The 57,671-nt window shown below is 56.0% G+C and carries 47 protein-coding genes and 2 tRNA genes; 26 read left to right on the forward strand and 23 right to left on the reverse strand.

Going from position 1 to position 57,671, the window contains the following annotated elements:
• Positions 1 to 869, forward strand: an 869-nt coding sequence (locus GSQ94_RS13330) for an antibiotic hydrolase (RefSeq protein WP_158944374.1), incomplete at its 5' end; no start/stop codon positions are given.
• Positions 870 to 972: 103 nt separating this feature from the next.
• On the opposite strand, the gene GSQ94_RS13335 is transcribed toward GSQ94_RS13330, so the two are convergent.
• Positions 973 to 1,620: a hypothetical protein gene (locus tag GSQ94_RS13335; protein WP_254063859.1), complete on the reverse strand. Its 648-nt coding sequence runs from the start codon at positions 1,618 to 1,620 to the stop codon at positions 973 to 975.
• A gap of 194 nt (positions 1,621 to 1,814) precedes the next feature.
• Between GSQ94_RS13335 and GSQ94_RS13340 the strand changes: the two genes are divergently transcribed.
• A complete protein-coding gene (locus GSQ94_RS13340) occupies positions 1,815 to 2,819 on the forward strand; it encodes a methyltransferase (RefSeq protein ID WP_158944376.1) in 1,005 nt (334 codons plus the stop codon).
• A gap of 68 nt (positions 2,820 to 2,887) precedes the next feature.
• On the opposite strand, the gene GSQ94_RS13345 is transcribed toward GSQ94_RS13340, so the two are convergent.
• The 13 genes from GSQ94_RS13345 to GSQ94_RS13405 form a co-directional block, all read right to left on the reverse strand.
• Positions 2,888 to 5,836, reverse strand: a complete 2,949-nt coding sequence (locus GSQ94_RS13345) for an FAD-binding and (Fe-S)-binding domain-containing protein (protein ID WP_158944377.1) — start codon at positions 5,834 to 5,836, stop codon at positions 2,888 to 2,890.
• A gap of 297 nt (positions 5,837 to 6,133) precedes the next feature.
• Positions 6,134 to 7,165, reverse strand: coding sequence for a DUF1338 domain-containing protein (locus GSQ94_RS13350; protein WP_158944378.1), 1,032 nt, complete (start codon positions 7,163 to 7,165; stop codon positions 6,134 to 6,136).
• An 89-nt stretch (positions 7,166 to 7,254) separates the two neighbouring features.
• Positions 7,255 to 8,049 (reverse strand): DUF3891 family protein, encoded by a 795-nt coding sequence (locus GSQ94_RS13355; protein ID WP_158944379.1) that lies wholly within the window; start codon positions 8,047 to 8,049, stop codon positions 7,255 to 7,257.
• A gap of 51 nt (positions 8,050 to 8,100) precedes the next feature.
• The gene (locus tag GSQ94_RS13360; protein WP_158944380.1) at positions 8,101 to 8,877 is read right to left on the reverse strand and encodes an ABC transporter permease; all 777 of its coding nucleotides are present in this window, start codon (positions 8,875 to 8,877) and stop codon (positions 8,101 to 8,103) included.
• An 11-nt stretch (positions 8,878 to 8,888) separates the two neighbouring features.
• Positions 8,889 to 9,719, reverse strand: coding sequence for an ABC transporter ATP-binding protein (locus tag GSQ94_RS13365; protein WP_158944381.1), 831 nt, complete (start codon positions 9,717 to 9,719; stop codon positions 8,889 to 8,891).
• A complete protein-coding gene (locus GSQ94_RS13370) occupies positions 9,716 to 11,434 on the reverse strand; it encodes a CocE/NonD family hydrolase (protein WP_158944382.1) in 1,719 nt (572 codons plus the stop codon). Before GSQ94_RS13370 ends, GSQ94_RS13365 begins: the two co-directional genes overlap by 4 nt.
• The gene (locus GSQ94_RS13375) at positions 11,431 to 12,225 is read right to left on the reverse strand and encodes a creatininase family protein (protein WP_158944383.1); all 795 of its coding nucleotides are present in this window, start codon (positions 12,223 to 12,225) and stop codon (positions 11,431 to 11,433) included. The genes GSQ94_RS13370 and GSQ94_RS13375 overlap by 4 nt, the downstream gene beginning before the upstream one ends.
• Before the next feature lie 8 nt (positions 12,226 to 12,233).
• On the reverse strand, positions 12,234 to 13,598 hold the full coding sequence (locus GSQ94_RS13380; RefSeq protein ID WP_158944384.1) for an FAD-binding oxidoreductase: 1,365 nt from the start codon (positions 13,596 to 13,598) through the stop codon (positions 12,234 to 12,236).
• Positions 13,595 to 14,194 carry a nucleoside deaminase gene (locus tag GSQ94_RS13385; RefSeq protein ID WP_158944385.1) on the reverse strand — a complete coding sequence of 200 codons (600 nt, stop codon included), beginning with the start codon at positions 14,192 to 14,194 and terminating at the stop codon, positions 13,595 to 13,597. Before GSQ94_RS13385 ends, GSQ94_RS13380 begins: the two co-directional genes overlap by 4 nt.
• A 40-nt stretch (positions 14,195 to 14,234) precedes the next feature.
• Positions 14,235 to 15,218 (reverse strand): ABC transporter substrate-binding protein, encoded by a 984-nt coding sequence (locus GSQ94_RS13390; RefSeq protein ID WP_158944386.1) that lies wholly within the window; start codon positions 15,216 to 15,218, stop codon positions 14,235 to 14,237.
• Between the two features lie 61 nt (positions 15,219 to 15,279).
• Positions 15,280 to 16,590, reverse strand: coding sequence for an amidase (locus GSQ94_RS13395; RefSeq protein ID WP_158944387.1), 1,311 nt, complete (start codon positions 16,588 to 16,590; stop codon positions 15,280 to 15,282).
• Positions 16,587 to 17,093: a DUF2165 family protein gene (locus tag GSQ94_RS13400; protein ID WP_158944388.1), complete on the reverse strand. Its 507-nt coding sequence runs from the start codon at positions 17,091 to 17,093 to the stop codon at positions 16,587 to 16,589. Before GSQ94_RS13400 ends, GSQ94_RS13395 begins: the two co-directional genes overlap by 4 nt.
• Positions 17,090 to 17,974 carry a hypothetical protein gene (locus tag GSQ94_RS13405; protein WP_158944389.1) on the reverse strand — a complete coding sequence of 295 codons (885 nt, stop codon included), beginning with the start codon at positions 17,972 to 17,974 and terminating at the stop codon, positions 17,090 to 17,092. The genes GSQ94_RS13400 and GSQ94_RS13405 overlap by 4 nt, the downstream gene beginning before the upstream one ends.
• Positions 17,975 to 18,051: 77 nt before the next feature.
• On the opposite strand from GSQ94_RS13405, the gene GSQ94_RS13410 reads away from it, so the two are divergent.
• From GSQ94_RS13410 to GSQ94_RS13445, 8 genes are all read left to right on the forward strand, one after another.
• On the forward strand, positions 18,052 to 18,507 hold the full coding sequence (locus GSQ94_RS13410) for a RidA family protein (protein WP_158944390.1): 456 nt from the start codon (positions 18,052 to 18,054) through the stop codon (positions 18,505 to 18,507).
• Between the two features lie 2 nt (positions 18,508 to 18,509).
• On the forward strand, positions 18,510 to 19,451 hold the full coding sequence (locus GSQ94_RS13415; protein ID WP_158944391.1) for an acetamidase/formamidase family protein: 942 nt from the start codon (positions 18,510 to 18,512) through the stop codon (positions 19,449 to 19,451).
• Positions 19,452 to 19,499: 48 nt separating this feature from the next.
• A complete protein-coding gene (gene hpxZ / locus GSQ94_RS13420) occupies positions 19,500 to 19,883 on the forward strand; it encodes an oxalurate catabolism protein HpxZ (protein ID WP_174240936.1) in 384 nt (127 codons plus the stop codon).
• Positions 19,884 to 20,295: 412 nt separating this feature from the next.
• Entirely contained in the window at positions 20,296 to 21,126 is an 831-nt protein-coding gene (locus GSQ94_RS13425) for a hypothetical protein (RefSeq protein WP_158944392.1), read from the forward strand.
• Between the two features lie 433 nt (positions 21,127 to 21,559).
• Entirely contained in the window at positions 21,560 to 22,135 is a 576-nt protein-coding gene (locus GSQ94_RS13430; protein ID WP_158944393.1) for a hypothetical protein, read from the forward strand.
• A 53-nt stretch (positions 22,136 to 22,188) separates the two neighbouring features.
• On the forward strand, positions 22,189 to 22,875 hold the full coding sequence (locus tag GSQ94_RS13435; protein ID WP_158944394.1) for a hypothetical protein: 687 nt from the start codon (positions 22,189 to 22,191) through the stop codon (positions 22,873 to 22,875).
• A 27-nt stretch (positions 22,876 to 22,902) separates the two neighbouring features.
• Positions 22,903 to 24,525, forward strand: coding sequence for a hypothetical protein (locus GSQ94_RS13440; RefSeq protein ID WP_158944395.1), 1,623 nt, complete (start codon positions 22,903 to 22,905; stop codon positions 24,523 to 24,525).
• On the forward strand, positions 24,515 to 25,069 hold the full coding sequence (locus GSQ94_RS13445) for a hypothetical protein (protein ID WP_158944396.1): 555 nt from the start codon (positions 24,515 to 24,517) through the stop codon (positions 25,067 to 25,069). The genes GSQ94_RS13440 and GSQ94_RS13445 overlap by 11 nt, the downstream gene beginning before the upstream one ends.
• Positions 25,070 to 25,086: 17 nt before the next feature.
• On the opposite strand, the gene treS is transcribed toward GSQ94_RS13445, so the two are convergent.
• Together treS and GSQ94_RS13455 are read right to left on the reverse strand one after the other, a co-directional pair.
• Entirely contained in the window at positions 25,087 to 28,401 is a 3,315-nt protein-coding gene (gene treS, locus GSQ94_RS13450; protein ID WP_158944397.1) for a maltose alpha-D-glucosyltransferase, read from the reverse strand.
• Positions 28,402 to 28,439: 38 nt separating this feature from the next.
• Entirely contained in the window at positions 28,440 to 30,455 is a 2,016-nt protein-coding gene (locus tag GSQ94_RS13455) for an alpha-1,4-glucan--maltose-1-phosphate maltosyltransferase (protein ID WP_158944398.1), read from the reverse strand.
• Between the two features lie 311 nt (positions 30,456 to 30,766).
• Here GSQ94_RS13455 and GSQ94_RS13460 point away from each other — a divergent pair, with 311 nt between their 5' ends.
• A complete protein-coding gene (locus tag GSQ94_RS13460) occupies positions 30,767 to 33,991 on the forward strand; it encodes an alpha-L-rhamnosidase (RefSeq protein WP_158944399.1) in 3,225 nt (1,074 codons plus the stop codon).
• Between the two features lie 28 nt (positions 33,992 to 34,019).
• Here GSQ94_RS13460 and ggt read toward each other — a convergent pair whose 3' ends face one another.
• Positions 34,020 to 35,801 (reverse strand): gamma-glutamyltransferase, encoded by a 1,782-nt coding sequence (gene ggt / locus GSQ94_RS13465; RefSeq protein WP_158944400.1) that lies wholly within the window; start codon positions 35,799 to 35,801, stop codon positions 34,020 to 34,022.
• Between the two features lie 130 nt (positions 35,802 to 35,931).
• Here ggt and GSQ94_RS13470 point away from each other — a divergent pair, with 130 nt between their 5' ends.
• From GSQ94_RS13470 to rplI, 8 genes are all read left to right on the forward strand, one after another.
• Positions 35,932 to 37,080, forward strand: a complete 1,149-nt coding sequence (locus tag GSQ94_RS13470; RefSeq protein WP_158944401.1) for a 4-(cytidine 5'-diphospho)-2-C-methyl-D-erythritol kinase — start codon at positions 35,932 to 35,934, stop codon at positions 37,078 to 37,080.
• A gap of 43 nt (positions 37,081 to 37,123) precedes the next feature.
• Positions 37,124 to 37,197: transfer RNA gene (locus GSQ94_RS13475), tRNA-Gln, on the forward strand.
• A gap of 391 nt (positions 37,198 to 37,588) precedes the next feature.
• Positions 37,589 to 38,584: a ribose-phosphate diphosphokinase gene (locus GSQ94_RS13480; RefSeq protein ID WP_371417532.1), complete on the forward strand. Its 996-nt coding sequence runs from the start codon at positions 37,589 to 37,591 to the stop codon at positions 38,582 to 38,584.
• An 84-nt stretch (positions 38,585 to 38,668) separates the two neighbouring features.
• Positions 38,669 to 39,361, forward strand: a complete 693-nt coding sequence (locus GSQ94_RS13485) for a 50S ribosomal protein L25 (RefSeq protein WP_158944403.1) — start codon at positions 38,669 to 38,671, stop codon at positions 39,359 to 39,361.
• A 66-nt stretch (positions 39,362 to 39,427) separates the two neighbouring features.
• Positions 39,428 to 40,057, forward strand: a complete 630-nt coding sequence (gene pth, locus GSQ94_RS13490; protein WP_158944404.1) for an aminoacyl-tRNA hydrolase — start codon at positions 39,428 to 39,430, stop codon at positions 40,055 to 40,057.
• A gap of 110 nt (positions 40,058 to 40,167) precedes the next feature.
• The gene (rpsF, locus tag GSQ94_RS13495) at positions 40,168 to 40,641 is read left to right on the forward strand and encodes a 30S ribosomal protein S6 (protein ID WP_158944405.1); all 474 of its coding nucleotides are present in this window, start codon (positions 40,168 to 40,170) and stop codon (positions 40,639 to 40,641) included.
• 164 nt (positions 40,642 to 40,805) lie between these two features.
• A complete protein-coding gene (gene rpsR, locus GSQ94_RS13500) occupies positions 40,806 to 41,144 on the forward strand; it encodes a 30S ribosomal protein S18 (RefSeq protein ID WP_158944406.1) in 339 nt (112 codons plus the stop codon).
• A gap of 93 nt (positions 41,145 to 41,237) precedes the next feature.
• Positions 41,238 to 41,714, forward strand: a complete 477-nt coding sequence (gene rplI / locus GSQ94_RS13505; RefSeq protein ID WP_158944407.1) for a 50S ribosomal protein L9 — start codon at positions 41,238 to 41,240, stop codon at positions 41,712 to 41,714.
• Between the two features lie 89 nt (positions 41,715 to 41,803).
• On the opposite strand, the gene GSQ94_RS13510 is transcribed toward rplI, so the two are convergent.
• Positions 41,804 to 43,078 carry an ABC transporter permease gene (locus tag GSQ94_RS13510; RefSeq protein WP_158944408.1) on the reverse strand — a complete coding sequence of 425 codons (1,275 nt, stop codon included), beginning with the start codon at positions 43,076 to 43,078 and terminating at the stop codon, positions 41,804 to 41,806.
• A 78-nt stretch (positions 43,079 to 43,156) separates the two neighbouring features.
• Between GSQ94_RS13510 and GSQ94_RS13515 the strand changes: the two genes are divergently transcribed.
• Positions 43,157 to 43,246: transfer RNA gene (locus GSQ94_RS13515), tRNA-Ser, on the forward strand.
• 471 nt (positions 43,247 to 43,717) lie between these two features.
• On the opposite strand, the gene GSQ94_RS13520 is transcribed toward GSQ94_RS13515, so the two are convergent.
• Positions 43,718 to 44,125: a cupin domain-containing protein gene (locus tag GSQ94_RS13520; RefSeq protein WP_254063860.1), complete on the reverse strand. Its 408-nt coding sequence runs from the start codon at positions 44,123 to 44,125 to the stop codon at positions 43,718 to 43,720.
• A gap of 203 nt (positions 44,126 to 44,328) precedes the next feature.
• On the opposite strand from GSQ94_RS13520, the gene GSQ94_RS13525 reads away from it, so the two are divergent.
• From GSQ94_RS13525 to GSQ94_RS13545, 5 genes are all read left to right on the forward strand, one after another.
• Positions 44,329 to 45,240 carry a LysR family transcriptional regulator gene (locus GSQ94_RS13525; RefSeq protein WP_158944409.1) on the forward strand — a complete coding sequence of 304 codons (912 nt, stop codon included), beginning with the start codon at positions 44,329 to 44,331 and terminating at the stop codon, positions 45,238 to 45,240.
• Positions 45,241 to 45,352: 112 nt separating this feature from the next.
• Positions 45,353 to 46,081 (forward strand): SDR family NAD(P)-dependent oxidoreductase, encoded by a 729-nt coding sequence (locus GSQ94_RS13530; RefSeq protein ID WP_158944410.1) that lies wholly within the window; start codon positions 45,353 to 45,355, stop codon positions 46,079 to 46,081.
• A 195-nt stretch (positions 46,082 to 46,276) separates the two neighbouring features.
• Positions 46,277 to 46,564 carry a RidA family protein gene (locus GSQ94_RS21445; protein WP_254063861.1) on the forward strand — a complete coding sequence of 96 codons (288 nt, stop codon included), beginning with the start codon at positions 46,277 to 46,279 and terminating at the stop codon, positions 46,562 to 46,564.
• 213 nt (positions 46,565 to 46,777) lie between these two features.
• Complete coding sequence (locus GSQ94_RS13540) at positions 46,778 to 47,125, forward strand: PadR family transcriptional regulator (protein ID WP_158944411.1); 348 nt, start codon at positions 46,778 to 46,780, stop codon at positions 47,123 to 47,125.
• Positions 47,122 to 49,842 (forward strand): ABC transporter permease, encoded by a 2,721-nt coding sequence (locus tag GSQ94_RS13545; RefSeq protein ID WP_158944412.1) that lies wholly within the window; start codon positions 47,122 to 47,124, stop codon positions 49,840 to 49,842. The genes GSQ94_RS13540 and GSQ94_RS13545 overlap by 4 nt, the downstream gene beginning before the upstream one ends.
• A 274-nt stretch (positions 49,843 to 50,116) precedes the next feature.
• On the opposite strand, the gene GSQ94_RS13550 is transcribed toward GSQ94_RS13545, so the two are convergent.
• From GSQ94_RS13550 to GSQ94_RS13565, 4 genes are all read right to left on the reverse strand, one after another.
• Positions 50,117 to 50,641 carry a DUF3617 family protein gene (locus tag GSQ94_RS13550; RefSeq protein WP_158944413.1) on the reverse strand — a complete coding sequence of 175 codons (525 nt, stop codon included), beginning with the start codon at positions 50,639 to 50,641 and terminating at the stop codon, positions 50,117 to 50,119.
• Positions 50,642 to 50,809: 168 nt separating this feature from the next.
• Positions 50,810 to 51,520, reverse strand: a complete 711-nt coding sequence (locus tag GSQ94_RS13555) for a hypothetical protein (RefSeq protein ID WP_158944414.1) — start codon at positions 51,518 to 51,520, stop codon at positions 50,810 to 50,812.
• Positions 51,520 to 52,617 (reverse strand): nucleotidyltransferase domain-containing protein, encoded by a 1,098-nt coding sequence (locus GSQ94_RS13560; RefSeq protein WP_158944415.1) that lies wholly within the window; start codon positions 52,615 to 52,617, stop codon positions 51,520 to 51,522. Before GSQ94_RS13560 ends, GSQ94_RS13555 begins: the two co-directional genes overlap by 1 nt.
• Before the next feature lie 93 nt (positions 52,618 to 52,710).
• On the reverse strand, positions 52,711 to 53,556 hold the full coding sequence (locus GSQ94_RS13565; protein WP_158944416.1) for a PEGA domain-containing protein: 846 nt from the start codon (positions 53,554 to 53,556) through the stop codon (positions 52,711 to 52,713).
• 456 nt (positions 53,557 to 54,012) lie between these two features.
• Between GSQ94_RS13565 and GSQ94_RS13570 the strand changes: the two genes are divergently transcribed.
• Complete coding sequence (locus tag GSQ94_RS13570) at positions 54,013 to 57,612, forward strand: TonB-dependent receptor (RefSeq protein ID WP_158944417.1); 3,600 nt, start codon at positions 54,013 to 54,015, stop codon at positions 57,610 to 57,612.
• The last annotated feature ends 59 nt before the right edge of the window (positions 57,613 to 57,671 follow it).

The raw sequence follows: 57,671 nt of genomic DNA on the forward strand, positions 1-57,671 counted from the left end.
ATAGCACCAACCACGCAATCGGCCTGCTGAATCCGGCCACCGGCGCAATCGACGAGCACGTGATTCCCTCCGGCGCTGCGCCTCTCTTTCTGCAGTTCGCTCAGGATGGCAGCAAGTGGTTCTCCGAGCCCACCGGCGTAGGCCGCCTCGCGCCGAACGGAGTCATCTCGCAATGGGATGTCACCCTCGAGCATCCCGACGACAACATCGAGCAGCTCAGCATCGATCCCTGGGGCAACGTATGGTTCGCCGAGCGCAACTTCGATGGAGCCGGCGCGGCCGGAACCAACAAAGTTCGCCGTCTGAATCCCAACACCAACGTCATCAGTACCTATCTTGTGCCGACCTTCGGCGGAAACCCCGCGGGCGTGCAGGCTAATGGTGATGGAACCGTATGGGTCTCGGAGTACTTCGCCAACGCGCTCGCGCTGCTGTACCCGCAGTTGGCGCCCCACAGTGACGCGGTCGTCTCGCCCAGCTCTAACAGCGCCGGCAACAACGCCGTCAACGTGCGGCCTGCGAACTCTGCTCCCATCGGGGGCGTCAAAACGCCGGTCACCCCTCAGAATGCCTTCGTGAAACCCCGCCTGACCCTCGGATGGGTTGAGTTTACGATCCCTACCGCGAACGCCCAATCGGAAGATATGCGTATCGACCGCCTGGGGCGCGTGTGGTTCGAGGGCGACACCGGCCTGCTCGGCATCCTGAATCCCTACCTCGGCAGCTTCACCGAGTACACCATTCCAACGACCAACGGCGGTTACTTCGATATCGCCCTGGACCAGAACAAGCAAGAGCTCTGGTTCACCGAAGCGGGTATCTTCGCAGCCGTCACCACGAAGGTTGGACACCTGAACGTAGGCAACTAACCCTTTGAACTAACACATGGAAAAAGAGACCGTCCAGCTTCCTCTCTCGTCTTCTTGCAATAGGCGGAGAAAGTAGCTGGACGGTCTTCTTACTCTCACCAGATCAGTTGGGATGAGCAGCAAGAAACTTCTTGTACTCGCGGTCGAGGGAACTCATGAAAGCATCGACCAGCAAGAGCTGTCCCTGAAGAACTTCGACTTTTTGCCTGATTGTATCCGCCTGACCTTCTGTGGGGTCCGGGCTTTTGTCGTCTGTATTCAGAAAAGGGGCAAGGCTGATCGTGGCGTCCCGGGCGGCTTGCTGTTCGGCTGCGTAGAGTGCATTTTGGGTGTCGTAGATCCCTGCGTACTCTTCGGCTTGGGAGTAGTGCATGTAGGAGAGAGCACTCGTCGATTGGGCAGTCTTCCAGCTAACGTCGTCGAAGCTGCGGATATGAAACGTGATCTCCATGCTGGAGTTATCCGGTGCCTTCTGGTTCTTCACGATGTATTTCAGGAGTTTAACATCGCGCTTGAGTATGTCTTGCTGCTTATGCAGATCTGCGATGCTGTCCGGCATGTCCTTCGCATTGCTCTCGATCTCCGTGTGCAGGCTGGTCTCCGCTTCGTGGACAAGATGGCGGTGATGCTGCCACTCTACGCAGCCTTCGAGACTTAACGCGATCAGCAGGCCGATTGTAATCGTCAGCAGATGAAGCAGAAAGTCTCGCCAGCCATGAACCGGCTCATGGGGTGGGTGCACATCGATCACGGGAGGGACCTCGTCGAGATTCACTGAGAATTAGGGTAGCAAATCTCTTTGCCAGGCTGACGTGAGTCTGTCCCCTATGAAGCTCATCCATTTTGTAACGTATTAATTCGGAGAGCGTCCTATCTTAAGCTTTTTGATGGCAAGCCGATCTTAGGCTTGCCGTTTTTTAAGGAATCACAACCAAAGGAGTTCGATTGCAAAGCACCACACCCTCCCCCCAGGAACAAATTCTTTCCATCATTCTCGGTTTTTGGCAGGCGCGATCACTCGCGCTGGTGACCGAATTACACATAGCCGAACATCTGGCGGATGGTCCGCTGGATGTCGCCGAGCTTGCAAAGCGAACGAGTGTCAACGCTTCCGCGCTGTTTCGTGTTCTGCGTGCGTTGGAGAGCACAGGAATCTTCCAGCAGGTTTCGCCGCGCGTCTTTGCGAACACGGAGACCAGTGAGTCTCTTCGCAAGGATGTGGCGGGTTCGCAGCGAGCCTGGATTTTGCACAACCTGTCACAGGGGGACGGGGTCTTCGAGGCTTGGAACGAGATCGATCATTCGGTCAGAACCGAAGAGGCCTCATTGCATAAGATCTACGGGCACGACCTCTGGGAGCTTTACCGACGTCAGCCAGAATCGAATGCGCACTTTAACGATGCGATGCGCTCAGTCAGCGAGACGATGACGCCGACAGTTACAGCCGCCTATGACTGGAGCAGCTTTGCTGTGATCGCCGATATCGGCGGCGGTATCGGCACCCAGTTGACGTCCATTCTTGCGACTTCCCCGTCTTCGCGAGGGATTCTCTTTGACCAGGCGCACGTGAGATCGACGTCGATGGTGGCAAACGATCGTATCGAGGCTCTAGGAGGAGACTTCTTCTCCTCTGTTCCGGGGGGCGCGGATGCGTACCTGCTGCGCTTTATTCTTCATGACTGGTCTGACTCCAAGGCATTAGCGATTCTTGGGTCGGTGCGCCGTGCGATGAAGTCAACCGCGCGGTTGGTGGTGATTGAGTCGGTCATTCCGGAGGGACCGGAGTTTCATTTCGGCAAGTGGCTGGACCTGCAGATGCTAGTGGTGGTCAATGGACGCGAACGGACCGAGGCGGAGTTTCGGGATCTGCTGGCGAAGGCGGGGTTCGAAGTGGAGACGATCGTTCCTACGAAATCGCCGCTGAGCCTTCTTATCGCAAAACCTGTTTAGTTCAGTCGATTCGGGTAGACGTTCGCAGAGGCTTGCGAACGTCTGCGCTGAGCGTTGTGGGAGAGCGGTCAAGGCTTCGATGGTTGGGCGAGGACTTCGGCAAGGTGCATCGGTTTTACGCTCGTATTCTGCGTAATCTGTTCCGCGCAACTGAAGCCGTCGGTAAGCAGAATAGTACCTGCCGCCTTATTGCGCACCGCAGGCAGCAGCACCCGCTCGCCAAGCTTCTGCGAGATCTCGTACTTGTCCTTCTCAAAGCCGAATGGACCGGCCATGCCGCAGCAGCCCGAGTCCAGAAGTTCGACGTTCGCCCCCGTCAACCGGAGCAGCGCCATCTCATCCTGCATGCCCATCGTGGCGCGATGATGGCAGTGGCCATGCACCAGGATCTTCTCGTCCAGCTGCGGCGGCCTGTAGTGCGGCGCATGTCGAACCAGGAACTCGCTGAGGAGAAAGGTCTGGTCGCGAAGCTTGGCGGCGCGGGGATCGTGCGGCAGCAGATTCGTAAGCTCGTCGCGAAAGACCGAGGCGCACGAAGGTTCGAGCACCACGATAGGAGTGCCGGCCTGCAACTGCGCCGTAAGCGCGTTGAGAGTCTTAAGCAGGTAATCCTTGGCCGTATCGAGCATGCCGAAGTCGTAAAGGGGCCGGCCGCAACAGAGATGCTGTGTAGGCAGAGTCACGCGGAAGCCTGCGGTCGTCAGCACCTGGTGTGCGGCCCGCATCGCCGCCGGATGAAAGTAATTGTTGAATGTATCTGCCCACAGAAAGACCTCCGGAGCCTCGGCAGGCAAAGGAATTCTTCGGTTGCCGCGCGGTCGGCGTGCATCACGCGCATGGCGGCGGTCCGGCGTAAAGGGCTTCGAGAAGCGGGGAAAGGTACGGTTCGGGTGGATGTGCAGAATCTTCTTCACAACACTGCGAATGATGGGAGCATTGTTGATCGCGTTGACTAGGTGTGGCGCGTACGAGGCCAGGCGAGCGAAGACGTCAATGCGTCCGAAGGCATAGTGAGAGAGCGGTCGCGACTCGCCCTCGTAGTGGTGCGCGAGAAACTCAGCCTTATAGGTAGCCATGTCCACTGAGACAGGACACTCGGACTTGCAGGCCTTACAGGCGAGGCAGAGGTCGAGCGACTCCTTCACCTGTTCGTTCTTCCACTGATCGGGAAGCACCTCGCCCTGCATCAACTCCCACAGAAGGTGCGCTCGCCCGCGCGTGGAGTGCAGCTCCTCACCCGTCGCCATAAAGCTCGGACACATGGTGCCCGCATCCGTCTTGCGACACGCTCCCACGCCCACGCAGCGCAGGTTCGCATCGGCGAACGAGCCGTTATTCTCCGCGAAGGCAAAGTGGGTCTTCGGCTGCCACGGGCGATAGTCGGTACCCAGGCGGAGATCCTCGTGAGGCTCATGGGCGTCGATAAGCTTGTTGGGATTCATGCGGTTCGTAGGATCGAAGGCATGCTTGAAGGTGCGGAAGGCCTGCATGAGCTCCGTGCCGAACATCTTGGGCAAAAGCGCGCCGCGAGCCTGTCCATCACCGTGCTCACCGGAAAGCGAGCCGCCGTGGGCAAGCGCGATGTCGGCGGCGCGGTCCATGAACTGGCGGAACTTCAGAATTCCTTCAGCAGTCTCAAGATCGAAGTTATGTCGCATGTGCACGCAGCCCTGGCCGAAGTGTCCGTACATGGCGCTGCGATAGTGAAACTCCTTCATCAGCGCGGCAATCTGTCGCAGGTAGCTGCCTAGCTGGGTTGGGTCGACAGCGGCATCCTCCCATCCCTCCCAGCCGGTGCCTACGCCGGGGATAAAGGCGGTAGCGCCAAGGCCGGACTCACGGATGTGCCACACCCGCTTGGCCTCGGCAGAGGTGTAGATGCGAGCCGTGGGCTGTGGCGTAACGGTCTTCAGGTAGGCGGCAAAGGCGCGCGCCTGCGCGTTGGCCTCGGGTTGGGTCGCAGCCCCGAACTCGACAATCAGAAAGCCGTCGCCAGCAGGCAGCAGCGCGAGATCCTCCACAGATTTTTGCTTGCGGCGCAGCGCGTCGAGCAGGTAGCCGTCCATGCCCTCAAGCCCAATAGGCTTGTACTGGAGGATTTGGGTTACATGGTCGGCGGCGACGAAGATGTCGGAGAACCCAACGCCGACCAGGGTGCGGTAGGGTGGCGACTCGACCAGTTGCAGCGTGGCGCCCAGAATGATGGCGCAGGTGCCTTCGCTGCCGACCAGCGCACGCGCCACGTTGAAGGTGTTCTCCGGCAGCAGCTCGTCGAGATTGAAGCCGGAGACGCGGCGCGGAATGCGAGGAAACTTCTCGCGAACCTGGGTAGCGTAGTTGTCGCGCAGGCTCTTGAGAGTCGCGTAGATCTCGCCGCTGCGGCCGCCTGCCGCGATCTGTTCTTCAAGCTCGGCCTCGGTAGTGGGGCCGACGGTCATGCGAGTGCCGTCGTAGAGCAGCAGGTCAAGCGTGGCGATGTTATCGACCGTCTTGCCGCCCATCAGCGCATGCACCCCGCAGGAGTTGTTGCCGATCATGCCGCCGATGGTGCAGCGGCTGTGCGTGGCCGGATCTGGCGCAAAGGTCAGGTTGAACCTCTCCGCAGCATCACGAACGCGGTCGAGCACGATACCGGGCTGGACGTGCACGGTGCGGCGTTCCACATCGATCTCGCCCATACCGTTCATGTACTTCGAAAAGTCGAGGATGACGGCAGCGTTGCATCCCTGTCCGGCAAGCGAGGTGCCTGCACCGCGGGTGAGGATCGGAGCCTGAAAGCGACTGCATAGAGCCACCGTGGCGATGACGTCAGCTTCGTCGCGAGGAATCACAACTCCGATGGGGATGTGGCGATAGTTAGAGGCGTCGGTGGAGTAGAGCGCCTTGGAGGCTGCGTCGAAACGGACCTCGCCGCGAATCTGCTCCCGCAGGAGTTGGCAGAGCTCGTCAGCATCGGGGAAGGTATCGTGCGCGCGCGCATGGGAGCTCGGCAGCACGACGAAGGGCGACGTAGACATATCTGATCCACTATACGTCGTGGAATTGTGATCGATCGGCAGAAGATGGCCGTCCTGACACGCAAGGCTTTATCCGATTAATGGGCGGCTGTCCGTCGCAGCGGCCCCGAAAAATAACTCTCGAAAACGGTGTCACATTTTTCAGTTGCGAAAAACGTGGTGCATCAACTCCACCTCAGCCACGCAAACCACCACGTTGACACCACCAAAAAACCAGGTCCAGGACACGGTTTTTCTCAAAAACCCCTGCAAAAAACTGAACTTCACCACGCCGAAAAATTTCGCAAAAAAACTGCCTCACGACTTGCCCGTGGCCGTCATTTTAAAGATCGCCTGGGCGTTCGAGCTGTCGAAGCCAAGATCGAGTTTCTGCTTCCCCTCCTCCTCAGGGAGCGGCAGCCGTGTAATGAACTCATAGAAGGAGCCGTTGACCTCTTTGGCGACGAGAGCGCCTTCGGGTGTGTGAAACTTGCGCTGCACTCGCGCCGCAAGGAACGCAGTCTGCCGAACCCGCCCGGATTGAGAGGTTTCGACGGCAGCCTTCATCGGCTGGCCAAGAGCCTTCTGTTCTTCTGCGAGCTGATCGACATCGGGAACGCGGTCGGTCGCGTGGTTAAAGGCGTTGCCCTCAGTCGAGATCCACGCCATCTCGGGCGACTCCGCAAGGAGAATCTCGTAGTCGGCAAGAGTGGGCTCAGTGTGTTGCCGCTCGAAGACAGAAGCCAGCACCGGAAGAAGCGCCACGGACTCCTCGACGCTGAGCGAACCTGTAGATTCGAGCTTGCTCAGCAATGAGTTTGCCTCAGCCGTGATGGGGTCCTTCGAGGTAGCGGTAACGCGGAGGACAGCGGCCTGAAACTCGGGCGTGAAGCGCTCAGGATGAAGCTCGCTGAGGAAGAACTGGGCGATCGCCTCTGGGTAGTCCGCCTGGGCATGAGAGCGGCCTGTCATCTTGAGGCGTTCGAGCGGATAGACGCCGTTGAGCGCATAACCAAGGGGGCGCAGGATGCGGGTGATCGCCTCCTGCCCAGCGGGAAGGCCGCCCATGCCCGCGAGCGCAACGGTGCGGACTGCGCCGTGATCGTGGAGAATCTGCCTACCCTTGCTTAGGGTGTAGTCGGCATAGGTCTTCGCGCTGGGGACTCGGATGAGCAGGTCTTCGAAGAGAAGCATGTTGAGCGCCTGTGCGAGGACGGCGCGCGAGACCTGCGGGCCTGGGTCGGCGGCGATCTCGGGATGCACGACAAGAAGCTTGAAGAGGTGCTCGGTACGGTCTGCGCCGATGATCTGATTGAGTGTTTCGCGTAGGACGCTGGTGCCTGTGCTCATTTTTCGATTCCCCGTAGCTGCCGGAGAGTCTTGGTCCGGCCCTAACATCATCCTCAATGGGAGGCAGTCTGTAAAGGTGGTGAGCTGTGCTACGAGTGCACCGTCGCAGTAAGTTGCTGAATCGCGGCGTTGGTATAGCGGTGCTGAAGCTCGTCCGGAGAAGTGAACGTTTTGCCGGGAATATGACGAGCCGGGAAGGTGAGGGTGAGAGTCGGTTCGGCAAAGGGGTAGGGATTGAGTCGGAAGGTACGATTGCCCTGCGGAAGGACCTGGATATCGCTCTGGGAGCCGTCGTTTTTGCGCATGGGATGGAGGAGAGTGGCTGGCGACGCGTAGTCGACGCAAGTAAGGAGGGACAGATTGTCAGTGGCCTGCAGCAGACGGAAGTTGTCTTCTAAGTTTTGATCGGTGGATTCGACAGCGGCGCGGAGGGACTGCTGAAGCTGCTGCTGACGAGCGAGAAACTCATCAAGCAGAGGAAGTTGCGCTGGGGCAATCGTGCCGCGATCGGCGCGGACGGTGAGGAGATTATAGGTGTGCATGGATACGAGGAGAGCCGCGTAAGCGTCTTTGGCCGCGATCTGCTGCACAGCGCGTTCGCGGACGGTTAGGTAGTTGGCAAGGTCGATCTCTTCAAAGGCAGAGTATTTGCCGACAAGCTCGGAAGAGAAGGCCGATGGTTTGCCTTGTTTCGTGATCGTCGGGGCGGCATCGCGCAGGGCCCAGCCGTCGTCGTGAGCGTGAATCCCGAGCAAGGCGCGCTCGCGCGGTTCGGGTCTCGCAAAGACTTCATTACCCCAGTGCTGAGAGAAGGCTCCAGCGAGGTGGGCATGATCGGGATGAGTGACGAGCCACCATCCGGTCTCTGTTTCAAGACGCAACATGTTTAGCACCCTTATGACAGCTTACAACGCCTGAATCACACAACTAACGGTCTACTCCTGATCCACCACGCGCGCTGATTCGTGCCAATGATGAAGGAAGTACCAGTCTAGAAACATGACGGCGAAGAAGAAGACAAAGCCGAGAAGCGTAGCGGCGAGAACAAGGGCAAAGAGGTAGTCAGTTTCGAGTTGAGCGCTGGCGTATTGGATGGCATACCCGATCCCTCCGACGCCCACACGGGAAGAGCCTGCGAAGAGCTCCCCCGTGATAGCTCCGATGACTGCGATGCCGCTGGCGATGCGAATGCCGGTGAAGATCGACGGCATGGCATGAGGCAGGCGGAGCTTCAACAGAACTTGAGAGCGTGAGGCGTTGTGCATCAGGAAGAGGTCAACCATGTTGCGGTCGACACTGATCAGACCTTGAGTGGTGTTCGCGACGATTGGCGCGAGGCAGATAATAAACGCGATGAGCGTGACGGCACTCAGGCCGGGGCCAATCCAGAGAAGGATCATAGGGGCGATAGCGACTATGGGAACAGTCTGCAGGAGGATGGTGTAGGGGTAAAACATGCGGCGGATCCAGGGAGATTGTGCGAATAGAAGCGCGATAGCCACGCCGACGAGTAGCGCCGCAAGGAGACCTCCAGCTGCCGCCGCTGCGGTGAGTCCGAGAGAGGTCATTAGTGACGGAAGACGAGTGACGATGGCGTGTGCAACGCGGGCAGGCGACGGAAGCAGGTAGGGTGGGAGACTGAAGATCCAGATGACCGACTGCCACAGTAGCAGTAAGCCAACGAAGATAGAGAAGGCAGAGAGAAGTGTCACGCTCAGCTTTCTCATGCTGGGTACACCCCGATCTCTTGTCCATCGCCCTTACTTTCAGAGTTGATGCTTACGCTTCTGAGTGCTCTCGAGACCTCCGAGACGGTGCGATCGAAGGCGCTGCTGCGGCGCGTGGATTCTGTGCGTGGAAAGGGCAGTTCGATCGGGAGGTCGTGCGCGATGCGGCCGGGGTTGGGCGCCAGGATCAATATTCGTGTAGACAAGAAGACTGCTTCAGCTACAGAGTGAGTAACGAAGAGCGCCGTCCAGTTCTGCTCTTCGCGAAGGCGGAGAAGCTCCTCGTTGATTCGGTCCCGTGTCATCTCATCGAGTGCGGCGAAGGGCTCATCGAGAAGAAGGATCTGGGGGCGGGTGGCGAGAGCGCGAGCGATTGAGACTCGCATCTTCATCCCTCCGGAGAGCTGACGAGGGAAGGAGTCGGCCACATGAGACAGGCCGACGAGCGAGAGTACGGTATCGACTTTCGCGTTGCGGGTCTCGCGAGCCATGCCATCGAGCTCAAGGCCGAGGACGACGTTTTGCCGGACGGTGCGCCAGGGAAGGAGAGTGGCGTCTTGAAAGATGAAGGAGATCAGTTCGCGAGCTTTTTGCGGAGTCATGCCGTGGATAGCAATGCTGCCGGAAGTAATGGGGCTGAGACCGGCGACTATTTTGAGCAGAGTAGATTTGCCGCAACCGGAGGGGCCGATGATGCTGACGAACTCGCGCCGCTGGACCTGAGTGGTGATGGACTCAAGTATTGTTGCGATGCCGGCTTTTGCGATGCCGTAGCGTTTGGTGGCCTGATCGAGGGCAATCGCCGGAACAATGAGAGGGGTATTCATTGGGTGGGATCTTCCACTATCGGCAGGTGAAGGGCGGAGGGTCTGGAGAGGTCATGGTGAATGGTGTGGGTGGAGCGCTGCCAGTCCCATGATGTTGCTTGTGCGGGCGGTGTTGCGGTGCCGGGGTTGCGGTCGTAGAGAGGGTACGCGCTACCCGCGATCTCAATGCGGAGAGATTCGCCTGGAGCGAAGACCCATGCGGTCGGTTCGAGGTCGAAGCGCCACTCATGTGGTGCGTCGGGTTTGTAAGTGACTGCGGCGCTTGGGAAGAGGAATGTACTGCGTGCGACTCCGATGCAGATAAAGTCAGCTTCGCCTTTAGGGCGCAGGCAAACTAGTTTTACAACCAGGTCGGCGAAAGGTGCGGACGTGGTGGCGAAGAGGGTAACGGCGGGAGTACCGAAGAGGTGAAGAGGCGTAGAAAAAGGTGCGGTGGTGTAGGTGAGAAGGTTATTGCCGAGTTCGAGCGCAGCTTGATTGTGAGAGCCGCCCATGGAGGTGATGCCGCCTGGAGCGATGACAGGAACTTCAGGGTCAACGACGAAGATGTCGTCGGGTTCTGACTGGTCTGGGATCTTGATGGTGAGGGTTCCGTCACCTTTGCTGGAGTTGGCTCGGCCTTTGCTGTGGAGATAGAGTGTGTGATTGGTCAGAGGCCATGCAGAGGCGGTATGCCACTGATTTTGGTTCATTGCGAAGTAACGAATGCGTGGTTCCTCTGCGAACTCGCCGGAGCCTTTGAGCCAGTGATTGAACCAGCGCAGGTGGAATTCGTCCGTATCGAAGTTTGCATTGGCACCGAAGTTTTGCGTACCGATACGATTGCCCCACGGGATGTGGGCCCACGGGCCAGCCAGAAGATATTGATTGTCGCGCGCCATGTGCGAAGCGGCGCGGCGCCTTATCTCACGAAATCCTGCGATGCTGCCATGAAGATAGGTGTCATACCAGCCTGAGAGGTGGAGTGCTGGTATCTCGATTTTCTCGACTTGCCCACTTATATCCATCTGCGACCAATATTCACCAGGGTGATCGTGCTGTAGCCAATCGACTACGTACGAGGGTAGACCGGTTGAATTGATGGCGGGATGTAAGGCGGCTGGGGTGTGAAGAATCTGCGACGAGAGAGCGGGCCAGGCATGTTCGAGAACATCGCTTGCTTCGCGAAGTTGCAACCGGCGCGCGTCCATCTTCAACATCTGTAGACCCCAGCCCAACGAGGAGGCGAGACGAAGGGCGCCATGATTGTAGAACCATCCATGGTAGAGATCGTGTGCGGTCTGCGCGGGAGCGATGCAGAGAAGGCCCTCCGGCAGCGCGGCTGCTGCGAGCCACTGGGTCATGCCCTGATAGGAGAATCCATACATGCCAATCTTACCGTTGCACTCGGGCAGCGTGCGAAGCCATGCGATCGTCTCGACGCCATCTTTCTGCTCATGCAGGAAAGGATAGAAATCGCCTGTGGAATCGCCTCTGCCGCGTACATCTTGAATAACGACGTTGTAGCCATGGCGGGCGAACCAGACCGGATGAGCGTAGACAACGGTGGAGGCAATATCGCGTCCGTAGGGCTGGCGCATGAGCAGCGTTGGGTGTGGGCCACGCTTGGCGGGATAGTAGTGATCGGAGTAGAGGATGGTGCCATCGGACAGCGTGCACGGGACTTCACGCTGGAGTCGAACACCTTGTCCGCAGTCGATGAGGGGTGAGGTCATAGTTGCTGGTTATTTTCGTACTGGAGCATGGCTTCGAGAGCAGCAGCGATCCTGGTGGTGGCCTCTTCGATCCAGATCTCGCCTTTTTCTGCGGTAGAGCCCGTGGGGTCTCCCATGACACCGCTGGGGGCGATATCGCGGGTGAGCCAGGCGAAGGTTGCAGAGGCATTTTCAGGTAGGAGGAGTTCCGGATGTTCGATGTCAGCGATGTAGTTGGTGGTGTACGCGTCGGAATCGACCAGTTGCGGCGTGACAGCGAGCAGGAAGGAAGTTTCTATCTCACCCGCATGGAAACCATAGGTTTTCTCCTGTTTGCTGATGCCGGTGAAGGCTGCGCCTGCGGAGCCAAAGAGACAGAAGACCCGGAGGTTGAACTCGGCGCGAAGGTCCCGGGCCATAACGTCGACAAGGGATGAGTTTCCTCCGTGAGTGTTGTAGAGGACGAGTTTCTTGAAGCCCGCCGAAGCGATGCAGGCGCCGAGATCGCGGACAACAGCCATGAAAGTGGTGGCAGAGACAGAGAGCGTTCCAGGGAAGCCGATGTGTTCGTTGCTTTTTCCGTAGCAGATGGGCGGCAGCGCATAGATTGGCGCATCGTTCGCGAGCTTCGCCAGGGATTTACCCAGAAGCAGATTGTTGATGAGTGTATCAGTTGCCAAGGGGAGATGATGGCCGTGCTGCTCGATGGCTGCGGTAGGCAGGACGAGCAGAGTACGGTCTTTAGGAAGCGCTTCAACCTGCTTCCAGTTCAGGTAGGCGAAGTTGCGCGAAGCTGGGATCCAGGTTTGCATGGGCTCTCTTAGACAGTGGCTTGGGCTGCAGGTTTGAAGGTGATCATCTTGCCGGGATTGAGCAGCCCCCGCGGATCGTACTTCTGCTTGGTAAGGAGTTGTAAGTTGTCTTCGCGATAGCGTCCGCCGCCTTCTACGTTGTTGACATGCGGGTTGGCAACCGAGACGCCTATGGAGCGGCAAAGATCGATCATCTCGTTGAGGCGTTGCTCGGTGGTAAAACGAACGAGCGGAATGGAGCCTGGAATGACGATACCCGTGCCTGTCTTCATGAATTCGATGTGGAACAGGATCTCATCACCGAAATGTTGTTTGAGTGTGGCGAACTGCTGGCGTCCTTCAGTAGGACTGAAGCCGCATTGCAAGTACGTGAAGGCTGCATCCTGCTTGATGGCCCAGAGGGTGGTGTGGTTCCAGGTGTAGTCAGAGAGCAGCGGGGTAGTGCGGAGGCCGGTATAGTCGGCGGCGAGAGTGACCTCTCCACCAGCTGCCTCGGCAGCAGACTTCAGCTCGATGAGTTGGCTGGCGGCGATCATAAAAAAGATCAGTGATTTGTTTGGACGAGTGATGCTAAGGATGGGAGCGAAGCAGGACGGAATGGGCCACTCGAAGGTGGTGACGAGACGCTTGATCCATTGCGAATCGCAGGCGATTTTTTCGGCGAAGGTGAAGGCCTGATCAAAGGTGTCAAATGCAACGGAGCACTGTGCCCAGGACACGGCGGGGGTGAGGGCAATCCAAATCCTGGTGATGATGCCGTTGGTACCCCAGGCATGAAGGACGTCATGCACGGCTTGACCCTCGTGAAAGACGACGCGAGGCTCCGCCTCCATTGTGACGACTTCGAGGGCGCGGACGGTTTCGAAGTCTCGCAACCCGCCGTGAGAGACGGAACCTATGCCGCCGGAGCCACCACCAAGGAATCCCCCCACAGATGCTTTCACGATGGTACTGGGATAGCAGCGTAGTTCAAAACCCTGCTCGCGCGCAGTCGTTTCAAGCACGCCGAGGCGGACGTTCGGTTGGCAGACGGCGACACCGTCGGGCGTAATGGATTCGATACGGTTCATATGGACAAGGTCGAGTACGACGCCGCCGCGCAGGGGCACGGCCTGTCCATAGTTGCCGGTGCCTGCGCCTCGAGTGGTGACTGGGACGTGGTGTTCGTAGCAATAGGCGAGGATACGTTGGATCTCTTTAACGTCGATCGGCTGAAGGGCAAGTTCACCTGTTTTGTCGTCGAGCTGCCTTTTGAGGATCGGCGAATACCAATAGAAGTCGCGCGAGAGACGCTGCACGATCTGAGCGTTGGTGATGGCGCGATTCGGGTCGGAGATGCATGCGGTCAGCGCGGCGATATCGGAGGCGGTCATGAGTTACGGCTGCTCCTTTTTCGGGTGCGGCGAGTCTTGTTTGCACTGGAGCTGGTGGATCTGGAACTCCAAGTAGCGAACGCCTTCAGCATATTCGGGTGGGTGAAGAGAGCGTAACACCTGGCGCGCAGAAAGGCCCCTTTGACGCTGCAGGTCATGTCACTACGACGAACTACCTCTTTCGCTGAAATCCTAATCTGGCGGCAGTGGCGGTTAGCATCGGCAATGGTCGCTCCGTAGACCACGCGGTCGATGCCGGCCCAGAGCGCGTTAGCCATACACATTGGGCACGGCTCGCAGGTGCTGTACATGGTATAGCCGGAAAGGTTGATGGACTTGAGTTTCTTTGTGGCCTTGCGTACGGTGCGGAGTTCGGCGTGGGCGCTGGGATCGCTCTCCGATCCGACTGCATTGCGGCCGCGCATCAAAATACTTCCAGTCTCACTGTGAACGATGAGAGCACCGAAGGGGACAGGCGTAGCCGTCTCAAGGCTCTTCGCGGTGAAGCGGATAAGACGCTCCATGAAGAGGCGGTCTATCTCCAGCTGATGCGCGCTTTCCTTCTGCTGCGCACTGGAAGGGTTTTTGGGGGCCATGTGGAACGCTAACACGGCGGTGAAACGGTTTCTACAAGAATTACGGGTGAGCTGCGGCGTCAACAAACTGGGTGGTATAGGCAGTCTTCGGATCAATCGGGGTGGAGATGACCTTCAGGTCGAGAAGCTGCTGGTACATGGTGTTCCAGCGGGCAAAGGTGAATTGGCCCAGCTGATTTGGATCAGGACTCGTGATGAAGTGTTGATCCTTCAAAGTCTGTGTGCTGAACTGCATCTGGTCCGGGCTCATAGCGGGGTTGAGCTTGCTGATCTCGGTGTTCGCGACGGCGGAGTTGCCGAGATAGTCTCGCCAACCGCGAAGAGAGGCGCGAACGAACTTTGCGACAAGTTCGGGATGGTCGTGAAGAAAAGAGCTTGCGGTGAAGACGACGCGATAGGGCTGATAGCCGGTTTCGCTGATGAGCATGGTTCGAACGTCAGCTCCGCTTTTAGCTGCGAAGTAAGGCTCAGACGTCACAAAACACTGCTGGATATAGTGAGGGTCCTGCAGGAAGTTGGCGACGCTGTAGGTGGCGGGGATCTCGCGAACACTGTTCAGGTTATAGCGTTTAAGGAGATATTGAAACCAGATGGAACCGGGTTTGACTGCGATGGTTTGACCGTTGAGTTCGGTGAACGAATGAACCGGTGAGTCCTTGTGAAGCATGAGAGCCTGCGGGTCCTGCTGCATGGTGGCTTCTACGGCGATGACGGGAAGTCCGCGTGCGACGGCGACGAGAACCTGATCGGAAGAGCCCATGGCGAACTGCGCGGCGCCACCGGAGACCTGGTTTTCAGCGGAGACGAAAGGACCACCCGGGGTGATGCGGACGTCAAGGCCCTCGTCCTTGTAGTAACCCCTGAGGAGTGCGTCGTAGAAGCCGCCGTGTTCGGGTTGGGGATACCAGTCGGTTTGCAGAGTAATGGGTATAAGGCCGGGGTTCTGTTGCTGGTGTTTGCAGGCGGTGAGCGAGCAGAGGCTTGCAATCAGGAAGAGTGTCAGCAGTCTCGTTCGGGATCGCATAGGTCGTGCCTCCGGAGATTTCTGGCTTTGGAGCAGGGTAGCATCTGCTGTTTTCGTCGAGCTACATCTCGACAGTCTTGAGCGAGGCAGCAAAGGTGAGGAGCGCAGCGTCCTGCATGGGTGCAGCCATAAGTTGTATGCCGGTGCCCATGGAAGCACCAATAGCTTCTCCCGAAAGTGTGACGGCAGGCAGGCCCGCGAGGCTGGCCGGTGTGGTGTACCGCAGGATTGCTTTGCGAATGTGAGACTGATCGTGGCCCGCAAGAAGTTTGTTGACCGGAGCGCAAGGGGCAATAAGGAGTTCAACCTTCTGAAAAATCGACGACATCTGAGAGCGGAAGACGGCGAGACGACGATGCAGGCTCTGAAGTTGATCGTGGGTGACCGAGGATCCCCAGAAGAGGCGTTCAGAGATTGCGGGCTCGAAGTGTTCATAGTGGCCGCGGTGGATGGCGGCTGCTTCACTGGCTTGGATGGTGGAGAAGATCTCTGAACTGTCGCTCCAGAAGCTCGTATCGATGGGTGTCAGAGTTGCATTATGTTGGGCGAGGTGTTGTTTCCAAGCGGTGTAGGCGGAGAGAACTTCAGGTTCGCAATCGTGCAGGAAGTCTTCGCCGACATAACCGATTCGGAGCTGTGTTGTCGCGCTAGTGAGAGGTATGTCGTAGATGGCATTTGCGAGAGTGGGACCATCACGGAGATCACGGAAGAGGATACCGAGAGTATCGAAGGATGGCGCGAGGTGAGCGCCCCCCGCCCAACGTTCTTCGCCGCGGCTAACCCTATAGGAGGAGCGATAGCCTGCGAGTCCGCAAAGCGCGGCAGGAACGCGGACGGAGCCGCCGGTGTCGGTGCCAATGGCTGCCAGGGCTGAGCCCTCCTGCACGCTGGCAGCTGCTCCGCTGGAAGAGCCACCAGTGAGCAGAGTTGCATCGCGCGGCTGGAGGCAGTTGCCGTAGTCGGCGTTCTCACCGGTAATTCCGTAGGCCAGTTGATGAAGGTGAGTTTTCCCAGGGACGATAGCCCCTGCATCGAGCAGCCGCTGGGCGATCCAGGAGTTGTCTGTCGCTATGGGATGGAGTTGCGCGTAGTAACGCGAGCCGCAACTCGTTGCGGTTCCCTCTAGGTCGAAGCAGTCTTTGATCGAGATTGGAATGCCGTAGAGAATGGGACGATTTTGCACATCAGCAAAGAGGCACGGGAGCCGTTCTGCTCGATGGAGCGATTCATTCGACGTAAGGGTCACGTAAGTATTGTGCGAGGCGTTGCGGTTTGTTTTGGTTGCGGCATCTGCTGCGATCGCACTTGGATCGGTTTCAGAAGAAGCAAGGGATTGGCGCAGAGAAGTGAGCGGAGAGGGATGGCTTATCATGGCGTTTCGGCGAGAGCCAAAGGCTCAGGCATGGCCAAGTAGAGAAGGACAATGCCCAGGACTACAAACATTCTGAACGCTGCGTCCTGGCCGTTCCAGGTCTTGGATTGCCACATGAGGAACCATTCGCCGCCGACGCTGAGAAACGCGACAAACCACATCAGCATGCCCAGGGTGAGGGCGACAATTCCAGATGCTTTCGCCTGCTGGAAGCTTTCTGTCGAGTTGCGAATTGCGCGCAACATGCGGATGCCGCTCCACCAGGCGATGAGAGCCGTGACGGCCTCCCAGAGGATGACAGAGACATAAAACAGGGTGTGGGTAGCAGGCTGATTGATAGCTCGCCACATGCCGTTATTGCCCGGAAATGTGGAGTCCATCTGGAGAACGTGCCGAACGAACTGGTAGTTGGAGTTGTAGTCCGTCGTATTGTTGAAGACAACAAGGGTGTAGAAGAAAGCAACCGCTAGGACCAATAAAGCCTTTGAGAGCCGTGTCGTCATCGTGGCGCTCCGGTGGCAAAAGTCTGGAAGTAAGCCTGGAGCGCCTTCGCGGTAGCATCGTCGAACTCGGGATTCGGCGACATGGTTGACTTCGGGTCTATCGATTTTGGATTGCGAAGATAGCGTTCGAAGGCAGACGGTGAGGCGGCGGCATAGGTGCCCAATGTGCTCCACGACTTACCAGCCTTGACACCGCCGTAGCCACCCATATTGTGACAGCGATAACAGTGCTGCTTGGCGATGCGAAAGCCATCTATGACCTGCTGATTGGATGCTCCTTTTTGATGAGGCGCGATGGCCCCGTAGACCTGTTCGGTCGTTCCGAACTCGAGCCGGACGATCTTTGCCGGAACCTTGGGGATCTCTTGAAAAGATAAGACGTTGAAGGATGGCGTGAAGTCTGCGTGCGTAATGAAATAAGGTCCTGGATCGTAGCTATGGGTCTGCGCCACCCATGTCTGGATGGGGAGCCCGTCAATCTTTAACGCGAGAATCGGGCGATGCATCTGCACATACTCACGAGTGAAAGTTGCACGGTAGCCGTCCTCGCAGAGGGCGGTCAATAGATCGGCCCCGGGGAGAGCGCCAAGGGAGTTCTCTAGCACGTCTAGATAAACGCCTGTCACGCTTAGCTTTTGCTGAGGAAGTTCGCGAAAGTTTTCATCGTCCGTAATTGTTACGGTGATCTGCGGGAGCGATAGGAGCCATTTTTGCGAGACGTAACGAATCGCTCCGGGACTGATCTCAGAGGCCATACCGACGATCTCAAGATCCGATGCGTCATTGCGGTCTGTTTGCAGAATATGTCCAGGCGCGGGAACGTCAGCCGCAAGCAAGGCAAGGCATGCAGCGACGGCAGCGATCAGCTTCCCTGGAGGCATGACTCAGACTATCGCGGATTTACTTTTCGATAAACGCAAAAAGAGAGATGTTTTCGCATCGTGGTAAAGTACGGCCAATGAATATTGAACAAGCGCTCTTCGATGCGGGGTACCACTTGCCGCCGGTACCCGCTCCGGGCGGAAACTATGTTCCAGTGAAGACAGTTGGAAAGCTGGTTTATCTCTCAGGCGTCATCTCAACGGATAGCACTGGCATACTGGTCGGTCGTGCGGGAGAGGACCGCAGTATAGAAGAGGGATATATCGCTGCACAGGCTTGTGTGCTGTCTCACCTCGCCGTGCTAAAGCAACACCTCGGATCGCTGGAAAAGGTCAAGAGCATCGTGAGTGTAAACGGCTACGTGAACGCCGCCCCGGGATTTCAGGATTCGCCGAAGATCATTAATGGGGCATCGGATTTATTAGTAAAGGTGTTTGGCGAGGCGGGTAAACATGTTCGTGCAGCAGTAGGCGTGAGTGCGTTACCGCGCGGCGCTTTGGTGGAGCTGCAGATGATCGTGGAGATCGAATAGTAATGGCAGAACACTCCCTCAGCGCTGAACCGACGCACTCGCGGTGGAACAGGGATATGGAGCCGCGTCTCTGGATTGAACCTGGCGATGTGGTTCACATGGAGTGCCTGGATGCGAGTGGCGGTCAGGTAAAGCCAGGTTCTACGGTTGCTGATTTCCTTGGAATCGAGCGTGGTCGAATTCATGCGTTAACGGGACCCATAGGCGTGATCGGTGCAGAGGTTGGAGATGTACTTGAGATCAACGTACTCGACGTAAAGCACAAGGGATGGGGCTGGACAAGCGTGATCAGCGGCTTAGGTTTCCTTGAGGACCGCTTCAGGGAGCCGTATCTCTTTCATTGGCAGCTGGAGGAGAGCACGACGCAATCGCTTGCTCCTGCTGTAGTTCCGTTGCGACCGTTCTGTGGCGTGATGGGTGTAGCGCCTGCTGACGCTGGGGAGTTTCGTACGCGCCCGCCGGGAAACTTCGGAGGCAATATGGATATGCGCGACCTGACCTCCGGCTCTACGCTCTATCTGCCAGTATTGAATAAGGGTGCGATCTTTTCTGCGGGAGATGCACACGCCGCGCAGGGGGATGGTGAGGTCTGTATAAATGGGATTGAGTGTCCCGCCGCTGTGTCTTTACGCTTCAGACTTCACAAACAGTATGCGCTTGCTGGCCCGCTGGTTGAGGCCGCTGGGTCCGTCAGCAGCTCTGAGATCACGAGTTCTTGGATCGTCGTCGAATCAGGGATGGATGCTCTAGCCGCAGCACAGGCGGCGACCTCTCGTATGATAGATCTGCTTACGAGTGAGTGGGGATTCTCCCCGGTGCATGCGTATCTTTTGTGCAGCGTGGCGATGGATCTTAGGCTGGCACAGGTAGTGAATCGGCCAATGATTACCGTAGCAGCCTCCATTGCGAAGAGTGTCCTGCCGAAGCGCAATCTGTTCTCATGACTGACCCTCACACACATGTTTACGATTCAAAGTGGAGAAGTTTCTATCATGTTAATTAATCATCCACAGACAGTCGCAGAGCTTGAAGAACTCTACCCGTTGTATGAGGTTGCGTTGGTGAGCAATGATGTGGAGACGCTGACGAAGATGTTCTGGTCAGCCCCAGAGGTGATGAGGTTCGGAGTCTCCGAAAATCTCTATGGCGTCGAAGAACTGGAGGCATTTCGGCGAGGTCGACCTTCTGTGGGATTGGCGAGGACGATCAAGCGGCGGGACATAGTTACTTTTGGAGAAGATGTTGGCAGCATCACGCTTGAGTTTGAGCGAGAGGGGCCTGAGGGAAAAGTCATTCGTGGACGTCAGAGTCAGATGTGGGCGAGAATGCCTGAGGGATGGCGCATCGTTGCCGCTCATGTCTCTTTGTTAGCGTAGCTGCCTGCCAGAAAGCTGCTTGGAGATTGATGAGGTGAGGAGTACTACTCACATTACCCTGGTGAAATTCTCGCCAAAATAGTTTACTTTTCACGGAAGTCAGTTATGCTGACTCCGTCGGAGTGAACTCAGAGAAAGCGACCACTCAACCAAGATGCTCTCAGGCTCCCGAAGTTCGGATGCAGGCTGTCGCCGGGTTGAGATCTTGTGTGCGCTGTCTCTCGGGTGTTGGTTTGTATCAGGTCCAGGAGCTCAGGCGCAGGCTGTTCAGGAAGCTCCGCTTATCGAGCATAGCGATCCACCCTACTTCGATTTCTATGCGAAGGCGATAGATTGCGATGGGATCTTCATTCGCGGGTCTGCATTGGTCGATGACCATGCGCTTGTGATTGCCTGCATGCGAATCAGGGACATGACGGCATCGATGGATGTCGCGAAGCAGAACCTGAGGCAGCGTGGAGTGGAGCTGCATATTGTGGGAAGGGGCCAGGAACTCTCGATACTTCCCGAAAATCTTAGCGTGCGTGGAAGCTCAAAGGTGTCAGGCCTCCCGCAAAAAAGCGATACGGATGGCAGCCGTGCTCAGTCTGGGATATATAGCGCCTGCGGGGAAGAGAGCTTGCTGGCGACCGCTTCGGACGCAGGAAAGAACAGCACCGATCTATGCATGCGAGAGTTTGCGATTGCATTGATGAACTATGGATTCGACGACGAGATTCGGCGGCTGATTGAGTCGCAATACCACAGCTCTGTGGCTGCAGGGCATTGGAATGGAACGCGTGCTGCTGCCAGTCCTGAGGATTACTGGGCAGAGTTGTCGATGTGGTACTTCGACATTCGCGCAAGCTTTGCGGCTCAGGGACGTTCTGCCGAATCAGCCGCAAATGCGATTCGTGCGGAGGATCCGTCCGGCTTTGCACTCGTCGACCTCCTCTACACGCAGAAGAAGCGGCCAGTTGCGATAGAAGCGATCCGTGCTCGAGCTGTCTCGAAGCTTGCGCTCTCAAGCGTCAGTAAGAGGCCGGCAGAGCTTCAATTGGTCAACAACAGCGGTAAAAATATCAGGTTTTTTTGGATCGATACCGAAGGCGAACTCCGACCCATAGGCGAACTGGGACCCTACAATCGGACAATCGAGAAGACTTTTTTCCAACACGTCTGGATGATTGAAGACCAGCGAGGCGTGGAGATACAACGATTTGTCATAGAGGACTATGTAAGCGAAGTAATCGCTGCTTACTAAGGAAAGAGGCCGCAATTTGAAATCAGATTGAAATCTTTTTTATTTTGATAACAGGCTTAATTTGATCTTTTTGCTGAATCTGTTCGATTTGGGCCTTATTCGAGGATCGCAAGTGATTGAAAACATAGCTGGCGTCAAACAACGAGAATTTCGCAGAGAACAATTTCGCAGAGAACAAAGACAGTCGGAACACTTTTCCCTACACCAAAGTTGTATTCAAAGCGGTTTAACGGGGTCATATGATCCGCGCATTGAAAGAGATTTACTCGATGGCCTTGTTGATCCAATGTTTGAGTTACTTTTTCTTCGGCCAATCTTCGGCAAGAGCTAAGTCATCCCAATCACCCGCGTCGTGAACGATCGCTACAGGAGCGCTATTACAAATAATTAGATTGCGGCACGATGCCGACCCACTACATCCGGAGTACTTCTTATGTCGAGCAATACACCGATTTCACTCTGCAAAAATCTTCTCGTAGTAGCTGCCCTTCTACTCGGTTCTCAGGTCGCTCTTGGTCAGGCCCTAAACTCAGGTACCGCCAGCGTTACCCTCAATGCAACACTCGGAGAATCGCTGTCCGTCACCGCTACCCCTAACACAGTAAACTTCGCCCTTGTCTCGGGCGGCACGGCACTGGGAAGCGTTCCAGTCGTGATTACGACTAGTTGGGTTCTTGGGGTGGGTCGCGCCAATGTGATGCTTGATGCTTCCCTTTCGAGCCCTGCCGCAGCGCTAACCTACTTAGGGCCGCCAGTATCGAATATCCCTTCGTCAGCAGTATTTGGCGAAGATCTGCTTGGTTCGCCAACAACCTACACCGCATTCACACAGACAAATGCTCTTGGCACTGCCGGCGCAGGGTTGGAAATCTTCAACATTCCGCTGACCGCCCTCAACCGCGCAGCAATCCGTGCGGACATTCTGCTTTTGGAGATCAACACAACTGGACTGACACTTCCCGCAGCAAGTTATACGGGCACCATGACTCTTCAGGCGCAGGCTCTCTAAACCATAGAGAGTTTGCAGAGGTTCCATCCTTCGCGGTGGACCAAGGGGTGTCTATGTTGTTGCGAGTTCTTGTAAGCACTTTATGGCTTAGTGCGGCCATGCTGGCACAGACCGTTCAACCGGTCATTGTGGAATACAAAGCTAAAGCGGATGGAAAGCTTGCGCTGACAAACGACACTCTTGTTCCTATGGTGGTGGTGCTGGAGCCTAAGAGCTTCAGCATCACTCCTGAGGGAAGGGGCATCTTTCGCCCACTGGACAGTAGCATTCACGTGCAGCTTTCGTCGATGAGTGTTCGGCTGCAGCCAAAACAAACCTACTATGTTTTTTATAAGGCCACGGCGGACAAGCTGCCTGCGTGGTTCACGGTATACGCCACATTTTCCAACCCATTGCACAGCGATGGTCTAGATGTAAGGATCATGCTTCCGCATACGGTTTATCTCTACCAGAAACAGCCTTTGACTGAAGCCGAGGTTCAGGTGAAGAATCTCTCTTACAGTGTTGGCTCTAGACGGTTGAGCTGCGATCTCGAGAATGAAGGAGACTCCCTGGCCCGAGTGCAGTCGGTCAAAGCAACGGGTGATCATGTAACAGGAGATCTTGCTGGATTTCCTCTATTGCCAGGTGGATCGAGGCATATCGAGATGGATTGGAAGGAGAGTACATCTCCTTCTGAGATCGACTTCCGCTTCGAGCACTTTGACCTGAAGCGCCCCATCACAGCCAGTACCCAATAAGACGAGAGCGGCTGAGAGGAGGTCGCTGTGAAGTCTCTCGTTCTGGTGCTAATTTTCCTGTGCGGTGGTTGTCTCCGAGCTCAGGTGGTCGAGCTGAGTGCCGGTACTTCGTCGCTCTATCAATCGCAGGGAGGAACCGTGAGTGTCCGTAGTGGAACCTATACGACGTCCGCGGGAGCAGGGACAATCAATGGCCGTTTTTATGCCGGAGCACAGTTAGTCAAAGCTACAGAACGAGCGAAGTATACGTTTGGCATCGACAATATTCCCTTCAACCTGCCGACAGACATCTTTGATAGCGGTCACTATTTGACAGCAGTCGGCGCCGGAGTAGCGACGAAGGCAGCCAACTCAAAGGTCTATGCTTTTGTAGGAGCGACTTCCACCAGCTTCAACAGTCCGTTTTTCAATGCTGCCCAGGCGGTGACGCCGGCGGGGATTTTATTTGTAACTGGAAAAGTTGCACCGCAATGGACCGCTTCGACACGAGTTATTGTCTCGAAGCAAGTGACGGTGTTACACAGCTTCGCGTGGAACTCAGGTGACGGGACGCAGATCGCGTTTTCGGGCGGCCTGGGATCGAATCAGTTGTATGGTGCAGCGAGCATTGCGATTAGCCGCCCTCGGTTTGATTTGAAGGCCGCCTACTATGAGGCGGGCAGCCAGTTCCGTCGGGCAGACGTGCAGACTCCGCTGAGCTCCGAACCAGATCGAGAAAATGTGTCGTTTACCCTGCGACCCGTAAAAAGCCTCACGCTGTCCGCTGGACGGCAGAACTATCTCACCCCGGTCTATGGGACGCAGAATAATTTGCGCAGCACAGTAAATCAGGCATCAGCCAATCTTCAGGTCGCTGGCGTTTCACTCTCCGCGATCTTGCTTCAATCGTCATACAACGGTAGCAGCGACATTGCGATGGTGTATTCAGCAAATAGGGACGTGACGCCGCGAGTTCATATAGGAGTAAGTTATCTCGTCAGTCGGCTAGAGGGCTCAGCCGAGGCGGATGAACTTATCAGCAACGTGCAGGAGACACTTAATCCGCGGTGGACCCTTTCCCAGACGGTCAACACGTCGAACGGTCAGAATACTTTTGGGTTCGGAGGATCATTCCTGTCGAATTTAGCCACGTTGAGTGCGGACTATCAGACCTACTATGTTCCCGCCAGGGTAGGGGATCCGTTTGAAGAAGCGTTGATCTTCAATGCAGAGATTCATCTCTTTGGACGTCTGAGTCTGAATGGAGGAACCTTCGTCGCACCCGACGGACAGCTGCTCTATACCGCAGAGGCAGAGGGTACCGTATCGCGGGAGCAAGGTGCGGGAGCCAGTGCTTTTCAGCGCTATTCCATGGGAGCCATGATGATTCATGGCAGGGTGATCGACACGATGGGGCAACCTGTGATGGGCGCTGCACTGCTGATTGATCAGCTTCCCGTATACACAGATTCAGATGGATATTTTTATGTGCGAGAACGAAAGCCGAGGGAGCATCCCCTTACAGTGTTGGTGGATCAGTTTTTGAATGGAGGTAACTATCGTGTAGTGTCAGCTCCTCCAAAGGCGAGTAGTAGCGCAAACGAAAATCAGATAGGCACGACGGTGGTGGTCGAAAGGATTCCACCGGTAAAAGCTAATCATGGGAACTAAGAAGACATATTGGATTGCAATGTGCGGTCTTGCTGCATTGTCAATATCTGCAGCTTCGGCTCAAGCAGTCAGAGTGATTGGCCGCAGGCCCGCGCCTAACGTCTCAGTGAACTTCATTACGATCACCGCACTGCCCAACATAGTGAACTTCAGTCTCGTGGAGGGTGGGGTTGCGACAGGATCATCTCCCGTCACCGTGGTAACGACCTGGGTGGGAATCGGTCTTCTATCTACAGTCCAGATCTATGCATCTCTCTCGAGTGCTGGCACTGCGTTGTCAGGGGGTGCTCCTGTCACGAGTATCCCTTCTTCTTCCGTGTCCGGTCAGGACCCTAAAGGCATTCCAACAAGCTACACACCCTTTACTCAGTCGGGACTAAATCCAGGTAGTAGTCTGTTGCTCTACAACACGGGCGCTATTCTGACGATTGGAGCGCAATCTCATACAGACATTCTTAGTCTTAAGATTGATCTCACGAGCATGCCGCAACTTCCAGTAGGTTCGTATACGGGAGTGCTTACACTGACCATCCAATCCTTCTAATAGAGACAGAAGGTGGGTCACAGATGAAGCGACAGGATACCTGCGAGCGGAATCTTAACCCAGGTAGGTCGATTGTCCAATTCATAAAGAAGTTCGTAGAGGGACTTCTCCAATAGGTAGGCATTGAGCAGAAGCTGCGCCTGTTTCACATTAGGAATAAGCTCAGGCTTTGTAGCTTGAATGGTCGTTCGCCATGCGCGAAGAAACTCGGTGCAGACTGAGTTTTGCCAGAGCGTGGCCCATGCCTCGAGATACTTTGCATCATCAGGACGACGCTGCGCGAAGGCATTATGGGCAGCGTGTGCAGCGTAGCTGAAAGAGCGCAGCATGCCAGCCACATCACGGAGAGGTGATTGCTTTGCGCGACGGTCTGCAAGACTACGTGCAGGTTCCCCTTCGAAGTCGAGAATGACGTAGTCGCCCCGGGATCGAAGCACCTGTCCCAGGTGATAGTCGCCGTGGATGCGGGTTCGTTGCCCCGCCTCTGTAGGTGTGGCGGATGCGATAGCCCGCGCACGGGCGAACAGCTCAATGCGACGGCTCAGAACCAGGGCTGCATTATCGGCTGTGGTCTCGGTGAGTTGCGGCATCCCTCGTTTGAGGGCATCAAGGGTGAGCGACAATTGTTTGTCGATACGGTCAGCGTCCGCAACGAGGTCGGCAGTCGTGAAGTCCTGCACGGAGAAGGCTGCATCGCGGGTCGGTGTAGCTAGCGCCAGATGCATCTCGGCAGTGCGACGGCCCAGCAGAGCGGCAGCATCGAGAGAGAGCCCAGCATGCTCACGCGCAAAGATGGGAATCTCATTTTCTACAAGAAATGAAGCGGGAGTTCCTTGGTCCTGCAGTGCAGGAAGAATGGCGACACTATCGTAGTAGTGCGAAAGCTCGTCGAGGGTCCACTGCCAGCCATCTCCTTCGTTCTCTACCAGGCCCTGAAGCATCGCGACTGTGGTGGGTTCACCGTCTTTCGAGTGCAGGGTAATGTCTCCAAGAAAAGGAGCAATGCGCGGAAAGTGTGCGGTCTCGGTGAGGAAGCGTCCGATCTCGGTGTCGGGATTTTCGCCCGGCTGTAGTCGGCGAAAGAGCTTTATGATCAGCTTTGCGTCATAAAGGATTGAGGTATTGGACTGCTCCGCCGAGCCCGTGCGCGCTGGTAGAGGGTCAGTGCCTCGAGCCTCGGCGAAGGCGCTGCTGGTGTGACCCTGAAGACTCCCGTCTTTCATAGGGAGGTTGCCATTCGACTCAATCAGCTGAAGAATCGCCTGGCGTATATCTTCGCGCGCAATAGCGTCGTGCAGGACCGCCGGTCCAGCGACGGTGGTCACGGTGGCGACGACGCTTGCGGGGTCCGACGCACGAATCATCTCGGCAGCGTTGCCAGTGCTAATGGTGAGCGCAAGCTGATAGGAGTCGCTGCCGCCGTCGGCGTAAAGGAGATGAAGAAAGACAATTACTGCGTTGAGATCCGGAAGCTGCGCAGAATCGAGAATCTCGACTGACTTGATGGTGCGGGATTTTGCGCCAAACCAGCGTTGGCGCGGAAGGTAGCTGATGAGAAGCTCTCGAAGAAGCACTAAGCCATCCCCCGCAAGAATGCCTTCAATTCCACCGCTGAACATGTTCACGATCGGCTCATCTCCCGAAACCTCGACAGGCTCAGGTGTCATGGGGGAAGGCTGGAGCTCGAGCCAAAGGAAAGAGTAAGGAGCCAGCGTAAGTGGATACGGCTGAGTCGTAATTGTGGGGAAGGTGACGTACCCCAACATCTCCACGGGAATCATGCCGGTGAACTTGGAAAGGTCGAGTGAGACGGGTTGAGAGAAGCGTGACAGATTTGCCACGCACAGAACAGTTTCACCGCTCCCGTTCTCTTCATATTGGCGAACATAAGCGAGTATCTTTCGGTTCTCTGGGTTCAAAAACTCCTGCGTGCCGCGGCCAAAGACTTTGAACAGCTTGCGAAGCGCGATCATGTTGCGGGTCCAGTGAAGAAGTGAGGATTGATCGGACTGCTGCGCTTCAACATTAATGGACTGATAGCCCCAGATGGGATCCATGATGACCGGGAAGTAGAGTTGCGCAGGAACGGACTTCGAGAACCCGGCGTTTCGATCGGAGTTCCACTGCATAGGAGTACGGACGCCATTGCGATCGCCCAGATAGATGTTATCGCCCATGCCGATCTCATCGCCGTAGTAAAGGATCGGCGTGCCGGGAAAGCTAAGAAGAAGGGAGTTCAGCAGCTCAATCCGGCGGCGATTATTGTCGACAAGGGGAGCCAGTCGGCGGCGAATCCCTACGTTGATGCGCATACGGGGATCGGCGGAGTAGGCGAGGTACATATAATCGCGCTCGTCGTCGGTGACCATCTCCAGTGTCAGCTCGTCGTGATTGCGAAGGAAGAGACCCCACTGGCAGTTGTCCGGAATGGCAGGCGTCTGCGCCATGATGTCCGTAATCGGAAGGCGGTCTTCCTGGCGAAGCGCCATGTAAATGCGCGGCATAAGCGGGAAATGAAATGCCATGTTGCACTCATCGCCATCGCCGAAGTACGGACGAACATCTGCAGGCCACATGTTGGCCTCGGCAAGTACGAGACGATTGTCATAGTCCGCGTCGATGGCGGCGCGAATCTCTTTGATCTTGACATGTGTCTCGGGGACGTTCTCGCAGCTTGTCCCGTCCCGCTCAACGAGATAAGGAATCGCGTCGAGACGCAGACCATCGACACCCATATCCAACCAAAACCGCATCGCCGACAGAACCTCCTCCATCACGCGAGGATTGTCGAAGTTCAGGTCGGGCTGATGAGAGAAGAAGCGATGCCAGTAGTACTGCTGTGCAACTTCATCCCAGGTCCAGTTGGACTTTTCCGTATCGGTAAAGATGATGCGGACACCTTCAAACAGCTTGTCCGTATCGCTCCATACATACATGTCGCGCTCTGGGGATCCTTTAGGCGCTGACCGAGCTGCTTTGAACCACGGATGCTGATCGCTCGTATGGTTGATGACCAGTTCAATCATCACCTGCATGCCGCGAAGGTGAGCTGCATCAAGAAACTGTTTGAAGTCGTTTAGAGTGCCATAACTTGGATTCACGTCCACATAGTTCGCGATATCGTAGCCGTCATCCCGTAAAGGGGAAGGGAAGAAAGGAAGCAGCCAAAGGCAGGTAACGCCAAGGTCCTGAAGGTAGTCGAGCTTCGACATAAGACCAGGAAAGTCCCCAATGCCGTCGGCGTTCGAGTCCATAAAGGCTCGAATATGAATCTCGTAGATGACCGCATCTTTATACCAAAGCGGATCAGTAGCGCTGCCGGCTTTTTTCACTCTCGTCCTCGTGCTGAAAATGTTTTAGGAACCGCTTCTTATGGAGTGACTGGTGTGTTGTTGCTGGATCTTCGAAGCAGTCGGAAGATGTGCGCTGGCATCACATCCGGTCGCAGGGCAACATAATTACTACGATCATGCCACTGATATCGGACACCCGTAAGAAGATCTTCGATCTCGAAGGTTTCGTTATGAGGGATAGCCAACTCTTTAAGATCGAGATCGATCCAGCCAGCCTGCTCCTGAGTTGGATCGAGGTTGATTGCAACCAGAATCTGGTTCTCGCCACTCCATTTGCTGTAGCAAAGTATGTTTGAGTTATCCACGTTATGGAAGTGAAGCGAGCCATCGCTCTGAAGAGCTGGGTTCTCACTGCGAATCCGATTAACCTGCGTAATCAGCGGCGCGATGCTGATGGACGCGCCACGATCCCACTGGCGAATCTCATATTTCTCGCTGTTAAGGTATTCCTCGCTCACGGCTTTAGCAGGGACATTCTCGCCAAGCTCGTAAGCTGGCCCGTAGATACCATAGTTTGCACCCAGGGTTGCTGCTAGGAGGAATCGCTGCATGAAAGCCGGGCGGCCACCAGTTTGTAGCGCGGCGTGCAATATATCGGGCGTGTTCGGCCAGAGATTCGGATGGAAAAAGTCCGTCACGGGCGGCTTCGTAATCTCTTCAAAGTACTCCTGTAATTCATCCTTGGTATTCCGCCACGTGAAGTAGGTATACGATTGGCTGAAGCCGGCCTTCGCAAGCGAGTACATCACGTGCGGCCGGGTAAAGGCTTCAGCGAGAAAGATCACATCGGGATATTTCTTGTGAACTTCGCTAATGCACCACTCCCAAAACGGAAGTGCCTTGGTATGCGGATTGTCTACACGAAAGATCTTGATATCGCGCTTGATCCAGTACGTGAAGACATCGCGCAAAGCCTCCCACAACCCACGCCAGTCTAGGGATTCAAAGTTCAGCGGATAAATATCCTGGTACTTTTTTGGAGGATTTTCGGCGTACTGGATCGAGCCGTCCGGACGTATGTTGAACCAGTCGGGATGTTCGGCGACCCACGGGTGATCTGGCGAGCACTGGAAAGCAATGTCCAGCGCCACTTCCATCTTGTGTTTGCGAGCGGCTGCGACCAGCGCATCGAAGTCACGAAGCGTACCCAGCTCCGCATGAATGGACTTGTGGCCGCCTTCCTTCGCGCCGATGGCCCAGGGGCTGCCAGGATCATTTGCCGTGGAGGTGACGCTATTATTCGGACCTTTGCGAAACGCCTTGCCGATAGGGTGGATCGGCGGCATATAGAGCACGTCGAAACCCATGGCGGCTATACCAGGCAGCAGCGCCATCACATCCGCAAATGTACCGTGCCTGTTCGGATCGGGTGATGTGGATCGGGGAAAGAGCTCATACCAGGTAGAGTAGCGTGCTCGTTCGCGGTCGACCCAGAGATGTAACTCCAGTCTGTAGCGTGTTGCTAGAGTAAGGTCGGGGTGTTGTGCTACGAGTGCGACAGTCTCCTCACTCAGGGGGAAGACGTACGACTCGGACCTGTCTTTTGCTAGCTTGGTAAGACGAGCGGCCTCATCGGCCAGAACTTTGCTATCAGCACCTCTGGCACGTCGTGCCGCATCTTCCAGCAACTGCGCGCCCGAACTTAGGGCAAGCGGAATATCCTGCACTTCGGTCGAGGAAATCTGCCCTGGAACAGGTTGCGCGGCCAGTCGCTTCTTCAGGTCGTCACACCACGTATCGAAGTGATCAACCCATGCCTCAAGCGTATAGAGCCAATCACCGAGCTTGTCTACCGTGAAACTCGCAGACCAGAGGTCGTTCGTAAGCGGATGCAGGGGCGTTGATCGCCAGCCTTCTTCTCCCGCGCACCGATATAGCAGACGTCCGGAGATGTGATCGTGACCATCGCCAAATATAGCGGCAGTCACCTTTACGGTGTCGCCCAGAATTCGTTTTGCTGGATAACGTCCGCAGTCGACCTGCGGGTCGACCTCTTCAATAATGACTCGCTTACGGCCTTCGATGGGTTTCATATCTCTCAGATCTTCACACTTGCTTTGTACCTATAGTAGTCCGACCGACTGCGTCGAAAGTATCGCTACCTAGATGCAGTAAGACTCCTGATAGGAAGATGCAGACTTGGTCGCATATGTTTGCTGGAAAAGGATGGACCGGCGAGAAGACCCAATCGTTGGGCCCTCCAATACGTGAACCGTTCACGCGAGAGACTGGTCGCAAGGGTCGTTGATTCAAAGTGAAAATTCTCCAATTGAAATTATTTCCTCTTGACACTCCATGGCAGCTCTGTTCGACTTGCTGATGTTTTGGAAGGCGAAAACTCACGATGAAACTCTCTCTTGTCGCCCGCGCGACACGGCGTATTCAGCCTATAGTCCTATCACTCTGCGCTGCGTCAGCCTGGGCCACACCGGTCCATCTCCGCGTAGATCAGCGGATCGATCCCCTTGGTATTGATTCTGCGCCCCCGGTCTTGTCCTGGCAGAGCGATGCAACGACGCGCAACTGGAGCCAGTCGGCCTACCAGATTCTCGTTGCCAGTTCGCCCGATGCTTTACGTGCCGAACGTGCGGATATCTGGGACAGCGGGAAGCAGACATCGTCGGAGTCGGTAAACGTGCCCTACACCGGGCCTGCCTTAACGTCTCACCAGCGCTGTTTTTGGGTGGTTCGCACTTGGGATGCTGAGGGAAAAGAAGAGCGCTCGACCGAGAGTGCATGGTGGGAGATGGGTCTTCTGCAGCCATCTGACTGGCAGGCTCAGTGGATTCGCCGCAGTGATGCCGAAGAGACGGAGGTCATGAAGAAGATAGCCTGGATATGGCTGCCTGATGGAGATCCTGAGCATGTGCCGCAAGCTGCCGAGGCCGAGTTTAGTTACAGTCTGCATCTCGATAAGACCCCAGATGCAGCAGATCTCTTCGTTCTCGCCGGAGGAAACTTCACCACGCGAGTCAATGGCGTAGTTATAGGACACAAGGAGCAATGGGGTTCTTTTGACCGCGAAGACATACGCGACCAACTTCACATTGGTGACAACCAGATTCTTGTTCACGTGGAGATGCCACGGTCCGATCAAGCCGGCAAGACCTTTCGCGCTGCTCTGGCTGCGGCGTTGCGGCTTACCGAGGCTGCTGGAAAGACTATGTGGATCGAAAGCGGCGACACTTGGCAGGTTCGATCGATAAAGCCAGTCGAAAGCAAGGGCTGGTCGCCGGCGCGTAGTCTTGGTGCGCTTCCAGGTCTCGGCTTCGGTGTCTTCACAGATCGCGAATCACCTGCCCCACCACCTTCGCGGATTGAGTCCAACACCGCACTATTCCGTAAACAGTTCACAACTCGAAAGGTCGTGTCGGCGCGCCTCTATGTAACAGCTCTCGGTAGCTACCAGGCCTTTCTCAATGGCAAACCAGTCGGCAAATCCATGCTTGCGCCGGGCTTCACCGACTATCGCAAGCGCCTTTTGTATCAGACCTACGACGTCACTCCACTACTAGTCCCGGGAAAGAACACGATTGCCGCGATTCTGGGAGCAGGGTGGCACGGCAGTCCTCTGCTTTGGTCCGGGTCGCGTCTCTTTCCCGGGCGAGATCGCCTGCGAGCTCAACTCGAACTGACCCTGGCTGACGGAACTCGCCATCAGATAACGACGGACTCAACCTGGCAGACAGCCGCTTCTCCTATCGTCTCTTCGGAGATCTATGGTGGAGAAACATACGATGCTCGGCGTGAAGTCGCAGGGTGGAACACCTCGTCGCCACGGAGCGACACTACTTGGAGTCCGGTGGTTGTAGATGACACAAACACGGCAATCGAGCTGACGGCACAGCCGGATGCTCCGGTGCAAACCTCGCAGACCGTCGCCCCGGTCAAAGTAACGATGGTCGGATCTGGCAAAGTACAGGACGCGGTCTTCGATATGGGGCAAAACATGGTCGGCGTCGTCAGCCTGCATGTACGCGGACCCCGCGGGACGACGGTAAAGCTCCGCTTCGCGGAGCGCCTTAACCCCGATGGAACCGTCTACACAGAAAACCTCAGGGATGCCGATGCTACGGACTCCTACACTCTAAGCGGCAATAAAGAAGGCAATCGAGAAGAAGAGTGGACCCCGGCCTTCACCTTCCATGGCTTTCGCTACGTTCAGGTTTCCGGCTACGTTGGCACCCCACACCTCTCGGCTCTACAGGGCGAAGTACTTAACAGTCTCCCCACTTCGCCTTCAATTCGTTTTGAAAGCTCAAGCGCGCTTCTGAACAAGATGAGCGAGTTGGGGCTGTGGGGGCAACGAGGTAACTTTCTCTCCATCCCGACAGACTGTCCGCAGCGCGACGAGCGTATGGGATGGATGGGCGACGCGGGTGCGTTCTGGCGTACAGGCTCGTACAACTTCGATATCGATGCCTTCTCTAGCAAGTTCATGTTGGACGTGGTGGACGCACAGAGCGACAAAGGAGAGTTCTCAAATATCTCGCCGAATCTCCTGCAGGGACGCGAAGGCCATCCCGGCGCGCCAGGTTGGGGAGACGCCGGGGTGTTGGTCCCATACGCTACCTGGCTTCAATATGGAGACACGTCGCTGATCGAAAGAAGCTGGCCGGCGATGGAGCATTGGATGGACTTTATCCAACGTACCAATCCCAACTATCTTCGCGAAAAAGATCTCGGAAACAACTATGCCGACTGGCTCGCGCCAGATCCCCATACTCCGTCCGATCTGGTTGCTACTGCGTACTGGGCCATCATTGCGCGCCAGATGCAGGCGATGGCGACAGCTCTTGGCCGCACCGCAGAGGCAGACAAATATGCGACTCTTCTCTCTCGCATAGAGTCTGCTTACCAGCAGAAATATGTGCACGCAGATGGCTCAGTGGAAGGTAACACCCAGACCTCGTACGTCCTGACTCTCTACTCCGGCTTCGCTCCAACGACGCTCGAGCAATCGATGACGGATCGTCTGGTCCGTGACATTCAGGCTCACCAAAGCCATCTGACGACTGGCTTCTTAGGCACTCCCTTTCTGCTGTCGGTGTTGGAGGAGCAGGGCCGGGCGGACATCGCGTATAGCCTTCTGCTCAATACAACCTATCCCTCCTGGGGATACATGGTCGACAAAGGAGCAACCACCTGGTGGGAGCGTTGGAACGGCGATACCGGCGATCCTTCCATGAACTCTTACAATCACTACGCATTCGGGTCCGTGATGGCCTGGGTCTACCGGCGCGTCGCGGGCATCGATGCAGATCCCGCCGCGCCGGGCTTCCATCACATCGTCATAAGCCCTCACGTGCAACCGGGCCTTTCGCACGTCCATACCGAGTACGACTCTGTATACGGAACAGTCATGACGGATTGGACGACTAGCCTCGATGGGCAGCTTCAACTAAGTCTCAAAGTACCGGCCAACACAACAGCCACAGTCTTTCTTCCCGCAACCTCAATAAGCGTTGCGAAAGAAGACGGAAAGCCAATCAGCATACCGTATAGGAATGGACCGCTAAAACTCGAGATCGGCTCAGGCGCATATAACTTCTCTGTCGCCGGCAAGTGAGCGAGTAATTTACGCACTGGGAGTCCGTTCAATAACCTGCAGCTTTGCCGTAGTTTCGGCGGTTGTCGTGACCGCCGAGGAGTTCATGAGTTTTAGGATCCACTGCTATAAGTTCGCTGTCACCCCATGTACCGGGATTGTGCTCGTCCGCGACGGCAAGTTGATTCACGGTGTAGCCCATCGCTCTTAGTTGCTCTGCGACTTCAGGAGAAAACTTCTTCTCTAGGTCAAGCCGGTCGGGGAGATACTGGTGATGGAACCGCGGAGCATCGGCAGCTTGCTGAATGTTCAGGCCGTTATCCACGACGCTCAGCAGATCGTTGGCCACAGTGGTAATGATAGTAGACCCTCCGGGTGTTCCGAGAACGAAAGCGAGCTTGGGATGATGGAACAGCCCTCTCTTTGTTATGACGATGGTCGGAGTCATCGCCGAAAGCGGGCGCTTCCCTGGTGCGATCGAGTTGGCGGGACCTTGGATCAGGCCATACATATTCGGCACTCCCATCTTAGAGGCGAAGTCGTCCATCTCGTTGTTCAATAGGAAGCCAAGGCCGTCCACCGTTACACCGGACCCAAAGTTACCGTTAAGGGTGTAGGTATTCGAGACCGCGTTGCCATCAGCGTCAACGATGGAGAAGTGCGTGGTCTGGGTAGATTCGTGTCTGGCAGGCTGAAGCTGCGGAGGTGGAGGCATAAATCCTGCCGGGCGAACGAGATCCTTTGAGTGTGTCGGCGCGTTGGGCATAATGGAGCCACGCCACGCAGCGGCATACGCGGGGTTAGCCATCTCCTTCAGCGGCTGCGGCGTAAAGTCAGGATCGCCGAGATAATCGGCGCGATCCATATAGGCTCGCCGAAAGGCCTCGGTGATGACGTGAACCTGGGGCGCAGAGCGGTCCATCCCTAGTTTAGGGAGGTTATAAGTGGAGAGGATGTTGAGAATCTCAACCAGAACGATGCCCCCGGACGAAGGTGGCGGCGCGGTAATAATTTTGTAACCGTGATAGGAACCTTTTACGGGATCGCGGTCTTTGGCCTCGTAGGCGGCAAGGTCCGCAGCCGTAATGAGTCCTCCACCAGCCTGCTCAAAGGCGGCAATCTGTTTAGCCATCTCCCCTTTGTAAAAATCCTCAGGATCAGCAGCGATCCGTTTCAGCGTCGCCGCGAGAAGAGGCTGTCGGAACGTGTCTCCATCTTTATAGAAGTCCCCATCACGCTGGAAGATATGCGAAGAGACGGGGAAGCGCGTCAGCATCTTGCTATGCAGATTCTGCGCCTCCTCTGCAGACAGGACGTATCCGTCTGTAGCAAGATGAATCGCCGGAGCCATATCCTGCTGCAGCTTTAGCTTGCCGAAATGGCTCTGCGCATAGACCAACCCAGCCACCGTGCCCGGAACCCCAGATGCCTTGTATCCAATGGTCGATAATCCAGGCACAACGTTCTTTTGCTCGTCGAGATACATATCGCGGGTCGCCGCCGCAGGAGCCTTTTCGCGATAGTCAAGAAAGTGCGTCTTGCCTTGCTTGGTCCTGATCAGCATGAATCCGCCACCACCAAGGTTGCCCGCCTGTGGATAAACAACCGCGAGCGCAAATGCCACAGCCACAGCCGCGTCCACCGCATTGCCGCCCTGCATCAGGATCGCCAGGCCTGCATCGGTCGCATCATGGTGGATCGTAACCACCATGGCATGTTTAGCGCGCACCGGTTCTTCGGGAAGAAGAGCGCCGGCACTTTGCGCCAGGAGCGAGTTTGCGACAGAAGCAACTCCAACGATAGCTGCAAAGACACGGGTGCCAAAGGCCATTCGGTTGCTCCACGATGATGCGGATGAACGCTTCCAACAGCATAGCTTGTCAACCCGGCAGGCCGAATCGATCCTTCTCTTCAGCCTGGACGAAAAGAGAGATGGGCGAGGATGGGTAGAATCGAAGGTTATGGCAACGCAGGTTCGTTCCTACTCGAAGATCAATCTGGGGCTGGCTATCGGCCCAGTCAGACCAGACGGCTTTCACGGCCTGACCACGCTCTATCAGACACTGAATCTCCACGATCTGGTCACGGTCTCCGCGAATCGCCTTGGCAGCGGTGCGGCGACAAAGATTTCCCTGACGACGAACCACCCCTTTGTCCCTCGCGATGCTCGAAATACAGCCTGGCGGATGGTGGAGAAGAGTCTCGCGCGTTTGGAGTTAGCCGCTGAGGTCTCTATTCATATCGAGAAGAAGTTGCCTGTCCAGGGCGGCATGGGGGCTGGTTCGGCAAATGCTGCAGCAGCGCTTCTAGGGCTGGAACGTGAGCTCGGCGTTGCGTTACCTGGTGTCGAACGGCTCAAATTGGCGGCTGAAGTTGGGTCCGATGTCCCTTTGTTTCTTCTAGGTGGAGCAGTTCTCGGCCTCGGCCGTGGAGAGCAGGTCATCCCCATGCCGGACCTCCCCAAGACCTGGTGCGTGGTCGCGGTCCCAGCGGTAGGGATATCGACTCCCGCTGCCTTTAGGGAGTGGGACGCCCGCCGCGCAGCGGAGGTCGTCGCCGAAGGACAACTAGACGAAGGGATACCCATCACAGGTACCCCAGCATTGACTTCCCTGGCCGAAGTTGATAAGCTACAGGAGTTGAGTCTTGCTTACTCATCCCTATCTGCCCCAAGTGGAAAGACAGGCGATAGTAGGTCCGGCACCTCCGGTATCGTTCGCGATCCTGATTCCGAGATAAAACGGGATCAATCTGATGAAAATCAGGCTGACGCGAGGAACGATCTGGCCGAGAATACCCTTCTCGCGCTTGTCCGCACCGGGATTGGAAGCGACGGCCTTCAAAATGATTTTGAAGAGGTCGTCTTTCCTCAGTATCCCTCCTTGCGAATAACCAAGCGTCAATTGATGGGTAGTGATTTGGAGAGTTCCGCTGTTTACGCAGCCCTCTCAGGTTCTGGCTCTGCTCTGTTTGGACTTTACCGGTCCGAGCGGGATGCCAAGGCTGCTCAACTGCGCGTCCAGTCCGCTGCGTCGGAGATTGCGGTACAGGTTTTCCTTACGGAGACCTTGCCCCGGCCAGAGTACTGGGACAGAATGTTCGCGGAGTGACCTCGCCGGTCAAGGTAAAATCAAACTGCATCCGGCGATGTACTGGGCGATCGACTAACGGTAGGTCAAGAGACTTTGAATCTCTTTGTCTAGGTTCGAATCCTAGTCGCCCAACCAAAGTCGACGCCAGATGCGACGAGACAGATTAGGGAATCTTTCGCGGTAGCAACAACTTGCCGCAAGATGAAGACGATTTTGGACTCTGCGGAAAACAGCGCGGAGAAAGAAGTACGAAGTTTGAAGGACCGAAGTCTTTTAGTTTTTTTGAGTAGTCCGCAACAAGGATTTCAGAAGAAGTAACGGGGCCGCAACAAGGCCTCGCAAGACATTGCAGCAGGAACAATTCAAGGTCAACCAGCCTGGAGGGTTTCACGTGAACGAACGAAACACGACTGCGGTTCTTTCCCCTATTTCAGAGCAGGCTGATGAGACAGAAACGATCTCGCAGCCTGCGAGCGCGCCTTCTACGCAGGGCGGACATACTAAAGGACCTCAAAGCCCACAGGGGTTGCGGGTACCAGATTTACCAGCTCCGGAGAAAAAGCGCCCCGGACGCCTGAGTGAAAGTAAGCGCATCAAGATTTTTTGCGGATCATCCAATCCTGCTCTGGCAGAGGAGATCTGCAAGTTCGTCGGTGTGCCGCTGGGCGAGACCCGGTTGCAGAGATTCTCCGACGGCGAGGTTCATTTTCAGCTGCTCGAGAACGTTCGCGGTGCGGATGTCTTTCTCGTGCAGCCTACGTCTTTCCCGGTGGATCAGCACCTTGTCGAATTGCTGATCATGATGGACGCGCTCAAACGCGCCTCCGCCGGACGAATTACGGTTGTCATTCCCTACTATGGCTACGCCCGGCAGGACAGAAAAGACCGTCCGCGTGTTGCCATTACGTCGAAGCTGGTCGCCGATCTTCTGACCACCGCCGGTGCAAACCGCGCCCTGCTCGTCGATCTGCATGCAGCCCAGATTCAGGGATTCTTCAATATTCCGGTGGATCACCTCTTTGCCAGCCCGGTGCTGGTGAGCTACTTCCGGGAGCTTGATCTGCCCAATCTGACGGTCGTCTCGCCGGATGCGGGTGGAGTGGAAAGGGCGAGATTCTTCGCCAAGAAGCTGGATGTTCCGTTGGCCATCGTTGACAAGCGGCGGACTGACATTAATGTCACCGAGGTGATGAACGTGATCGGCGATGTAAAGGGCCGCACGTGCTTAATCCTCGATGACATCATCGACACCGCCGGAACTCTGGTGAAGACGGTGGATGCGCTGCTGGCCGAGGGCGCGGAAAAAGTTTATGCATGCGCGACGCATCCGGTACTCTCAGGCCCGGCAGTCGAGCGTATCGCAGCTTCACGGTTGGAGCAGTTGATCGTGACTAATACCATCCCTCTCCGCGAAGACGCGCAAAAGGTGGAGAAGATTAAAGTGCTCTCGATCGCCGGGCTGCTTGGCCGCGCTATCGAGAGTATTCACATGGAGACCAGCGTCAGTACGCTGTTCAACTAGGTCGCAATAGCTAAAGGCGGCCTGGATTAACCCAGGTAGCAAAGGGAGCAGAGCTCAACTCTGTGCCCGAAAGGAAGATTCATCATGGCATCATCCATTATTGAAGCAGTTGTCGCTACGCCCCGTGAGGGCAAGTTCAACAAGAATGCCGCTCGTCGCGTTCGTGTAGCCGGAAAAATTCCTGCCGTTGTCTATGGCGCTGGCCAGGATGCCGTCGCTGTCGCCGTCGACCCCAAGGTAATCACCAAGATTTTGCACTCCGACTCCGGTCACAACACCATCTTCGACCTCAATGTCGAGGGCGCGTCCGTTGCGAAGGCCATGATCGTCGATTGGCAACACGAGCCGATCAAAGGCACCCTCCTCCATATCGACCTGAAGCGAATCGCGATGGACAAGGCAATGCGCGTTTCTGTGCCGATTCAACTGGTTGGTGTTCCTGTCGGCGTGAAGTCGCAAGGCGGCATTCTAGAGCACGTCATGCGCGAAGTTGAAGTCGAGTGCCTCCCGAACGATATCCCGAGCCACCTTGACGTCGATGTTTCTAACCTCGAGATCAACGGCGCGATCCACGTGTCCGATCTGCCGCACTCGGGCAGCATCAAGTTTCTCGGCGATGAGCACGCAACCGTAGCTCATGTCACCTCGATCAAGGAGGAGGTTGTGGCAGCCGATGCAGTTGCCGCGGCACCCACCGAGCCAGAGGTCGCCAAGAAGGGCAAGACAGATGCAGCTGCTGCACCTGCCGCCGATGCCAAGGATGCAAAGAAGAAGTAGTTCTATGCAGTCTGCCGATCTTCCGGATCTGCAGGCCGCCTGATTTGATGGAAAGGAAAGCAAAGCGTGAAGTTGATCGTCGGTCTCGGCAACCCCGGTATCGAGTATCAGTTCACGCCGCACAACGCCGGCTTTTTGGCGGTGGATCGCATCGCGGACGACTGCGGCGTGATTCTTTCCAATCGTCGGGGACGAGCTCTAACGGCAAAGGCGCGGCTCGCAGGACACGAAGTTCTGCTGGCCAAACCTGAGACATACATGAATCTGAGCGGGCTTTCGGTAGCCGCCCTGGTTCAGGAGCTTGAAATCGAAATCCCGTCACAGGACCTGATTGTCCTCTATGACGAGCTTGCATTTTCGCTGGGCAGACTCCGCATCAGCGCGAACGGCAGGGCAAACGGGCACAACGGAGTGAAGTCCATCTCCGGTGCGCTTGGAACGGAAGAGTGGTTGCGCATCCGCATCGGCGTTGGGAAACCGGCGCTTGAGGATGGCAGAGAGATTAAAGCCGGCGGCAAGGATTATTTGCTGGCGCAGTTTCGGAAGCAGGAGCTTGCGGTGTTGGATGAAGTGCTCGATAGGGCGAAGGGTGCTGTCGAGGCGGTAATGACCGAAGGGGTTAGTGCCGCAATGAACAGGTTCAACCGTCGGCCAGAGGATCCGGAGAGTGGATCGGACGGGTCGAAGGAGACGTAAAGAAGGAGTAGCGACGGTTGCTACTTAGACGCAGTCGAAATTCCAAACCGGGTTGGCAGAACAGACGTCAACACGGTGCGAAGCAGAACTTCGCAGAAAGAAGTAATCGAATGAATCGTACCTACGAAATCATGTTCATCGTCCGGCCGGACGTTGAAGAAGCCGAACTCGATAAGCTGATTGAAGGCTTCTCCGCGAACGTCACCAATGGTGGCGGCGAAGTGAAGAGCGTCGAGAAGATGGGCCGTCGCCGGCTCGCCTACACCGTCCGCAAGTTCAACGACGGTTTTTACATCCTGCTGAACGTCGCCGCAGCTGGTTCGCTCATCACTGAGATTGAGCGTCGCCTCCGCGTCTCCGAGCAGGTCATCAAGTTCATCACGGTTCGCATGGACGAAGAAGAGAAGCGTCTCGCGAAGGTCAAAGCCATCCGCGACACTAAGGTCAAGCGCAGCGCGCAGCCGATCGCCGCTCCTGTCCACGCAGCAGTCGAGACGGAAGAAGAGAAGAAGCCCGTTGCAGCAGCTCCTGCCGAGCACGTCGCCGCCGACGCACCGGCCGAGACTGTCTCCACCGCCGTTTAACTTCCGCTTCGCCTGAACATTCGCGATGAGATTCAAACCGCATCGCACAACGCACCACGACCACTGATCTTCGCTTCCAATCGACTTCATTTCGTCGGTTGTTCAGAGGCTCCAACGCGAACCTGGAGCGAGGAAAGGCACAACGTACCTGAGAGGGAAATATCATGGCTGACGAAACCAGCACGCAATCCACTGAGCAGCACGCACCAACACCCCGCCCGGCGCACTCTGGTCCTCGCACCCCACGCCCCGCAGGCGCACCCGGCGGCGGTCCTGGCGGCCGCAAGTTCTTCCGTCGCAAGAAGGTCTGCAAGTTCTGCACCGAGAAGATCGACGCCATCTCCTACCGCGACGTTCGCCTGCTTCAGGGCTTCGTTGCCGAGCGTGGCAAGATCGTTCCGCGTCGCCTCACCGGCGTCTGCACACGCCACCAGCGCAAGCTCAGCCTGGCCATCAAGCAGTCGCGCAACATCGCCCTGCTCGCCTTCGCTGCCCGCTTCTAACTTCTTCCGCTGCTCCGGAACCTGCCCGCAGCGGAAACATAGATACGCAAGACTGGCGGCACCGCGAGCCAGAGACGAAATCGGAGAAATGCAATGGAAGTCATTCTGAAGGAAGACGTAAACAAGCTCGGACATCGCGGCGACGTGGTCAAGGTCGCTGACGGCTACGGGCGCAACTATTTGCTGCCGGAGAAGCTCGCCATCGAGGCGACCCTCGCCAACAAGGCAGTCATCGAGCAGATGAAGGCATCCGCGGTTCGCAAGTCCGCCAAGGAGAAGACCGGAGCCGAGCAGTTGGCGACCCAGCTCTCTGAGGTTGAGCTTGTGTTCGAGCGCAAGGTCGGCGAGAACGAGCATCTCTTCGGCTCGGTCACCTCGGGCGACATCGCGCAGCAGCTCGAACAGAAGGGTTTCAACATAGATCGCCGCAAGATCTCTCTCGAGGAGCCGCTGAAGACGATCGGCGAATACCACGTCCCCGTGAAGCTGCACCGTGAAGTCACCAGCCACATCAAGGTAACCGTCAAGGGCGACCAGCCGGAAGCCGAAGCAGCAACCGCAACTGCTTAGCTCATCACTCGCACATCGGCCTTCAACGAGATCATCGTTGAAGGCCGGTGTTTTTACTCGCACCCGTCAGAGCCTAAATGGCAGATCCACTACTCATACTTCAGCGTCTGTACCGGATCCAGCCGCGCCGCCCGATTCGCAGGAAGCGTCCCAAACAGAATCCCCACCAGCACCGAGCTCCCCAGCGAAAACACCACCGACCACGGATTCACCGGAATCTTGAACGGCGTCAGCAGCCCCAGCGTCAGCGGCAGTGCCAGCCCGATTAGCGTCCCGATAATTCCTCCGCTCAGCGAAAGAAACACCGCCTCCGTCACGAACTGCAGTCGTATCTCGCGGCTAGTCGCGCCCAGCGCCTTTCGAATTCCAATCTCCTTGATCCGCGCCTGCACGTTAGCTAGCATGCTGTTCATGATGCCTACCCCGCTGACGATCATCGTTATCCCTGCTCCCAGCGTCAGCACGATGGTCAGCATATCGGCGATCTTCGCCATGCTGCTCAAAATATCGGTCAGCGTCACGGCGCTATACACCGAGCCCGCATAGTGCCGGGATTTCACAATCTCTAGAATGCGCTCACTCGCCGGCACCACCATGGCAGCTGTGCGCATGGTGAAAAAGATCTCCTTCAGCGTATTCGTACCGGTAAAGTACCGTACCACTGGATACGGAACGAGCATCGTATGGTCACTGATCTCAGAGTTCCCATACGTATCGAATGCCTCCTTGAACACACCGATCACAGTAAACGGTATGCCCTTGATGCTGATCGTCTTCCCAACCGCCCCGTTCGCCGTGCCATAGAGCTCCTCCGCAAACGGCTTCACCACCACAGCAACCTTCTCATGAGCCAGCTCGTCCTGGTCGTCGAAGAACCGCCCCGACACCACAATCAGGTTGCGCACGATCTTGTACTGTGGCGACACGCCCAGGAGCGTCGTCTGCTTCGTAATCCCCCCGCCCAGACTCACATTGTCATGAAACTCCAGCATGGGCGACGACGCCACAATCCCCGGCACCTGTGCTAGTACCTCGTGCATATCATCGAGCGTCATGTAGTCCGGCGTGCTGGTATTGTCCGGGCCGCTCACATTGCCGCCGCCATACTGCAGCTCAATCTTGTTCGGGCCAATACTCGTCAGCTGGTCCAGCGCAAACTGCTTCCCGGTAGAGCCAAGCGTCGCCACCAGGATGATGGAGGCCGACCCGATCACCATGCCCAGCATCGTCAGTAAAAATCGCGTCTTACTTGCACGAAAGCTGTCCACCGCCAGCTTGGCTACCTCGCTGAACATCATGGTCGAGCGGGCGCTTGCCAGCGTACGGTCAAACGAGCTCGGTCTATGCGGATTCGTGGTTGCCATCGGGATTAAAGTATTAGACTCCTACCAGTATCGCAGCGGTGCACTGTTTCCTGCTAACCTTCTAGAGTGCACTGCCGCGGAGGGATGTGTGAGCGGTTGAAACAGGCGGTCTTGAAAACCGCTTAGCCTGAAAAGGCTACGGGGGTTCGAATCCCTCTCCCTCCGCCATTTTGTCTCTCGGCTCTAGAAGTAGCGATTCGCAACGGCGGAGACTCGCGAAATCCGAATATTTTTTTGGGGTTTCTTCAGCGACTTTCATCTCTATAGAGAAACGGCGGGTCGCACTCGTGGATCGAGTAGGAGAATATCTTCGGACGCGTGGGCTGGAGAGAATATTGGGAGCCAAAATCGTAGAGTGCGCACAGTTCCTACTGGGTCAGGTGTCAACTCTGTTTGAGCGCTATCTATCTTGACGCTCGGCAAAGAACTTCCCAAGCAAGAAGCATGCCCTACAGGCCTTGGTAATTGGGATATTACTCCATCGACTGATCAGGCGATCTGCCTCTACACAGAGGCTCCGACACAGCTTCTGAGCCTGAAGGTCCCGGTCGGAAGGCAAATCGTGAAAAGACCACTCTCTGTCAGCCACAGGTCACAAGAAGGCGTTTTCGTGATCAAATCCTCTCAGTAGCGAGATGTCTAACCGGAGCGTCCTTTGCCAGGAGTTTGGTGAAGTAAAAAGGTCATTACGCTACTACCTGTGTTTGTGATGCCATGCAGCACATTAGCTTCGGCGTACATCATGCCACCAGCCTCAACCTGCGTCAGAACTCCATCGAGCACTATTTCGCCTGTACCTGCAGCAACGATCATCAATTCCTCTTCGGGATTGCGGTGAGGTGGGTGAGGTCGAGCGCCAGGCTCAAGCGTGACCACACCAGACGCGACAGCGGCCAGCTGGGTCGTGGGGCCGTTGAAATGCACCTTAGCCTTTGCCCCGGGACTGTCACCAATCGAGGATAAACCCCGCCCCTTTACGACAAAACTCTTGAGAAGCTTTCCATCCCGGACTGTATCCACATGCGTAATTGGTTGTTGGGCCTGCAAGAACGCGCTTGGAAGTGCTGCCGTCGAAGCCAGGAAATTTCTTCTGTTCTGGAAGTTACTGGCGGGTGTTGAAACTTTGCGATTGAAAAGCTGATTCTTAGCTTTTTTATCTTCGTTCCCCTATTACACACGGATAGGGTTCATCATTCCAGATATAGGCGCTGGTGGCATGTTCTAATCCTCCGATAGGAAACGGCTATCACATGGAATTAAGACATTTACGGTATTTCGCTGCGGTAGTGCAGTGGAAAGGCTATCGGGAAGCTTCGCGACATCTATACATCACTCAGCCTTCTATCAGCCAGGCTGTCTCCGACCTTGAGAGTGAACTTGGGATCAAACTCTTTTTGCGTGAGGGAAAAGTCGCTCGACTCACGCCAGAAGGTGAGGCGTTTTATGAGGAAGCGATCAAAACCCTAGCACAGGCAGCGAGGTCCATTGCGACCGCTCAGCGAGCGGCCAAGGGAGAATTCGGCAGGCTTGGCATCGGATTCATGGGATTTTCCAGCTCCCCCTTCCTTCCCGAACTTCTGCGGAAGTACAAAGCGCGTCATCCGGGCGTCTCGTTGCGTCTCGTTGAAGACGTTCCGCACGGCCAAGACATCGCATTTGATCGCGGAGAGATCGACATCGCCTTCACGCGGCCGCCGTCCCCGGACCGCAGTTCGTCATATCAATCCCAGCTACTCTTCAAGGAGCCACTGGTGGTTGCTCTTCCGAAGAGCCGTGACGTGACAACGAAGCGAGTGCGCATTGCTGATCTCGCGGGTGAGCGCTTCGTCGTCTTTCAACGCACAAGCTCGCCTGAGGTCTTCGACACTATCGTCCGCGTGTGCAACGACAATGGATTCTCGCCACGTCTGCACCACGAACTTAACAATATGAACTCGGTACTCGCTACCGTCGAGGCAGGTGAAGGTGTCGCCATCGTGCCCGCCACGGCCAGCAATCTGCGTCCGGAAAATATCTCCTTTCATCGTCTTCAGCCCGACGAGGTCCGAATTGACTTTGTCGCAGCCTGGCAGAAAAAGCAATTGTCCGTCGCTCTCAGGTCTTTTCTTGAACTACTAGAAGAAGAGTCGCCATCTATTCGTGCAATCATGAAGTTCACGTAAGCGATAGCCTTCACCTATCGGACGATAGAAACTTACGACGCATCGTTATCGGCTGCCATGACTCTCTTATTGTGTACGGCGGCGCAAGCTGTCGCAGCAAAGGAGGCTGGAAATGGTAAGCAAGCAGAAAACAATCATCGTAACGGGCGCTTCGCAGGGCATCGGCGCAGGAGTCGTGCAGTCTTTCCTCGATCGCGGATATAACGTGGTCGCGAACTCGCGCAACATCACCAAGTCGGAAGCGTTTGAGACGTCGGATAGGCTTGCGCTTGTAGACGGAAACATCGGCGAGAGTGCCGTAGCCGCAAAGATCCTTGAGACAGCCATCACGAAGTTTGGCTCGATCGACGCGCTCGTCAACAACGCTGGCATCTTCTTTACGAAGCCGTTTACGGAGTACACAGCGGAAGACTTCCAAGCGCTTTCCTCCGTCAACCTTGAGGGCTTCCTGTACATCACTCAGGGTACCGTCAAGCAGATGCTTGCGCAGAAGTCCGGCGGCAGCGTGGTAAGCATCACGACCTCGTTGGTAGTAAACCCAATCGCGGGCATCACATCATCGGTGCCGATGATCACCAAGGGCGGTATTGAGGCGGTTACGCGCAGCTTGGCAACCGAATACGCGACCGAGCACATCCGCTTTAACGCCGTCGCGCCAGGCACCGTTGATACTCCGATGCACGCAAACAACCCAAAAGACTTCCTGAAGACTCTCTCGCCCATGGGTACAATTTCGAGCGTGGAGGATATCGTGGACGCAGTGGCTTATCTAACGGAGGCTCGCAATGTGACTGGGGAGGTGCTGCACGTGGACGGCGGTTCGCACTCCGGCAAATGGTAAGCGCGCAGGGTTCACAGCAGGAACGCGCCGAGCGGCGGCTACAAGAACTCGGTGTTGAACTCACGTCTGCGCCCACGCCGTTTGGCGCTTATGTCGAAAGCGTGCAGACCGGAAACCTGCTGTACCTCAGTGGCATGCTTCCCGCAGTCGGACATGAACCAAAGTTCGTGGGTCGGCTAGGGAAAGGAGTTCGACGTGGAACAAGGTCGCGAGGCTGCGCGCATCGCTGCATTGAATGTTCTATCAGCAGCGCGAAATCATCTTGGCTCATTGGATAGAGTGACCAGGGTGGTGAAGTTGGCCGTGTATCTGGCGACAGAAGGGGACTTCTTCGCTCAACCCAAAGTGGCAGATGCAGCCTCCGAGTTGCTTCGCGACGTATTTGGACCGGATAGGCTTCCAGTGCGAATTGTGCTCGGTGTCGCTAGTCTTCCGCTCGGGATGCCGGTTGAACTTGAGGTCGTACTAGAAGTCGAAGGATGAACGAGGCGCGTTATTTCCCTCGTTCTCTCTATGAGGTTGTTATGTCAAACACATAGAACCAAACGCGCGTTGCATCAACCCTGGGGATTGAATATCCAATCGTCCAGGGTCCCCTTGGCGGCCGGATCTTTTGTCGAAACTCAAATTTTCCTGTTGCTTTCCAAAAGGGAGCCATGTCATTATTCCTGTAGGAAACCTAAAGGTCTAATAGTCATGAAGGAAAAGCCCGACGTCTTGCAAGGAACACTGGCGCTGATGGTCCTCAAGACGCTCGATGTCCTGGGATCGCAGCACGGCTGGGGAATCGCGCGGCGCATCGAGCAGATCAGCGGAGACCTTCTGGCTGTCAACCAGGGCACGCTGTATCCCTTGCTACTCAAACTTGAGCATGAAGGCTCAATCGCCTCTGAGTGGGGCGTATCGGAGAATAACCGCCGCGCGCGCTTCTATCGACTCACCGCGGCCGGCCGCAGGCAACTCCAGGCGGAGGCCCGCGATTGGGAACAAACCGCGGCCATCATCGCGCGCTTCTTCAATGTCAAGGCGGAGGATCTAACGTGAAATTCCTGCGACGCTTCTTCATACGTCTGTCGAATCTCTCCACAGGCCGCAGTGCCGATCAACGCCTGCAGGAAGAGATCGCCGAACATCTCGCCTTCCAAACAGAAGAGAATATACGCGCCGGTATGTCGCTGACCGAGGCGCGGCGGCAGGCCGCACTTAAGCTAGGGGCGGCTCAGGCGATCCGTGAACATCACCACGCTGAGCACAGCATCCCCTTTATCGAGAATCTGCTCTTCGACCTGCAGTACGCGGTTCGCATGCTTCTGAGATCTCCTGGATTCTCTTTCATTGCGATCGCCACAATGGCACTGGGCATCGGAGCCACCACCGCGATCTATAGCGTGATCGACGCTACGTTGCTGCACCCTTTACCCTACCCCAACCCTTCCGAACTGGTGCGCATCGAAGACGGCCTTCCCGGCGTAGGCGCGCAGGACGTCGGCATCTCCGTTCCTGAGTGGAGAGACCTCGAGAGTTCCGGGATATTCCAGTCCGTGTCGGTCTCCGGCACCGGAGCAGATGTGAACCTCACCGGCAGCGCACAGCCAGAGCGTCTCAGCTACAAGCATGTGACGCCGAATTACTTCGCAGTCTTCCGCGTAGACGCGCAGTTGGGCCGCACATTTGATCCGCACGATGCCACTCCTGGCTTCAACCTGGAGGCCGTGATCAGCGACGGCCTCTGGAAAAGGGAATTCGGAGCCAACCCGCACATCATCGGCAAAGCTCTACGCCTGGACAACGACGTTTATCACGTCGTGGGCGTCATGCCGCGCGGGTTTCGCGATCTGGGCTCAACCAGTGAAGAGTGGAATACAGAAGTGTGGCTGGGAGCCGGCATGGCCGGACTGCCCTTTCCGCCCCCGCTGCGCAGTTCACGTCAGTCGAGTCGAGTGGTCGCACGCATGAAGCCGGGCCTCTCAATGGCGGCTGCGCAGGAGCGCCTCGATGCGCTGGTTGAGTCGCTGAAAAAGCAATATCCTGCGGAGTATCCGGCACAGGCAGCATGGGCCGTGCGCCTGATTCCGCTCAGCGAAAGCGTGGTCGGCAGCGTTCGCCGATCTCTTGTTCTGCTGTTCGGCGCAGTCGGGTTGGTCCTCCTGATCAGTTGCGTCAACGTCGCCAATCTCCTTCTTGCCAGGGCCAGCGGGAGAGGCCGTGAGATCGCGGTTCGACAGGCTCTTGGAGCGCAAAGAACGCGCCTTATCCGCCAGCTTCTGACCGAGATTCTGCTGCTCTTCCTGCTTGGCGGAATCGCTGGTTTCGCTATTCTCTTCGGTGCCCAGCACCTCCTGTTGCGGCTTGTTCCGGAGAGCCTCCCGCACCTCAACGACATAGGGGTTGGCTGGGGCGTGCTGGTATTTGCCGTGGTCGTCTCCGCCGCCGCCGGAACCATCTTCGGGCTTGCTCCAGCCTGGCTTATGAGCGGTGTTGATTTGACTAGTACACTTCGCCAGAAAGGCCGCGGGTCCGTAGGTTCACAGGGTCGCTCACGCGCCCGCCAGATTCTGGTCGTCAGTGAATTGGCGCTCTCCCTGATGCTCATGGTCGCCGCGGGGCTTCTGCTGCGCAGTTTCTGGGACTTGTTCAAGGTGCCGCCCGGTTTCAATCCTGACCGCGTTATGGCCATTCAAACGTGGCTTCCGGGGCCCAATGATCCCAGTCAAGATACCTACCGGACTGCGACCCAGGAAGCGGTTCTACTGCGCGAGGTTCTTCGCCGCAGCCGAACGCTGCCCGGCGTAGAAGAGGCGGCAATCGGCGACGTGGACGCTCTTCCCCTGGGCCACAGCAATCCAGGCACGCTGCCATTGATGCGCGAAGGCATCGAGACGATGGACAATCAGGCTCCTGTGATCCATAGTCCCATTGTCTCGCCCGAATACTTCCATCTGTTGGGCATGCCGCTATTGCGCGGACGCCTTTTCAGCGACCAGGACCTTGAGAGTACGCCTCAGGTTGCGGTCATCAATCAGGCCGCGGCTCGCACCTACTGGCCAAGCCAAAACCCGCTTGGCAAACGCGTCCGTCTGCACCTGGATAGCCGTGAGCTATTGAACTCTGCCGGACCAGTCTGGACCACGATCGTCGGCGTGATTGCGGATGCCCGCACGGAATCGTTGGCGGACGCGGCTACTCCTCAGATCTACCGCAGCGTATACCAGCACCCAGCCAAGGCTCTGGCTATCTTTCTTCGCGGACAACTCGATCCCGGCACGATCCTCGGACAGGAGCGAAGCCAGGTTCAAGCTATTGATGCCGGGCTTCCCGTCTTCCATGCGGAGACGCTGGAGGACGTTCTCTCCACCTCGCTTTCCGTCAGACGATTCTCGATGGAAATAGTGGCCTTTTTTGCGGCAACCGCCTTGCTGTTGGCTGGGCTTGGAATCTACGGGACGATTTCATATCTTGTGAATGAACAAAGACGTGAGATCGCCATTCGTCTCGCGCTGGGAGCGCAGAGGAGCAGGATTCTCAAGATGGTCCTGCGCCGGGGATTCGGTCTGGCCGCAGCGGGCGCGGGGCTGGGTGTGGCTGGAGCGTTCATCGTCTCTCACTTTATGGCCGGGCTGCTTTACGGCGTGTCGCCTAACGATCTGCCCACCTTCGCAGGCGTAACCCTTTTGCTTACTATGGTCGCGCTCGCGGCCAGCTATATCCCGGCGCTGCGCGCCATGCGCCTCGATCCAATCACGACGCTCCACTCCGAATGACTTCATGGCACTGCTCAAGACCTGTCTTCGCAAGTTGTGGCCATCTCAATAATCCCTTTGTGTTTGGGAGTAGTTTTTTTCTGACGTGGTGATGGGCGCTTTTGCTGGGGTATTTGGTGAAAATGGGTGTTTTTGGTGTGGTGTTTTGGTGGTGTGAGCGTGGTGGATTGCGTGGCTGACATGGTGGTTTAGCAACCACTTTTAACCGAGCTAAAAATACGCCACGTTTTCAGGATTTATTTTTCGGGCTTCCCATTTTGGGAGTGGGTTTGGGTCAGTGAGCTGGCTGGTCGGTGACGGGTTTGACGTTGCCACAGTCGGAGGACTGGAAGGTTGCGGAGAAGGTTTTGCTCATCTCGCGGTTGATGGGGTGGCCGTCGACGTTGCCTGCGAGGGTGGTGTGGCTGGTTCCGCTGAAGTGGTCGGCGTCGGGGAGCTGGAAGTCGTGGTGGGACCTGGTGGCGATGGTGGAGCTGGTGCAGGCGGTGTCGAAGGTGACGCGGTGTGCGGTCTGGACCTTGTTGGAGACGACGCACTTTATGTCGGGGACGGATCTGGTCATCGCGTCGAGGTAGCTGCTGATGGTGGTTCCGGCGGTGAAGCAGGCCTGGCCGGTGATGGGTTGGTTGTCGGGGTCTTTGGGGTCCAGCTTTAAGACGACCCGGGTGTTCCAGAGGCCGGGTTTGATGGGGATGTCGGCCAACTGTGCGACAAGGGCAGAGATGCCGGTGAGGAGGAGAGATGCGGCGCAGAGGGTGAGTGGGCGGGAGGGTCTGAATCTCGGCCTGGGAGGGTTCATCCGGGGCTCCTCAGTGGATTGTTATCTGGCCGGGAGGTGATGAAGTGGAGTTATGTGTTCTGACGTCGTTCGAGACCTAGTGGCGTGGTCGGATTTCAGCGGTATAGGCGAAGACGATTCGTGCTTTTTATTCGGGCAATTAGCTTTGCGCCCCGAATCAAGATCATGCTAGGCGTAGCAATGTATATCTGCATTGGAGAGGGCTTCGTGCGCAATCTCAACTTCACCAGCAATATGTTCGGAATTTACGCGGCTCTCTAGAATGATCGGGATCTCATCTGGAATCAGTGAAGCTACTTGTTGAAACGCTAGCTTGGCTCCGTACGACAAGGCTTCATGCTGACTTTCGCTATTCACCTCGCTAAGATGAACTTGCACAAGCCTTTCCTGAAATGCAGTAAGCATGAGGAAGGCATCTGTCATTGATGAATCACATTGTCGGGAATGCCCTAGATCAAAACACAGACTCGCATCCGGGAGCTTCTCAAAGACTAGTTCAAGCTCGCCAACATTACGTCCGATCGGTTTTCTGCGATCCATGTTTTCGATCGCAATGCGCCGTCCGAATCGCCTCCAAAGTGTGGCATCACTGATGGCGTCGGGATGAATAACTATTGGCCACTTGTCAGGAATGTTTGAGTAAAGAAGATCAGCTAACCATTCTTCGTCACCTAGAGAATAGCTGCTCGGTGCATGAAAAGAGACATAGGAATAACTGTCTAAACGCAGATAAGGGATAGCAGCAACCAAGATTTTTACTTCCGACATCCGCAAAGCTGAGAGCTCGATGCAAGCAAGGTTGCTCGAAGCAAGTATGCTCAGAGCTTTTTCAAAGTCCCCATAAGCTACCGCGCCGGTAGAAAATCCAATTTTTCTCATTAGAAAACTCCATATTCGATAGTCATTCTGCCAAGTTCATTCTTGTCGCTGAGGAAGATAGCTCCAATGGCATCACGATAACGATGACTTATATCACGCCCTCTGCTTGCCGTTTCATCGCTGCCCAGCCGTTCAACCGGCAACTTGTCAAGATGTTCACGAATAGTCTGTCCTCCGCATGAGGGAGTGTCATCGGCCAGCATCCCGAGAAATTCGTCGTAAGAGTCAAACAACTGCTTGCTCTGTAAATCGAGGTTAGGGTCGCGGAGTAGAGCAGATGCAAGAATTTCGAGAGGCGGTTTCATAAGGACAAGTCGTAGTCGTTCGATTACGGCCTGTACTTGTTTAATCGAATAGAACTCTCGCCGTTCCTCCGTTGAAGCAAACCCGCAATGACATTCAAAACACGCAACCATCCCAGCAAGAAAAAGAAGCTTCCTTGACATCCGCAGTTTCAGATTTCTGATTGCGAAACCCTCATTTTGTCTATTGCGCTGTTTGTAGGCAAAATCGACAGTCATCGTTCGCCAATATCGTGCCATATCATTGAACAGAAAGCGAGGAACTTTGTACTCACCTGAACCCAGCCAGAGTCCGCGATCTTCGTCCAAATACCGCCACAGCACGTTTCGCAAGACGCGTTCATACGCGTCTGAGTGTCCTATTGTGTCAGATTCCAACAGCAGTAGAATTCGTAGGGTCGTATTGGCATTCGTATCATCTTGTCCTCCGATATTGTGAATTAGGTCGTGACCGGATGCGATCGTTCCAAACACTCCCTCGCGTCCAGGCTGCCGGATATCTAAGTCCTTGAGACTCTTTCTAATCTCATGCGCGACCTTGATATGTTCAGGATGAGAGATGCCGTCGAGTAATAATGTCCAATCGACATCACTTCCAGAGGTAAACTCCTGTCGGGCAAGCGAACCGACGACCACGATACTGGAATCAGAACTAGTGAAACCGCCCAGAGTGTCTTCGAGCAGTGTTTTTGTCACCCCACTCTGAAATCTCGCAAACCGAATGTTGGGCCATGAAGCTTTGGTGCGTGTCTCTAATAGGTCTAAGGCGGAGAATTCGGAAAGTTTTTCGGCCAAGTGTCTTCCATCCACGATGCAAGTCGTTTCTTGGCAATTCTACCGCCATACAAAGGAAAGTGTTCCACAATGAGAACGATCGATCGGATGAGCTTATTTCCCGACCATCTCTGCGCTAAGTCTTACTGCTCCACTTCCGACCAGCATGTTTCTTGACCAATCCTGAAAGCCAGCTTTCTTCACCACGATCTGGTGCTTGCCGGGCGTTAGGTTCAGGGTTGATGGTGTGCTGCCTACGAAGCTGCCGTCTACTTCTATGTCGCAGTTGGGTACGCTTGCTTCTATCGTCAGGTCGGAGGGTGCGGCGTTTGCGTTGGCCACTGTAGCACTAGAGGGAGTCGTTGGAGCGAAGTGGGCCATGTCGAGCTTCATGTTTCCTGAGACGAAGGCGGTAATTTCTGTTCCCTTGGGGATAGTGATGTCTTTGCCATGGATGAATAGTAGAAGGGGAGCAGCAGGAAAGAAGACGATTGCTGTGCCTACCATTCCTGCTGTCATAGCTCCGGTGTGGCCGCCACCTTTTGCATTTTGGGTTGCGGCCAGAGCTGCTTTTTCGCCATCGACTAGACGAACACTGTCGATATTGACGTCGAGCTTACCGGCGCGTCCCATGCTTCGCTTTGATTCAGCGGATGTGATCGTTGCCAATGCCTGCGCACCTTTGGCGATGACCATGACGCCGTCAACGTCGGTCTCTTCGATGGCTTCGAAGGAGACCTGCTGACCTGTCTTCGCTGTTGCAGAGGTAAGGTTCTCCGCTAGACGGAGCTTGATTGCTGTTCCATCTTGGAGGGTGTTTGGTAAGGGCGGACCGGTGGGTGCAGCTATCGGTATGTTGACCGGAGCCGCAGGAGCCTTCGCAGGCTGTCCATTTTGTCCAAGGGCGGAATTGCCAAATCCAGAAAGAACCAACAAAAGTGAGGCAAGGGGATAACGCATGTTTGTCGTACGACCTAATCTCAGCAAGTTAGAAGTCAAGACGAAAGCTACGCTGTCCCTATCTGTGAGACAAGTGGCAACTTGATAACTTGCTGCGAAAGTCGCAGGGTGAGGCGATGAGCCAGAGGCTGCAATGGCTTGCGGGGCGGATGGCGGGGATTCGGGAGTTTGCGACGATGTATACGGTGACGTAACGGCGCGCTTCCATCAACTCCGATCTCTTCGGCGAGCTTTACCGCTATCTCTAGAAGATATTCCCAGTAAATAGCTCTCTTTGAGTTACTTACTGAAGACGGGCCGGATCCAGCGTTAGCGGTGAAATTTCCCTGTTGACACTCACGTGAGGGCACGAGTAATGTTCGCCCGTCCCAGAGTTGTCGACCTGATTTCAATCAGACCATGATCGGAACTCCCCGAGTCGAGGAGGCAACCGACACTAAAGGTTGGAGATTTGCCATGGATAAGAGAAAAAAAAGCTCAGTTATCCGGATGCTCGGGCTGCTGGTATGGGTTGCGAGTTCGCTCCTCTACGTGGGCGAGGTACATGCTCAGTTTGGCTCGGCTTCGGTGCTGGGATATGTTCGGGATAACAGTGGCGCCGTAGTTCCGAGCGCGATGGTGAGGCTGAATAATATTGCCACCAACGTCTCCGAGAGCGCGCAGACAGACAACGAGGGCAAGTACGAGTTCAACTCGGTGCCGATTGGAAATTATCAGATCTCCACCGAAGTCGCGGGCTTTCAAGGAGCGAAGACCGAGGTCTTCAATCTTTCGACCGACTCGCGCCAGCGTGTTGATATTCAGATCAAGCCAGGGGAGATCAATCAAGTCGTTGAGGTTGCGGGGGCCGCTCAACTGTTGGAGACCGAGACCAGTTCGCGCAGCCAGATCATTGGTCAGAAGGAGGTCGAGAACCTGCCGCTGAACGGACGTTCGTACGCAGACCTGGTGCTGCTGACGCCAGGCGTTCGTAAATCGATGCTTGAGAACCAGACTGCATCCAGCCGTGAAGCGGCTTTCAATATCAATGGGCAGCGGTCGGCGTTTAATGAGTTCCTCATCGATGGCCTGGAGAACAGCAACTACGGCACGTCGAATCAGGGTTTCGAAGATGAGAATATCTCTCCGTCTCCTGACGCTGTCAGCGAGTTCCGCGTGGAGTCGAATAATTATTCGGCAGAGTATGGCCGCATGCCGGGAGCGGTGATCAATGTGTCTACCCGAAGCGGGTCTAACGATTATCACGGCGCGGTATGGGACTATATCCGCAACACGGATCTGAATGCCTTCGGTCCTCTTCAAACGGCGACTGGCAACAAACCGGGTCTGATTCGCAACCAGTTCGGAGCTACAACCGGTGGACGCATCTTCCGCAACAAGACATTCTTCTTTGCCGATTACGAGGGCGTGAGACAAATCTTCACGTATCAACTGGCCGCGGTAACTCTGCCGGATTCCGAGCAGCGAGCCGGATTATTTCTGCTACACAGAGTGGATGGAACAACTGCGCCTATTCCGCTCTATAACCCCATTACCGGCGACACCTACACCTCAGGAAATGCTGCGGCGGGATCAACACCGTTCGCTCTCGCCGTCCTCGCTGCACTTCCGGCCAACAATGTCACCGGTGCCAGCGGCAGTACCGCACCCTCCTACAACAACATCACAAATAACTACAGCAACGCGCCCCGCGGAACCATCAACGACGACAAGGGCGATGTGCGAATCGACCAGAGTTTCACGAAATGGAAGCTCTTCGGCCGCTACAGTGAACATCAGACGGAGATCTTCGATCCTCCCACCGTCGGGGGCGCCGCTGGTGGCAATGCCAACTCGAACGTAAACATTCAGAATCGCCAAATCGCCGGTGGCGCCACGTGGATCATAAGCCAGAACAAGTTATTGGACATCCGTTTTGCGTGGACACGTAATATCGGCGCCAAGACGCCTTACACGCAGGGGCAGGCATCGCTACTTGCTGAAAACGGCATCACGGACGGACTGCCCACCGATCCCAGCCTGGTCCGCAGTCTGAATGCGCAGTCGATCATAGGGTTTACTCAGCTTGGGAACCAGTCGTCGAGTCCACAGTTTCAGAATCCCGTCATTTATAACCCCAAGATCAACTTCACCTGGGTACGCGGCCGCCATTCGATGAAGTTCGGCTATGAACAACAGTTGATCCACACGGTTGTGAATGACTTCAACCCTAGTTACGGCCAGGACAACTATTCAAGTCGTTATGCGGCTGGGCCAACTGTTGGCGGCGTGCCGTTTTTTCCGAACTGCTCCGCCACTGTAACGACCGCGTGTAATCCGATAGACTCCGCGGCGGGCAACACTACCTCCACCCAGATTCAGCAGGCGCAGGCTGTAGCGGATTTTCTCTTTGGTAACCGATCTTCCTATTCCCTCACGAACTACACCGTAGTCAACTTGCGACAGCGCTATTTCGCCGGATATTTCCAGGACGATATGAAAGTTACGCCCTCCTTAACGCTGAATATGGGTCTGCGTTACGAGATTATGACGCCGCAGTTCGAGCGTGATAATCGCCTAGCAAATTTCAATCCGTCGACCAACACCTTGACGCCCGCCAGTAATGGAAGCCTTTATAACCGGACGCTGGTGCACACGCCGACCAAGAACTTTGCGCCACGCTTTGGATTCTCCGACAGCATCAACCCGAGAACCGTTCTTCGAGGGGGCTATGGCATTGTCTACGTACAATTCAATCGCGCGGGCGGAGAGAATAACCTCACGTACAACGGTCCGGACGTCGTAAACGCTACGGTCAACAACAACAACTCTATCTATCCGACAGCTGCGAGCCTATGCACAAACGACACACAGGTCCAGACACTCTGCTTTCGTCAGACGCAGCAGGGCTACTCGAATATCCTTACCAGCCCCGCCTATTTCAACCCTCTCAACGTCACGTCCCGCTACGTCGATCCCAACTTCAAAACCGGTTATGTGCAGAGCTTTTTTCTCGGAGTTCAGAGAGAGTTTCCTGGCGGCATTCTGTTTGATATCGCTTACGTCGGTAACAAGAGTACCCACTTGCAGATCCTGGCGGACTACAACCAGGCGGCTCCCTGCCTTACCGCTGCACCAGCTGGTTGCCCCACATATCAAAGTCGACGTCCAGTACCGAGCTTCGGTGATATTGAAATTGCGTACGGTGGCGGACCCGCGAATTACAACTCGCTACAGATCAAAGGTGAGAAGCGAATGGGCGCGCTTTACCTGCTGAACTCGTTCACTTACAGCCGGGCATTCGATCTTGCGTCCGGGCATCTGGAGCAGAACAACGGAGATACCTCGCGAGTCAATTTCGCCAACCCTCGTGGTGACTACGGTCCTTCCAGCTACGATCAGCCGATCGACAATACCACTTCCATCGTCTATGACCTTCCGTACGGTCATGGTCGCCACTTCGGAGGCCAGTCGAGCGGATTTATGAATGCCATTCTCGGCGGATGGCAGGTCACTGTCATCAATACCATCACCAGTGGTCTGCCTTTCAACATCATCTATTCGAGCTCTTCCAGCAGCACCACCACGGCACTCCTCAATGGCAGTAGCGGTTCCACCATCGGCCAGCTGTTCAGTACCGATCTAGTCAATTTGCGCCCTGAGCACATTGCGGGGTCTCCTCTTAGAGGCACTCACATCACCGTGCTGCCGACGAGCAAGATCAACGGCGTCACAAAGAGCCGCGGACTGAATGGTTATTTACCCGGTGGTGGCAACTACACGAGCTACGATTACCCATCTTTTACTCGTTATGGAAACACTTCTTCCTTTGGAAATGTATCGCGCAACAGTCTTCGTTCCTATGCGTACTACAACACTGATCTGGGGTTGCACAAGCAATTTCCGCTTCTAACAGAGCGAGTAAAGCTGGACCTGAGAGCCGAAGCCTTCAACGTGCTGAACCACACCAACTGGCAGGCGCCGGACACTAACATCTCTGACGGTACGTCGTTTGGAACCATCACGACAGCCTTCCCGTCACGGCAGCTTCAGTTCGCTGCAAAGCTCTTGTTTTAAAATTGGCGGGAGTTAAACGATAGTCAACAGTGCATCCTCGCCTGCGATCGGCGGTACGA

This window comes from Granulicella sp. S190 (assembly GCF_009766095.1).
Classification (GTDB): domain Bacteria; phylum Acidobacteriota; class Terriglobia; order Terriglobales; family Acidobacteriaceae; genus Edaphobacter.

Bases quoted from the DNA above. Each gene is read 5' to 3' on its own strand.
- GSQ94_RS13345 (WP_158944377.1), bottom strand. From the start codon at position 5,836: ATGTCTACGTCGCCCTTCGTCGTGCTGCCGAGCTCCCATGCGCGCGCG.
- GSQ94_RS13350 (WP_158944378.1), bottom strand. From the start codon at position 7,165: ATGAGCACAGGCACCAGCGTCCTACGCGAAACACTCAATCAGATCATC.
- GSQ94_RS13355 (WP_158944379.1), bottom strand. From the start codon at position 8,049: ATGTTGCGTCTTGAAACAGAGACCGGATGGTGGCTCGTCACTCATCCC.
- GSQ94_RS13365 (WP_158944381.1), bottom strand. From the start codon at position 9,719: ATGAATACCCCTCTCATTGTTCCGGCGATTGCCCTCGATCAGGCCACC.
- GSQ94_RS13370 (WP_158944382.1), bottom strand. From the start codon at position 11,434: ATGACCTCACCCCTCATCGACTGCGGACAAGGTGTTCGACTCCAGCGT.
- GSQ94_RS13375 (WP_158944383.1), bottom strand. From the start codon at position 12,225: ATGCAAACCTGGATCCCAGCTTCGCGCAACTTCGCCTACCTGAACTGG.
- GSQ94_RS13380 (WP_158944384.1), bottom strand. From the start codon at position 13,598: ATGACCGCCTCCGATATCGCCGCGCTGACCGCATGCATCTCCGACCCG.
- GSQ94_RS13385 (WP_158944385.1), bottom strand. From the start codon at position 14,194: ATGGCCCCCAAAAACCCTTCCAGTGCGCAGCAGAAGGAAAGCGCGCAT.
- GSQ94_RS13390 (WP_158944386.1), bottom strand. From the start codon at position 15,218: ATGCGATCCCGAACGAGACTGCTGACACTCTTCCTGATTGCAAGCCTC.
- GSQ94_RS13395 (WP_158944387.1), bottom strand. From the start codon at position 16,590: ATGATAAGCCATCCCTCTCCGCTCACTTCTCTGCGCCAATCCCTTGCT.
- GSQ94_RS13400 (WP_158944388.1), bottom strand. From the start codon at position 17,093: ATGACGACACGGCTCTCAAAGGCTTTATTGGTCCTAGCGGTTGCTTTC.
- GSQ94_RS13405 (WP_158944389.1), bottom strand. From the start codon at position 17,974: ATGCCTCCAGGGAAGCTGATCGCTGCCGTCGCTGCATGCCTTGCCTTG.
- GSQ94_RS13410 (WP_158944390.1), top strand. From the start codon at position 18,052: ATGAATATTGAACAAGCGCTCTTCGATGCGGGGTACCACTTGCCGCCG.
- GSQ94_RS13415 (WP_158944391.1), top strand. From the start codon at position 18,510: ATGGCAGAACACTCCCTCAGCGCTGAACCGACGCACTCGCGGTGGAAC.
- hpxZ (WP_174240936.1), top strand. From the start codon at position 19,500: ATGTTAATTAATCATCCACAGACAGTCGCAGAGCTTGAAGAACTCTAC.
- GSQ94_RS13425 (WP_158944392.1), top strand. From the start codon at position 20,296: ATGACGGCATCGATGGATGTCGCGAAGCAGAACCTGAGGCAGCGTGGA.
- GSQ94_RS13430 (WP_158944393.1), top strand. From the start codon at position 21,560: ATGTCGAGCAATACACCGATTTCACTCTGCAAAAATCTTCTCGTAGTA.
- GSQ94_RS13435 (WP_158944394.1), top strand. From the start codon at position 22,189: ATGTTGTTGCGAGTTCTTGTAAGCACTTTATGGCTTAGTGCGGCCATG.
- GSQ94_RS13445 (WP_158944396.1), top strand. From the start codon at position 24,515: ATGGGAACTAAGAAGACATATTGGATTGCAATGTGCGGTCTTGCTGCA.
- GSQ94_RS13455 (WP_158944398.1), bottom strand. From the start codon at position 30,455: ATGAAACCCATCGAAGGCCGTAAGCGAGTCATTATTGAAGAGGTCGAC.
- GSQ94_RS13460 (WP_158944399.1), top strand. From the start codon at position 30,767: ATGAAACTCTCTCTTGTCGCCCGCGCGACACGGCGTATTCAGCCTATA.
- ggt (WP_158944400.1), bottom strand. From the start codon at position 35,801: ATGGCCTTTGGCACCCGTGTCTTTGCAGCTATCGTTGGAGTTGCTTCT.
- GSQ94_RS13470 (WP_158944401.1), top strand. From the start codon at position 35,932: ATGGCAACGCAGGTTCGTTCCTACTCGAAGATCAATCTGGGGCTGGCT.
- GSQ94_RS13485 (WP_158944403.1), top strand. From the start codon at position 38,669: ATGGCATCATCCATTATTGAAGCAGTTGTCGCTACGCCCCGTGAGGGC.
- rpsF (WP_158944405.1), top strand. From the start codon at position 40,168: ATGAATCGTACCTACGAAATCATGTTCATCGTCCGGCCGGACGTTGAA.
- rpsR (WP_158944406.1), top strand. From the start codon at position 40,806: ATGGCTGACGAAACCAGCACGCAATCCACTGAGCAGCACGCACCAACA.
- rplI (WP_158944407.1), top strand. From the start codon at position 41,238: ATGGAAGTCATTCTGAAGGAAGACGTAAACAAGCTCGGACATCGCGGC.
- GSQ94_RS13510 (WP_158944408.1), bottom strand. From the start codon at position 43,078: ATGGCAACCACGAATCCGCATAGACCGAGCTCGTTTGACCGTACGCTG.
- GSQ94_RS13525 (WP_158944409.1), top strand. From the start codon at position 44,329: ATGGAATTAAGACATTTACGGTATTTCGCTGCGGTAGTGCAGTGGAAA.
- GSQ94_RS13530 (WP_158944410.1), top strand. From the start codon at position 45,353: ATGGTAAGCAAGCAGAAAACAATCATCGTAACGGGCGCTTCGCAGGGC.
- GSQ94_RS13540 (WP_158944411.1), top strand. From the start codon at position 46,778: ATGAAGGAAAAGCCCGACGTCTTGCAAGGAACACTGGCGCTGATGGTC.
- GSQ94_RS13550 (WP_158944413.1), bottom strand. From the start codon at position 50,641: ATGAACCCTCCCAGGCCGAGATTCAGACCCTCCCGCCCACTCACCCTC.
- GSQ94_RS13555 (WP_158944414.1), bottom strand. From the start codon at position 51,520: ATGAGAAAAATTGGATTTTCTACCGGCGCGGTAGCTTATGGGGACTTT.
- GSQ94_RS13565 (WP_158944416.1), bottom strand. From the start codon at position 53,556: ATGCGTTATCCCCTTGCCTCACTTTTGTTGGTTCTTTCTGGATTTGGC.
- GSQ94_RS13570 (WP_158944417.1), top strand. From the start codon at position 54,013: ATGGATAAGAGAAAAAAAAGCTCAGTTATCCGGATGCTCGGGCTGCTG.